This is a genomic window from Pedococcus sp. P3_C7 (genome assembly GCF_056402615.1).
On the sequence record NZ_JBFUHC010000006.1, the window covers coordinates 113,922 to 169,623 of the forward strand.

At 70.0% G+C, this 55,702-nt stretch carries 57 protein-coding genes, 2 tRNA genes and 1 pseudogene (1 of these 60 running past the window's edge); 14 read left to right on the forward strand and 46 right to left on the reverse strand.

What is annotated here, in order from left to right; genetic code table 11:
- Window positions 1–97 precede the first annotated feature (97 nt).
- The 8 genes from AC1DS4_RS08840 to AC1DS4_RS08875 all read right to left on the reverse strand — a co-directional run bounded on the left by AC1DS4_RS08840 (window position 98) and on the right by AC1DS4_RS08875 (window position 6,376).
- Window positions 98–394: an acylphosphatase gene (locus AC1DS4_RS08840; RefSeq protein ID WP_477615493.1), complete on the reverse strand. Its 297-nt coding sequence runs from the start codon at window positions 392–394 to the stop codon at window positions 98–100.
- Window positions 395–440: 46 nt separating this feature from the next.
- The gene (gene mutM / locus AC1DS4_RS08845; protein ID WP_477632715.1) at window positions 441–1,310 is read right to left on the reverse strand and encodes a bifunctional DNA-formamidopyrimidine glycosylase/DNA-(apurinic or apyrimidinic site) lyase; all 870 of its coding nucleotides are present in this window, start codon (window positions 1,308–1,310) and stop codon (window positions 441–443) included.
- Window positions 1,311–1,384: 74 nt separating this feature from the next.
- On the reverse strand, window positions 1,385–2,170 hold the full coding sequence (gene rnc, locus AC1DS4_RS08850; RefSeq protein WP_477615611.1) for a ribonuclease III: 786 nt from the start codon (window positions 2,168–2,170) through the stop codon (window positions 1,385–1,387).
- Window positions 2,171–2,223: 53 nt separating this feature from the next.
- Window positions 2,224–2,418, reverse strand: coding sequence for a 50S ribosomal protein L32 (gene rpmF / locus AC1DS4_RS08855; RefSeq protein WP_056922518.1), 195 nt, complete (start codon window positions 2,416–2,418; stop codon window positions 2,224–2,226).
- A gap of 1 nt (window position 2,419) precedes the next feature.
- A complete protein-coding gene (locus AC1DS4_RS08860; RefSeq protein WP_477615495.1) occupies window positions 2,420–3,037 on the reverse strand; it encodes a YceD family protein in 618 nt (205 codons plus the stop codon).
- 136 nt (window positions 3,038–3,173) lie between these two features.
- Complete coding sequence (locus AC1DS4_RS08865; RefSeq protein WP_477632768.1) at window positions 3,174–5,285, reverse strand: acyltransferase family protein; 2,112 nt, start codon at window positions 5,283–5,285, stop codon at window positions 3,174–3,176.
- A gap of 1 nt (window position 5,286) precedes the next feature.
- Window positions 5,287–5,784 carry a pantetheine-phosphate adenylyltransferase gene (gene coaD / locus AC1DS4_RS08870; protein WP_477615496.1) on the reverse strand — a complete coding sequence of 166 codons (498 nt, stop codon included), beginning with the start codon at window positions 5,782–5,784 and terminating at the stop codon, window positions 5,287–5,289.
- Between the two features lie 25 nt (window positions 5,785–5,809).
- Window positions 5,810–6,376 (reverse strand): hemerythrin domain-containing protein, encoded by a 567-nt coding sequence (locus tag AC1DS4_RS08875; protein WP_477623346.1) that lies wholly within the window; start codon window positions 6,374–6,376, stop codon window positions 5,810–5,812.
- 162 nt (window positions 6,377–6,538) lie between these two features.
- Here AC1DS4_RS08875 and AC1DS4_RS08880 point away from each other — a divergent pair, with 162 nt between their 5' ends.
- Window positions 6,539–6,832, forward strand: a complete 294-nt coding sequence (locus AC1DS4_RS08880; RefSeq protein WP_477623345.1) for a hypothetical protein — start codon at window positions 6,539–6,541, stop codon at window positions 6,830–6,832.
- 84 nt (window positions 6,833–6,916) lie between these two features.
- Here AC1DS4_RS08880 and rsmD read toward each other — a convergent pair whose 3' ends face one another.
- From rsmD to AC1DS4_RS08900, 4 genes are read right to left on the reverse strand one after another with little or no spacing between them, the layout of a single operon-like run.
- Entirely contained in the window at window positions 6,917–7,492 is a 576-nt protein-coding gene (gene rsmD / locus AC1DS4_RS08885) for a 16S rRNA (guanine(966)-N(2))-methyltransferase RsmD (RefSeq protein ID WP_477615499.1), read from the reverse strand.
- Between the two features lie 40 nt (window positions 7,493–7,532).
- Window positions 7,533–8,321 carry an alpha/beta fold hydrolase gene (locus AC1DS4_RS08890; protein ID WP_477615500.1) on the reverse strand — a complete coding sequence of 263 codons (789 nt, stop codon included), beginning with the start codon at window positions 8,319–8,321 and terminating at the stop codon, window positions 7,533–7,535.
- Window positions 8,322–8,381: 60 nt separating this feature from the next.
- Window positions 8,382–10,616, reverse strand: a complete 2,235-nt coding sequence (locus AC1DS4_RS08895) for an ATP-dependent DNA helicase RecG (RefSeq protein WP_477632716.1) — start codon at window positions 10,614–10,616, stop codon at window positions 8,382–8,384.
- Window positions 10,617–10,627: 11 nt separating this feature from the next.
- Window positions 10,628–12,367, reverse strand: coding sequence for a DAK2 domain-containing protein (locus tag AC1DS4_RS08900; RefSeq protein WP_477646024.1), 1,740 nt, complete (start codon window positions 12,365–12,367; stop codon window positions 10,628–10,630).
- Window positions 12,368–12,537: 170 nt separating this feature from the next.
- On the opposite strand from AC1DS4_RS08900, the gene rpmB reads away from it, so the two are divergent.
- Window positions 12,538–12,732: a 50S ribosomal protein L28 gene (gene rpmB, locus AC1DS4_RS08905; RefSeq protein ID WP_056922510.1), complete on the forward strand. Its 195-nt coding sequence runs from the start codon at window positions 12,538–12,540 to the stop codon at window positions 12,730–12,732.
- Between the two features lie 92 nt (window positions 12,733–12,824).
- On the opposite strand, the gene thiL is transcribed toward rpmB, so the two are convergent.
- Window positions 12,825–13,790: a thiamine-phosphate kinase gene (thiL, locus tag AC1DS4_RS08910; RefSeq protein ID WP_477632718.1), complete on the reverse strand. Its 966-nt coding sequence runs from the start codon at window positions 13,788–13,790 to the stop codon at window positions 12,825–12,827.
- Window positions 13,791–13,981: 191 nt separating this feature from the next.
- Here thiL and AC1DS4_RS08915 point away from each other — a divergent pair, with 191 nt between their 5' ends.
- Together AC1DS4_RS08915 and AC1DS4_RS08920 are read left to right on the forward strand one after the other, a co-directional pair.
- Window positions 13,982–14,215 (forward strand): Lrp/AsnC ligand binding domain-containing protein, encoded by a 234-nt coding sequence (locus AC1DS4_RS08915; protein ID WP_140741828.1) that lies wholly within the window; start codon window positions 13,982–13,984, stop codon window positions 14,213–14,215.
- A 17-nt stretch (window positions 14,216–14,232) separates the two neighbouring features.
- The gene (locus AC1DS4_RS08920) at window positions 14,233–14,733 is read left to right on the forward strand and encodes a hypothetical protein (RefSeq protein ID WP_477632719.1); all 501 of its coding nucleotides are present in this window, start codon (window positions 14,233–14,235) and stop codon (window positions 14,731–14,733) included.
- Window positions 14,734–14,746: 13 nt separating this feature from the next.
- On the opposite strand, the gene AC1DS4_RS08925 is transcribed toward AC1DS4_RS08920, so the two are convergent.
- On the reverse strand, window positions 14,747–15,109 hold the full coding sequence (locus AC1DS4_RS08925; protein ID WP_477632720.1) for a response regulator transcription factor: 363 nt from the start codon (window positions 15,107–15,109) through the stop codon (window positions 14,747–14,749).
- A gap of 172 nt (window positions 15,110–15,281) precedes the next feature.
- Here AC1DS4_RS08925 and AC1DS4_RS08930 point away from each other — a divergent pair, with 172 nt between their 5' ends.
- The gene (locus AC1DS4_RS08930; protein WP_477615506.1) at window positions 15,282–15,773 is read left to right on the forward strand and encodes a hypothetical protein; all 492 of its coding nucleotides are present in this window, start codon (window positions 15,282–15,284) and stop codon (window positions 15,771–15,773) included.
- Between the two features lie 51 nt (window positions 15,774–15,824).
- Here AC1DS4_RS08930 and AC1DS4_RS08935 read toward each other — a convergent pair whose 3' ends face one another.
- The gene (locus tag AC1DS4_RS08935; RefSeq protein WP_477615507.1) at window positions 15,825–16,955 is read right to left on the reverse strand and encodes a D-alanine--D-alanine ligase family protein; all 1,131 of its coding nucleotides are present in this window, start codon (window positions 16,953–16,955) and stop codon (window positions 15,825–15,827) included.
- A gap of 74 nt (window positions 16,956–17,029) precedes the next feature.
- Between AC1DS4_RS08935 and AC1DS4_RS08940 the strand changes: the two genes are divergently transcribed.
- The 3 genes from AC1DS4_RS08940 (at window position 17,030) to AC1DS4_RS08950 (ending at window position 18,729) form a co-directional block, all read left to right on the forward strand.
- Window positions 17,030–18,106, forward strand: coding sequence for a trans-sulfuration enzyme family protein (locus tag AC1DS4_RS08940; RefSeq protein ID WP_477615508.1), 1,077 nt, complete (start codon window positions 17,030–17,032; stop codon window positions 18,104–18,106).
- 1 nt (window position 18,107) lies between these two features.
- On the forward strand, window positions 18,108–18,461 hold the full coding sequence (locus AC1DS4_RS08945; protein WP_477615509.1) for a VOC family protein: 354 nt from the start codon (window positions 18,108–18,110) through the stop codon (window positions 18,459–18,461).
- A gap of 67 nt (window positions 18,462–18,528) precedes the next feature.
- Window positions 18,529–18,729: a hypothetical protein gene (locus AC1DS4_RS08950; RefSeq protein WP_477615510.1), complete on the forward strand. Its 201-nt coding sequence runs from the start codon at window positions 18,529–18,531 to the stop codon at window positions 18,727–18,729.
- An 82-nt stretch (window positions 18,730–18,811) separates the two neighbouring features.
- On the opposite strand, the gene AC1DS4_RS08955 is transcribed toward AC1DS4_RS08950, so the two are convergent.
- The 7 genes from AC1DS4_RS08955 to AC1DS4_RS08985 all read right to left on the reverse strand — a co-directional run bounded on the left by AC1DS4_RS08955 (window position 18,812) and on the right by AC1DS4_RS08985 (window position 23,868).
- Window positions 18,812–19,003, reverse strand: a complete 192-nt coding sequence (locus AC1DS4_RS08955; protein WP_477632721.1) for a hypothetical protein — start codon at window positions 19,001–19,003, stop codon at window positions 18,812–18,814.
- Window positions 19,004–19,218: 215 nt separating this feature from the next.
- Window positions 19,219–20,193 carry a signal peptidase I gene (locus AC1DS4_RS08960; RefSeq protein ID WP_477632722.1) on the reverse strand — a complete coding sequence of 325 codons (975 nt, stop codon included), beginning with the start codon at window positions 20,191–20,193 and terminating at the stop codon, window positions 19,219–19,221.
- Window positions 20,194–20,197: 4 nt separating this feature from the next.
- Entirely contained in the window at window positions 20,198–20,776 is a 579-nt protein-coding gene (locus AC1DS4_RS08965) for a TasA family protein (RefSeq protein WP_477632723.1), read from the reverse strand.
- Window positions 20,773–21,348 (reverse strand): signal peptidase I, encoded by a 576-nt coding sequence (locus AC1DS4_RS08970; protein ID WP_477623333.1) that lies wholly within the window; start codon window positions 21,346–21,348, stop codon window positions 20,773–20,775. Before AC1DS4_RS08970 ends, AC1DS4_RS08965 begins: the two co-directional genes overlap by 4 nt.
- Window positions 21,349–21,371: 23 nt before the next feature.
- A complete protein-coding gene (locus AC1DS4_RS08975) occupies window positions 21,372–21,896 on the reverse strand; it encodes an alternate-type signal peptide domain-containing protein (protein ID WP_477615515.1) in 525 nt (174 codons plus the stop codon).
- Between the two features lie 215 nt (window positions 21,897–22,111).
- A complete protein-coding gene (locus tag AC1DS4_RS08980; RefSeq protein ID WP_477632724.1) occupies window positions 22,112–23,110 on the reverse strand; it encodes an NAD(P)H-dependent glycerol-3-phosphate dehydrogenase in 999 nt (332 codons plus the stop codon).
- Window positions 23,107–23,868 (reverse strand): lysophospholipid acyltransferase family protein, encoded by a 762-nt coding sequence (locus AC1DS4_RS08985; RefSeq protein WP_477632725.1) that lies wholly within the window; start codon window positions 23,866–23,868, stop codon window positions 23,107–23,109. Before AC1DS4_RS08985 ends, AC1DS4_RS08980 begins: the two co-directional genes overlap by 4 nt.
- Before the next feature lie 96 nt (window positions 23,869–23,964).
- On the opposite strand from AC1DS4_RS08985, the gene cofC reads away from it, so the two are divergent.
- Window positions 23,965–24,822, forward strand: a complete 858-nt coding sequence (cofC, locus tag AC1DS4_RS08990) for a 2-phospho-L-lactate guanylyltransferase (protein WP_477632726.1) — start codon at window positions 23,965–23,967, stop codon at window positions 24,820–24,822.
- A 14-nt stretch (window positions 24,823–24,836) separates the two neighbouring features.
- Here cofC and murA read toward each other — a convergent pair whose 3' ends face one another.
- From murA to leuC, 4 genes are all read right to left on the reverse strand, one after another.
- The gene (gene murA, locus AC1DS4_RS08995; protein WP_477615519.1) at window positions 24,837–26,153 is read right to left on the reverse strand and encodes a UDP-N-acetylglucosamine 1-carboxyvinyltransferase; all 1,317 of its coding nucleotides are present in this window, start codon (window positions 26,151–26,153) and stop codon (window positions 24,837–24,839) included.
- A 93-nt stretch (window positions 26,154–26,246) separates the two neighbouring features.
- Window positions 26,247–26,930: an HU family DNA-binding protein gene (locus tag AC1DS4_RS09000; protein ID WP_477632727.1), complete on the reverse strand. Its 684-nt coding sequence runs from the start codon at window positions 26,928–26,930 to the stop codon at window positions 26,247–26,249.
- Window positions 26,931–27,323: 393 nt separating this feature from the next.
- Entirely contained in the window at window positions 27,324–27,917 is a 594-nt protein-coding gene (gene leuD, locus AC1DS4_RS09005; RefSeq protein ID WP_477632728.1) for a 3-isopropylmalate dehydratase small subunit, read from the reverse strand.
- A complete protein-coding gene (gene leuC, locus AC1DS4_RS09010; RefSeq protein WP_477632729.1) occupies window positions 27,917–29,347 on the reverse strand; it encodes a 3-isopropylmalate dehydratase large subunit in 1,431 nt (476 codons plus the stop codon). The genes leuD and leuC overlap by 1 nt, the downstream gene beginning before the upstream one ends.
- Before the next feature lie 156 nt (window positions 29,348–29,503).
- On the opposite strand from leuC, the gene AC1DS4_RS09015 reads away from it, so the two are divergent.
- Complete coding sequence (locus tag AC1DS4_RS09015) at window positions 29,504–30,247, forward strand: IclR family transcriptional regulator (protein WP_056922488.1); 744 nt, start codon at window positions 29,504–29,506, stop codon at window positions 30,245–30,247.
- An 80-nt stretch (window positions 30,248–30,327) separates the two neighbouring features.
- Here the strand turns inward: AC1DS4_RS09015 and AC1DS4_RS09020 are convergent.
- The 5 genes from AC1DS4_RS09020 to AC1DS4_RS09040 form a co-directional block, all read right to left on the reverse strand.
- Window positions 30,328–30,403: transfer RNA gene (locus AC1DS4_RS09020), tRNA-Glu, on the reverse strand.
- 107 nt (window positions 30,404–30,510) lie between these two features.
- A tRNA-Gln gene (locus tag AC1DS4_RS09025) sits at window positions 30,511–30,582 on the reverse strand.
- A gap of 109 nt (window positions 30,583–30,691) precedes the next feature.
- Window positions 30,692–32,221 (reverse strand): glutamate--tRNA ligase, encoded by a 1,530-nt coding sequence (gene gltX / locus AC1DS4_RS09030; RefSeq protein WP_477632730.1) that lies wholly within the window; start codon window positions 32,219–32,221, stop codon window positions 30,692–30,694.
- A 72-nt stretch (window positions 32,222–32,293) separates the two neighbouring features.
- Window positions 32,294–33,070 (reverse strand): fumarylacetoacetate hydrolase family protein, encoded by a 777-nt coding sequence (locus AC1DS4_RS09035; protein ID WP_477615526.1) that lies wholly within the window; start codon window positions 33,068–33,070, stop codon window positions 32,294–32,296.
- A gap of 62 nt (window positions 33,071–33,132) precedes the next feature.
- Window positions 33,133–34,086 carry a GlxA family transcriptional regulator gene (locus tag AC1DS4_RS09040; protein ID WP_477615527.1) on the reverse strand — a complete coding sequence of 318 codons (954 nt, stop codon included), beginning with the start codon at window positions 34,084–34,086 and terminating at the stop codon, window positions 33,133–33,135.
- An 83-nt stretch (window positions 34,087–34,169) separates the two neighbouring features.
- On the opposite strand from AC1DS4_RS09040, the gene AC1DS4_RS09045 reads away from it, so the two are divergent.
- Window positions 34,170–34,346, forward strand: a complete 177-nt coding sequence (locus AC1DS4_RS09045; RefSeq protein ID WP_477615528.1) for a hypothetical protein — start codon at window positions 34,170–34,172, stop codon at window positions 34,344–34,346.
- Window positions 34,347–34,427: 81 nt separating this feature from the next.
- On the forward strand, window positions 34,428–35,414 hold the full coding sequence (locus AC1DS4_RS09050) for a 3-methyladenine DNA glycosylase (protein WP_477632731.1): 987 nt from the start codon (window positions 34,428–34,430) through the stop codon (window positions 35,412–35,414).
- Here the strand turns inward: AC1DS4_RS09050 and AC1DS4_RS09055 are convergent.
- Entirely contained in the window at window positions 35,297–36,079 is a 783-nt protein-coding gene (locus tag AC1DS4_RS09055) for a PadR family transcriptional regulator (RefSeq protein ID WP_477632732.1), read from the reverse strand. The two genes, AC1DS4_RS09050 and AC1DS4_RS09055, sit on opposite strands and share 118 nt — an antisense overlap.
- A gap of 228 nt (window positions 36,080–36,307) precedes the next feature.
- On the opposite strand from AC1DS4_RS09055, the gene argG reads away from it, so the two are divergent.
- Window positions 36,308–37,732, forward strand: coding sequence for an argininosuccinate synthase (gene argG / locus AC1DS4_RS09060; protein WP_477615531.1), 1,425 nt, complete (start codon window positions 36,308–36,310; stop codon window positions 37,730–37,732).
- A gap of 34 nt (window positions 37,733–37,766) precedes the next feature.
- Here argG and cimA read toward each other — a convergent pair whose 3' ends face one another.
- From cimA to AC1DS4_RS09120, 12 genes are all read right to left on the reverse strand, one after another.
- Window positions 37,767–39,350 (reverse strand): citramalate synthase, encoded by a 1,584-nt coding sequence (gene cimA, locus AC1DS4_RS09065; RefSeq protein ID WP_477632733.1) that lies wholly within the window; start codon window positions 39,348–39,350, stop codon window positions 37,767–37,769.
- Window positions 39,351–39,632: 282 nt separating this feature from the next.
- Window positions 39,633–40,373 (reverse strand): gamma-glutamyl-gamma-aminobutyrate hydrolase family protein, encoded by a 741-nt coding sequence (locus AC1DS4_RS09070; protein ID WP_477632734.1) that lies wholly within the window; start codon window positions 40,371–40,373, stop codon window positions 39,633–39,635.
- Between the two features lie 36 nt (window positions 40,374–40,409).
- Window positions 40,410–41,177: a 3-oxoacyl-ACP reductase gene (locus tag AC1DS4_RS09075; RefSeq protein WP_477615534.1), complete on the reverse strand. Its 768-nt coding sequence runs from the start codon at window positions 41,175–41,177 to the stop codon at window positions 40,410–40,412.
- Between the two features lie 11 nt (window positions 41,178–41,188).
- Complete coding sequence (locus AC1DS4_RS09080; RefSeq protein ID WP_477615535.1) at window positions 41,189–42,568, reverse strand: aldehyde dehydrogenase family protein; 1,380 nt, start codon at window positions 42,566–42,568, stop codon at window positions 41,189–41,191.
- A complete protein-coding gene (locus tag AC1DS4_RS09085; RefSeq protein WP_477623320.1) occupies window positions 42,565–43,932 on the reverse strand; it encodes a glutamine synthetase family protein in 1,368 nt (455 codons plus the stop codon). The genes AC1DS4_RS09080 and AC1DS4_RS09085 overlap by 4 nt, the downstream gene beginning before the upstream one ends.
- 19 nt (window positions 43,933–43,951) lie before the next feature.
- On the reverse strand, window positions 43,952–44,674 hold the full coding sequence (locus AC1DS4_RS09090) for a FadR/GntR family transcriptional regulator (RefSeq protein WP_477615537.1): 723 nt from the start codon (window positions 44,672–44,674) through the stop codon (window positions 43,952–43,954).
- A gap of 58 nt (window positions 44,675–44,732) precedes the next feature.
- Window positions 44,733–47,201, reverse strand: coding sequence for a GcvT family protein (locus AC1DS4_RS09095; protein WP_477632735.1), 2,469 nt, complete (start codon window positions 47,199–47,201; stop codon window positions 44,733–44,735).
- The gene (locus AC1DS4_RS09100) at window positions 47,198–48,130 is read right to left on the reverse strand and encodes a phosphotransferase (protein WP_477632736.1); all 933 of its coding nucleotides are present in this window, start codon (window positions 48,128–48,130) and stop codon (window positions 47,198–47,200) included. Before AC1DS4_RS09100 ends, AC1DS4_RS09095 begins: the two co-directional genes overlap by 4 nt.
- Window positions 48,127–49,716 (reverse strand): amino acid permease, encoded by a 1,590-nt coding sequence (locus tag AC1DS4_RS09105; protein ID WP_477615540.1) that lies wholly within the window; start codon window positions 49,714–49,716, stop codon window positions 48,127–48,129. The genes AC1DS4_RS09100 and AC1DS4_RS09105 overlap by 4 nt, the downstream gene beginning before the upstream one ends.
- Before the next feature lie 102 nt (window positions 49,717–49,818).
- Window positions 49,819–50,928 (reverse strand): branched-chain amino acid aminotransferase, encoded by a 1,110-nt coding sequence (locus AC1DS4_RS09110; protein WP_477615541.1) that lies wholly within the window; start codon window positions 50,926–50,928, stop codon window positions 49,819–49,821.
- A 103-nt stretch (window positions 50,929–51,031) separates the two neighbouring features.
- Window positions 51,032–52,099, reverse strand: a complete 1,068-nt coding sequence (locus tag AC1DS4_RS09115; RefSeq protein ID WP_477632737.1) for a 3-isopropylmalate dehydrogenase — start codon at window positions 52,097–52,099, stop codon at window positions 51,032–51,034.
- A gap of 124 nt (window positions 52,100–52,223) precedes the next feature.
- Entirely contained in the window at window positions 52,224–52,313 is a 90-nt protein-coding gene (locus AC1DS4_RS09120; RefSeq protein ID WP_477615543.1) for a 3-isopropylmalate dehydrogenase, read from the reverse strand.
- Window positions 52,314–52,642: 329 nt separating this feature from the next.
- Here AC1DS4_RS09120 and AC1DS4_RS09125 point away from each other — a divergent pair, with 329 nt between their 5' ends.
- The gene (locus tag AC1DS4_RS09125; RefSeq protein WP_477615544.1) at window positions 52,643–53,179 is read left to right on the forward strand and encodes a GNAT family N-acetyltransferase; all 537 of its coding nucleotides are present in this window, start codon (window positions 52,643–52,645) and stop codon (window positions 53,177–53,179) included.
- A 53-nt stretch (window positions 53,180–53,232) separates the two neighbouring features.
- Here AC1DS4_RS09125 and serA read toward each other — a convergent pair.
- A pseudogene (gene serA, locus AC1DS4_RS09130) lies at window positions 53,233–54,750 on the reverse strand (phosphoglycerate dehydrogenase); the annotation flags it as partial.
- A 264-nt stretch (window positions 54,751–55,014) separates the two neighbouring features.
- Window positions 55,015–55,702, reverse strand: the 3' portion of a protein-coding gene (ilvC, locus tag AC1DS4_RS09135; RefSeq protein ID WP_477615546.1) for a ketol-acid reductoisomerase. It continues 341 nt past the right edge of the window; only the last 688 of its 1,029 coding nucleotides appear in the window; its start codon lies off the right edge, out of view; the stop codon is at window positions 55,015–55,017.

Here is a 55,702-nt window from a genome sequence, read left to right on the forward strand (position 1 = left end):
CTCTCAGGGTGGCATCCGGATTCCGCAGGGTCAATGCCGCTTCGGTCAGCTCACGTCCATTCTCGTGGTGTCGCGTGCGGCAGGACCGCCCGCGGACTCACTTCTCGACGAAGCCCGCTAGCCCGTCGCGCGGCGCCCCCCAGGTCGTCACGCAGGTGTGCACCTCGCCGGGGCGCAGGTGCTGCGACGGTCGCTCTTCGATGAGCTCCACGAGCTCGCGGATGCGCTCCTCGTCACCCTGGGCGACCACCTCGACCCGGCCGTCGCCGGCGTTGCGGGCATGGCCGACCAGACCCAGCTCGAGGGCCCGCGCGCGGGTCCACCAGCGGAAACCGACGCCCTGCACCCGACCGTGAACCCAGATGACCGCCCGGGCGGGACCGTTGTGATCCATGTGCACCACCTCTCGGTTCAGTTGTACAACCGCAGGACCTGTCCTGTCAGCCGCGCCTCAGTCGGGGACGCGGCTGGCAGCGCGGGCAGGAGAACGACGACCGGTTCATGAAGGCCTCGCGCCGGATCAGCGTGCCGCACCGGTCGCAGGGCCGCCCCTCCTGGCCGTAGGCGTGCAGCGACCGGTCGAAGTAGCCGGACGCGCCGTTCACGTTGACGTACAACGCATCGAAGCTCGTGCCGCCCTCCCCCAGCGCGGCCAGCATCACGTCGTGGGCGTGGCCGAGCACCCGCGAAAGGGTCGGCTTGGTCAGCGACGAACACAGCCGCTCACCGTGCACCTGCGCCCGCCAGAGCGCCTCGTCGGCGTAGATGTTGCCGATCCCGGCGACGAGGGTCTGGTCGAGCAGGGCGCGCTTCACCGCGGAGTCGCGGGACTTCATCCGCCGCACGACCGCGACCTGGTCGTAGGCCGCCTCGAACGGGTCGGGCGCGATGTGGGCGATGGTCTCGGGGACGAGGTCGTCCGTGAGCTCGGCCAGCGCCATCCCGCCGAAGGTGCGCTGGTCGACGAACCGCAGCTCGGGGTCACCCTCGGCGAAAGTGAATCGCGCGTGCAGGTGCTTCTCCTCCGGGGCGTCCGACGCCTCGACGAGCAGCTGCCCGCTCATGCCGAGGTGCGCGATGAGGCCCTGCCGGTGGCCGTCGGGGGCGCGCAGCACGAGCCACAGGTACTTGCCGCGTCGCCGCGCCTGCTCGACGTGGTTGCCGGTCAGCTGGTCGGCGAGGTCGAGCGGTCCCGGCAGGTGGCGCCGCGCCACCCGCTGCCCGCGGAACTCGGCAGCCGTGATCGTGCGCCCGACCACGTGGTCGGCGAGACCGCGGCGGACCACCTCGACCTCGGGCAGCTCAGGCATGGGGCAACTCAAGCATGCGGGGCCGACACCCCTGCGGGGTGGCCCTCACGGACATGGGTATGCCGGGTGCTCGCCTAGGAGGGCGAGCCCGCCACGGCGTCCTCGTCGGCCAGGACCACGGAGTCGGGCAGGTTGTCCGACGAACCGGCGGCCACACCTGCGGCGGCGCGCGCGCTCAGGGCACGCCAGGCCAGCTCGGCAGCGCGCTGCTCGGCTTCCTTCTTCGACCGACCGGTGCCGGTACCCAGCACCTCATCACCCACCACCGCCTGGGCGTGGAAGGTCTTCTCGTGGTCGGGGCCCTCTTCCTCGACGCGGTACTCCGGGACGCCCTGGGCTGTGGATGCGCCGAGTTCCTGGAGGCTGGTCTTCCAGTCCAGGCCGGCGCCGAGGGTGGCGCTGGCAGCCATGAGCGGGTCGAGCAGGTGGTGCACGAGGTTCGCCGCGGCCGCCATGCCGCAGGACAGGTAGACCGTCCCGATGACGGCTTCCATCGTGTCGGCGAGGATCGAGGCCTTGTCGCGTCCCCCGGTGCTCTCCTCGCCACGACCGAGCATCACGTGGTCACCCAGGCCGAGGGTGCGGGCCACATCAGCCAGGGCGCGCATGTTGACGACGGCAGCGCGCAGCTTCGCGAGCTGCCCCTCGGGCAGGTCGGGGTGCGTGGCATACAAGGTGTCGGTGACCACGAGCCCGAGAACCGAGTCGCCGAGGAACTCGAGGCGCTCGTTGTTGGGCAGGCCACCGTTCTCGTAGGCGTACGAGCGGTGCGTGAGGGCACGCAGGAGCAGCGACTCGTCGACGGGGCCCCCCACCACCTCCGTGAGGTGCTGGACGAAGCCGTCGACGGGCCGCTGCATCGCGCTGTCCCCCGGGAGGGACGGAGTGGGACTCACGCGCGGTTCAGACTGACTCAGCCCTGGTGCTCGGTGCGCTCGGCCGGCGTGTAGTGACGACCCTTGTAGGTGCCACAGGACGGGCAGGCGATGTGCGGCTGCATGGCAGCCTTGCACTGCGGGCACGTGGTGAGCGTGGTCGCCGTCGCCTTCCAGTTCGCACGACGCGAACGGGTGTTGGAGCGCGACGTCTTCCGCTTCGGGACAGCCACGTCAGTTCCTCTTCTCTTCGGTGTTGCTGTGGGTTTCGACCTGGGCGCTGCCCAGGAGGTCGGTGCTCTCGGGGGACAGCGCGCTCAGCGCGGCCCACCGGGGGTCGAACACATCGTGGTGGTGGTCCGGGTCGTCCGCCAGGCGCGCTCCACACTCGGAGCACAGTCCCGGACAGTCGGCACGGCACACGGGCTGGAACGGCAGTGCAGGCACCACCGTGTCCAGGAGCACGGGTTCGAGGTCGAACAGGTCGCCCTCGAGGGTGTGCTCCTCGGTCTCGTCGTCGTCCGCTCCCACCTCACGGTGGTGGGCCGCGCGATCGGCGTAGGCGAACAGCTCCTGGAAGTTCCCCTCAACCTCGTGGCTGACGGGGTCCAGGCACCGCACGCAGGCGCCGGTCGCCGTGGCGCGGGCCGAGCCGGTGACCAGCACGCCCTCGACGACGGACTCGAGCCGGAGTTCCAGCTCGATCGTGGACCCCTGCGGGACCGCGATGACGTCCGTGCCGAAGTCGGCAGGTGCCTCGATCGTGCGCTGCAGGCGTTCCATCGAACCGGGTCGCCGACCGAGGTCCGTGGTGTCGAAGACCAGCGGCGATCGGGGATTCAGGTGTTCCATGGCTCCAGCAGACGTCGAGTGACTCGGACTTCGCCTCGGGCGAGGACAAGACCGACGCACGAGATTACCGGAGCACGGCCCAGTCCCCCAAATGCGCGGGTATGCCGGGTGGCTGCCGACCCTCGAACCGCCGCCCTCACCGGACCGCACCAAGGGGCTCCGCACGCTCCAGCGCCGCCCCAAGGACAGGTGCCAGCGTGCGCACGTAGGTCGCCGTGAGGTGGTCGCCGGCCCGGTGGATGGCGACGTTGCCGATGGCGACGGGGCAGCGTTCCACCGGGCAGATCCATTCCGTGAGGTCGACCAGCGGGGTGGCGGAGGCGGTGCTGGCCTCGCGCTGGGCGGGCAACCCGCTCCCCGCCACGGCGCGGTCCCGGGCGAAGGCGCACCGGCTCAGCTCGTGCGGGTGGCGGGCCGTGCAGACGTCCAGGTCGTTGGGCGACACCGGGCTGTCCCCCAGCACGACGACGGGGATCCCGGCGCCACGCAGCGCCGACCAGCGGTCTGCCAGCCCGGCCACCAGCGCAGTACTCGTGGCGTGGGCGCCGTCCCAGGCCGTCGCGGCATACCCGGACGTGAGGACCAGGTCGGGAGGGTCGGCCCGGAGCCGGTCCACGACACGGCGGTTCCACTCGTCGCACGCCGGATAGGGCCTGCCTTCGTTCTGGGCACGGCCGGCGGCAAAGGCGCAGGCCGACTTGCCGTAGGTCACGATCCTCCAGCCGCGGTCCGGAGCCAGCCGTTCGAGGGCCGGCAACCACTGCATCGCCTTGGAGTCCCCGACCAGGGCCACCGTGGTCGCTCCCCCCGACACCCCGAACTCGCAGGTCACCGGGTCCTCGACCAAACGGTCCACCTGGCACCGGTCGACGTCGGCCCTGGGACGGTCCTCGCCGGCGAGCTGCGGATCGGGGGTCAGCCACTCCCAGTCGTCGACGGCGTAGTTCGCGGGGTCGGTGCTGGGCGGCGAGGCGAGCGTGGCCGCGCCGAGGGTCTCGATGGCCGGTCGGGGGCCCGCGATCGGCGTGGTGCGGAACGGCGACGACGCCTGCGCGAGCGGGAGCGCGGCGAGGGCGCCCACCGCGGACAGCGCGAGTCCCAGGGCGAGCACGGGCCGGGTGCGGGCCGCCAGCGTCCGGCTGTGGTGGATCGGGCTCTCCAGGAACCGGTGACTCAGCCAGGCGGGCACGACGGCGAGGGCGACGGCCAGCGCCTGCTGCGTCGCGCCGAGCCCGTCGAACGCCCACTCGCTGAGGACGAGGACCGGCCAGTGCCAGAGGTAGAGCGAGTAGGACAACCCACCGATCCAGACCATCGGCGCGGTGCCGAGGACGCGGACCGGGCCGGCCGGCGTCCCCGTCCAGCCGGCGTAGAGGACCGCGGCGGCGCCCAGCGTCGGCACCAGGGTCCACCCGCCGGGCGTGACCGCGTCGGCCGGTAGCCAGCAGGCCGAGCCCAGGACCGCGGCGAGGCCCACCCAGCCGATGGCGGCGTCGAGCAGCCCCCTGCCCCGTGAGGACGCAGCGGCCGGGCCCTCTCCCGTATGCCGCGCCCGCTCGCCTCTGCCTGCACACCAGACCGCGAGCGCCGCACCGACCCCGAGCTCCCACGCCCGCGTGGTGGTGACGAAGTAGACCCGCGCCGGGTCGACGGCACCCAGCCACACGGCATACGCGAAGGAGGGCACGGCGATGGCGGCGAGCAGGACCCCCACCGCGCCCACGGTTGGGCGCCGACCCAGCCGGCGCAGCACGAGCGCGAGCGCGATCAGCGCGAGCGGCCAGATGACGTAGAACTGCTCCTCGACCGCGAGCGACCAGAAGTGCTGCACCGGTGAGGGGATGCTGTCCGAGGCGAGGTAGTCGACGGCCCGGTGCGAGAACACCCAGTTGACGACGTACAGGGCCGCACCAGCGACATCGGTGCCGATCTCGCGGCGGCGCAGGCCGGGAACCACCGCCAGGGCCACGAGCGCAGTGACGACGAGGACGAGGATCGCCGCGGGCAGCAGCCGACGGATCCGTCGACCCACGAAGCGGGCCCAGTCGATGGTGCCGGTGGCGACCAGCTCGCGGACCAGGAGGCTCGTGATGAGGAAGCCCGAGATGACGAAGAAGACGTCGACCCCGAGGAAGCCGTTCGCCAGCGGGACACCGGCGTGGTAGGCCATCACGAGCAGCACGGCGATGGCTCGCAGCCCCTCGATGTCGGGCCGAAAGCGTTCCGGCCGGGGGGATCTCGAGGTCAGGTCACTGCTCCCGCAGGCGCGCCAGGAGGGCGTCCCGGACGCGGTCGCTGACCAGCCCGGAGACGTCGCCGCCGTAGCGCGCGACCTCCTTGACCAGCGAGCTCGAGATGTGTTCGAGGCTCGGGTCACCGGGGAGGAAGACGGTCTCGACGCCGGTCAGGTGCCGGTTCATCAGGGCCATCGGCAGCTCGTAGGCGAAGTCGGTGCCGCCCCGCAGACCCTTCACGATCGCCGTCGCGTCCAGCTCGCGGCAGACGTCGACGAGCAGCCGGTCGGCGAACAGCTCCACGCGGACGTTTCCCAGGTCGCGGCAGCCGTCGAGGATGAGGTCGCGACGCTCCTCCGGGCTGAAGGTCCCGCGCTTGGCAGGGTTGTGCAGCACCGCGACGACGACCTCGTCGTAGAGCGCTGCGGCGCGCCGGATGACGTCGGCGTGGCCGAGCGTGACGGGGTCGTAGGAGCCGGGGCACACACACCGTCTCGTCGCTGGGCTGGTCACACCGGCACGCTAGCAGCGCAACCGGCTACTCCTTGTCGTCCTCGCCCTCGTCGTCGGCCGGGAGGAGGCCTTCCTTGTGCGCCCGCGCGACGATCTCGCGGACGTTGGTGAGGGTCCCGACCCCGGCCTCGAGGAGGCGGTTGCGTTCGGTCGCCCACTTCACGCCGAGGTCCTGGCGGACCTCCTCCGACACCTCGGTGCGGGCCGGGTTGAGGATCGTCTGCTCCTCCTCGCCGATGTGGTGGTTGAGCGCGGTGGCGAGGTCCTCGACGGCGTCGTCGAACTTCTGGGTGTCGGTGCCCTTGCACTCCAGGAGCGCCAGCAGGGCCTCGTTGCCCTCAGCGTGTTCCTCCTCGCCGTGCTCGGCCTCGTGGGCCGTGATGGCGTCCTTGCGCTTGAGGCTCGCATAGACCTTCGCCTCCTCCGCCTCACCATGGGCGATGAGGACCGCGGCCAGGGTGGCCCGGGCCGCCTCGCGGTCCGCCGTGGCGTCGCGCAGGTCGCGCAGGAGTGCCTCGAAGAATCGGTGGTCGTCGAGGATCAGCTCGACGACGTCGCCGTTGGTCGGCCGGGGGATCTCGTAGTCCGTCATGTCCATACCCTCTCCCACCTGCGGCGATGCCACACCTCGGGGGTCGCGGCGAGACGACGTCCCACCCACCGGACGCCTGGTTTGAAGTCGGGACGCGGGTTGCGACACGGTGGAGGGGTCCTGACCTCCATAGCCTGACACCGTCGGAAAAGAAGGAGCCACATGCTCACCCTGACCGAGAACGCCAGCACGATCGTCAAGACCCTCGTGGACCAGAACCTCAGCACCGAGGACGCGGGTCTGCGCTTCAGCCAGGAAGGCGTCGACTCCGGCGGCCTGACGGTGACCACCGCCGAGCAGGCCCTGCCCGGTGACGCCGTCGTCGAGCAGGACGGCGCCAAGGTCTACCTCGACGAGACCGCCGCCGTGGCCCTGGGCGACCAGGTGCTCGATGCCGCGGTGGACGAGACCGGGGGTGTGCAGTTCAGCCTGCTCCCCTCCTCCCCCACGGTCTGACCGACCAAAGTCACGGAGCCCGATCGCTGTGCGGTCGGGCTCCGCCGCGTTCGGCCCTGCTCGCATCCCTTGCCAGGGCGGCGCTCAGGCCACGACGTCGGGCAGGCGTGGGCCTGCGAACCAGATCTTCGTCTCGCCGTAGCGTCGCTCCCCCTCGCGCTCGAGCTCCTCGGGCCAGGCCGGTTCCGGTGACCTCGCGGACCGTTCGACCACCACCAGCGCCTCGGGATCGAGCCACTCCTGCTCCACCAGGGCGACGAGGTCCGCGGCCAGCTCCTCCTCGCCGAGCTCGTACGGCGGATCGAGGAAGACCAGCGTCTGTGGCTGCGCCGGAGCCGCAGACAGAGCCCGCTGCACGGTGGCGTGCCGCACCGTGATCCCGGGTATGCCGAGTGCTCCCGCGTTCTGACGGGTCACCTTCGCGGCGGCCTTGTCCGACTCCACGAGCAGCACGGTCGCCGCGCCACGGCTGGCCGCTTCGAGACCGAGGGCGCCGGACCCGGCATACAGGTCCACCACCCGCGCACCGACGAGCACCTCGAGGTGCTCGAGACGCGAGAACAGCGCTTCTCGGACGCGGTCGCTCGTCGGTCGGGTGCCCGAGCCTGCCGGGGTGGCCAGCCGCATGCCCCCGGCCCGCCCACTGATGATCCGCGTCACGGCGGCAACGTAGCAGCGCCGCCGGACCCAGGTCCCTCGCTCAGGGCGCGTGCACCGTCGGGTCGTCCCGCAGCACGTCCAGGAGCAGCGTCAGCACGGCGTCGGGCCGCTCCATCGACGGCAGGTGGCCGGCCCAGTCCAGCTCGACCCACTCGGCCCCCGGGATCTGCCTGCCGAGATGAGCGGCAATGGCGCGGAAGTGGTCCAGGTCGTGCGCGCCCGACACCACCAAGGTGTCCACCGCCAGGGCCGTCGGGTCGACCTCGATCCGGCGCGCCGAAGGCGGCGGGTCCTGTTCGTCGGCCGCCAGCTGGACCTCGTAGGCACGGCGTTGCATCGTCGCGACGAGCTCTCGCACCTCGGGCCCCGCCTCCGGTCCCACCCAGGTGTCCACGGTGAGTGCGGCGGCACCCGCGAGGTCGCCCGCCTCGAGCAGCCGTGCCTCCTCGTCGCCATAGGCCTCCAAGGCCGGCGCGTCTGCTTCGGAGGGCTCCAGCCCGCGATAGCCAGGGCAGAGCAGGACCAGCGAGGAGACCCGCGCCGGATGGGCCGTCGCGAGCTCCATCGCCACCCGCCCGCCGTACGAGGACCCGACCACCGCGGCGCTGCCCACCCCCAGCGAGTCGAGCAGCCCGTCGAGGTCGTCGGCGTCTGCGTACTCCTCGCCCGGTTGCGCCGAGTCGCCGAATCCTCGCAGGTCGGGACGGATCACGCGGAAGGTGTGGCGCAGCCCCGGGACCAGGGGGTCCCACATGCGGCGGTCGGCGACTCCCGCATGGAGCAGCAGGACCGCTGGGCCGGAACCTTCGTCGTCATGGGAGAGCAGCACCCTTCGAGACTAGGGCGAACTCGCATGTGAGCGCCCCTGCAATTTCGGTCAACCCTCGCGTCATCCCCGCTCGAGGAAGGCTGCCTGCTCCTCGTCGAGGCGTTCGCCGACCGCCACGCTGAGCTCGGGGTGGGCCGTGAGGTCGAGGTCGGAGGCCACGAGCTCGGCAGCGTCCTCACGGGCCTGCAGGATGAGCTCTTCGTCGCGCACGAGGGACAAGAACCGGAAGCTGCCCCTTCCCATCCCCCTGGTGGACCGGCCACCACCGCTCTGTCGTCCACTGAGCACGTCACCGGTCCCGCGCAGCTCGAGGTCGAGCTGGGCGAGGGCGAACCCGTCGGTGGTGGCGGCGACTGCCTCGAGTCGTTCGCGGGCTCCCCCGTCGGCCTCGGCACCGGTCATGAGCAGGCACAGGCCGGGGTGTCCCCCACGACCCACGCGTCCACGGAGCTGGTGGAGCTGGGAGACCCCGAACCGGTCTGCGTCCATCACGACCATCACGGTCGCGTTCGCGACGTCGACGCCTACCTCGATGACGGTGGTCGAGACGAGGACTCCGGTCTCTCCGCGGGTGAAGCGCGCCATCGCGGCGTCCTTGTCCTCGGGGGTCATCCGGCCGTGCAGGACGTCGACGGTGATGCCGTGGAGCGCAGGGTCGGACCGCAGCTGCTCGACGACCGCGAGGACGCTGGCCCAGACGCGTGGCGCCGTCGACTCCGCGGGCTCCCCTTCGTCGAGCTCGGCATCCTCGGCCGTCGGGCGCGCGTCGGGAACCTCCTCGTCGGAGACGCCGCTGGAGTCCTCGGTGTCCACGATCCTCGGGCACACGACGTACGCCTGGCGGCCGGTCCGGACCTCCTCGGCGATGCGTTCCCAGGTGCGCTCGACCCATCGGGGGTTGTCGGTCGGGACGACGTGCGTCGTGATGGGGGCGCGACCTCGCGGCAGCTCGGTGAGCGTCGAGGTCTCCATGTCGCCGAACACCGTCATCGTCACGGTCCGTGGGATCGGGGTGGCCGTCATCACGAGCACATGGGGCGGTTGCCTTGCCTTGTCCCGCATGGCATCTCGCTGCTCGACCCCGAAGCGGTGCTGCTCGTCGACGACGACGAGGGCGAGGTCGAAGAACTGGACGTGCTCCTGGATCAGGGCATGTGTGCCGATCACGATGCCGGCGTCGCCGCTCGCCAGGTCGAGCAGCGACTTCTTCCGGGCGGCCGCCGACTGACTGCCGGTGAGCAGTGCGACCTGCGTCCCGATCTCGCTGCCTCCGAGCATTCCGCGCTCGGCAAGCTCCCCGAGCATCGCTGTGATCGAGCGATGGTGTTGTGCCGCAAGGACTTCCGTGGGGGCAAGCAGTGCAGCCTGACCACCTGCGTCGACGGCCGCCAGCATGGCCCGCAGCGCGATGACCGTCTTCCCGGAGCCGACCTCACCTTGCAGCAGGCGGTTCATGGGGGTGTCGCCGGACATCTCGCGGGCGAGGGTCGCCCCGATCTCCCGCTGACCCTCCGTCAGCTCGAACGGCAGCCGGGCGTCGAACGCGTCGAGCAGCCCACCCACGAGGGGCGTCCGCGCGACCGCGGTGTGCTGGAGGGCTGCCCGGGCACGACGCTGCGCCAGCAACGTCTGCAGGACCAGGGCCTCCTCGTAGCGCATCCGCTGACGGGCGCGATAGACCTCCGGCATCTCCCTCGGGACGTGGATGCCGCGAAGAGCTTCCAGCCGACCGGGCAGGCCGCGCCGCTGTCGCAGGTCGGCGGGGACCGGATCCGGCAGCGCGTCGAGCTGGTCAAGCGTCAGGCGCACGCACTCGGCAACGGCCCAGTTCTGCATGCCTTTGACCTGGAGGTAGACCGGGATCGGCCCACGGTCGGTGGCGGCATCGCCGAGTCCGCCGTGCATGAGCTGGTATGCCGGGTGCGCCAGCTGCCATCTCCCGCGGTACTTCCCGACGGTGCCGGCGAACAAAGCCGTCGTGCCGGGCACCAGGGAGTCCTTGTGCCCCCACGCCTTGAAGAAGACCAGGTCCACCTCGTGTGCGCCATCGGTGATGGTGACGGTGAGCATCTCGCCACGGCGGTTCTTCATCGACCGGGTCGCTGCGGTCTTGACGGTGGCCACCGCCACGACGTACATCCCGACGTGCAGCATGCCGAGGTCAGCGCTGTGTTCGAGGTAGCGCCGCGGCCAGAACTCCAGCAGGTCCCCCACGACGTTGATCCCTCGGTGCTTCGCCAGCTTGGGCGCGGCCGTGGAGACGATCTGTGAGAGCTTGGTGGACTGCGTGACCACACCGACCACGCCTACTCGACTCCGAGCAACAAGGGGTAGTGCGGCTGGCCGCCGTCGATCAGGCTGACCTCGACGTCCCGGTGCCCGCGCTCGATGCGGGCGCCGMGCGACTCGGTGAGTCCGGGTGGCGCGTCGGCGCCACCGATCACGGTGACGATCTCGCCGCCACTGCTCAGCAGCCTGGCCACCACGTCGATGGCGACCTCCTCGAGGTCGGCGCCCACGATGACGACATCTCCCGCGACGGCACCCAGGACGTCTCCGGGCTCGCACGGGCCCGCGCTGGTCAGGGCCTGCTTGCTCGCCACAGCCACCGCGCCATGGCGGGTCGCAGCCGCCGCGTGGCTCATCTGGGCGGCGTTGCGTGAACCGCTCGCGGTCGGGTCGAAGACCGCCAGCGCCGCCAGGCCCTGGACAGCTGTCCGCGAGCGCACGACGTGCAGCATGATCCCGTCCTGCTCGGCCGCACTCGCCGCGGCCTCGGCCGCCATGACGGTGTCGCCGTCGTTGGGCAGCACGATCACCTCGAGCGCATGCACCGAGCGGGCCGCGTCGAGCAGCTTTCCTGCTGACGCACGCCGGCCCGGCCCGCTCTCGACGACCTTGGCCCCCGCCTGCCCGAGCACCGCCGCCAGCCCCGGACCCGCCGCACAGGCGACGACGGCAACACCGGCCGCGGGGTGGGCACCGCCGACCTGGTCCGCTCGGTCACCCTGACCTGCACGATCACCGTGGGTGGCACGATCACCCTGAGAGGCAAAGTGAGTCACCCGGACGCGGTAGGGACGCCCTGCCTCGATCCCCGCCTCCACAGCGGCTCCGACGTCGTCGACGTGCACGTGGACGTTCCACAGGTCGGGACCGCCGACGACGAGCAGCGAGTCACCGAGCGCGTCCAAGGTGTCGCGCAGCACCGCCGCCCGCTCCTCGTCGCTGTCGCGCAGCAGGTACATGACCTCGTAGGCCGGCCCGCCGGGGACGAGGTCGCCCTCGCCCGTGGGCGAGCCGCCAGAGGCGCCCATCGGCGCGACCACGCCGCCGGCCTGGCTCCAGTCCTCTCGGCGGTGCATGGTGTCGTCGGCGAAGACCTCCATCCGCTCTCCGACGTGGGTTCCGTCCTGGTGCACGACCCGCGCGAGAGCCTCGAGGAGCAGGAGGTAGCCCGCGGCTCCTGCATCGACGACGCCCGCGCGCTCCAGGGCGGGCAGCTGGGCGGTCGTGGCCTTCAGGGCCTCGGTGGCAGCGTCGAGGGCGTCCTCCGCCACGGCGACCAGCCCACGGTCGACGGCGGCCGCACCCGCGCTTGCTGCCGCCCGAGCGACGGTGAGGATGGTCCCCTCGGCCGGCCTGGTCACACTCGCGTAGGCACGCTGGCTGGCGCGCTCCAGTCCATCCGCAATCGTCCCGGCATCGGCGAGGTCCTTGCCGCTCTCCGCGATGGCCTCGGCGAAACCGCGGACCAGCTGGCTGAGGATCACGCCGGAGTTGCCACGGGCCGTCAGCAGCAGGGAGCGCGCCATGGCGCTGCACTCCTGCTCGAGCGAGGCGGCACCGAGGATGCCGGCCCTCTCGTGCTCGGTGCGGACCGAGTCGAGCGCCGCGTCGAGGCTGAGGTAGAGATTGGTGCCCGTGTCACCGTCGGGGACGGGAAAGACGTTGAGCGCGTCGATCTCGGCCCGTCGCGCGGCGAAGGCGGCGCGCGTGAGCACGGCCCATCGCCTCGCGTCCACGGCACTGAGGGCTTCGAGCACGGTGGCAGGCTAGTCGCAGACGCCCTCGTCAGCCCCGTTTTGGCCGTTGCGCCACACCTCGGCTACGCTTGACCGGTTCCCATGGACCTCTGCGTCGCTGGCCTGTGCCCGCGCGAGGAGACACCGGGAGCGCCCCATTTCTTGTACCAATCGATTTCAGGAGAACACCCGTGGCTGCCAACTGCGACGTCTGCGGCAAGGGACCGGGCTTCGGTCACAACATTTCGCACTCGCACCGCCGCACCAAGCGTCGCTGGAACCCCAACATCCAGCGCGTCAAGGCCCTGGTGGGCGACGCGGGCGTGACCCCGAAGCGTCTCAATGTCTGCACCTCGTGCCTCAAGGCCGGCAAGGTCAAGCGCTGACCCTGCCCCTGCGGCATACCGAAACGAGCCGATCTCCCCACCGGGAGGTCGGCTCCTTTCATGCCTGTCCCTGAAGTGTCTGATTTCATGCTTCAACCCCTGAAGTGATCCCAGCCGCGCGGCTGCTGCACCACGCCGTCGAGCGTGACGCCCTCGCCCGCCTCGACCACGCCGATGGTGCGCCAGCCGTCCGGGACGCCCACGGGAAAGGTTGCCAGGAGGCTGTGCTCCTCGCCGCCCGCGAGCACGCACTCCCAGGCAGCGTCACCGACCGCCTGCTCGACGGCGGCGAGGTCGTCGTGCAGCGCCGCCGGGGACAGAGCGAGGCGCGCTCCGCTGGCCTGGGCGATGCGGTGTCCGTCGCGCAGCAAGCCGTCGGACAGGTCGATCATGGCGCTCGCGCCGGCTTCGGCCGCCTGCCTCCCGGCGATCACGTGGACCCTGGGTCGCAGGTGGTGAGCCAGGCAGGCCGCGGGTATGCCGGCCGCAGCCGCTCGGGGGTCGGCGCCCCCCTCGAGCATGGCCAGGCCGGCGGCGGAGCGGCCCAGGGTGCCGTAGACCGCGACGACATGGCCCGGCCGAGCACCGCTGCGCAGCACAGGTTCGCGGCCGTCCAGGTCACCGAGCGCCGTCACCGACACCATGAGCACGCCGGCCGGCGCCGATGACAGGTCGCCACCGGCGACGACGACCCCCAGCGCGGCCGCATCTTCCCCGAGGGTGCGCGCGAACTCGACCACCCAGTCCAGCGGGGTCGCCGGGTCGGCGACGAGCGACACCAGGATCGCGGTGGACCGCGCGCCCATGGCCGCGACGTCGGCGAGGTTCTGGGTGAGCAGCTTGGTTGCGACGTCAGCCGCCGTCGACCACTCGTCGAGCCAGTCGCGGCCGCGGACCATCGAGTCCGTGGTCGCCACGGTGGTCGAACCGGTGCGAAGGACCGCGGCGTCGTCACCGGGGCCGACCGCCAATGACGGACCAGCCTCGAAGAACGGGAAGATCCGCTGAAGCAGGTCCGACTCGGACACCTCCGCCAGCGTCAGCGCGGCCGTGACCATGACTTGACCTCCTCGTGACGGCCCGGGGGAGACGGGCGGGACACGGGCACGGTAGCGTCTGCCGTGGCCGAGGTGCGCCCCCGGCCATGCGGTTCTCCGGGGTCGTGGAAACAGGCTCTGTCTCAAGAGCAGGCTGTGCACAAGGAAACAGGCTCAACCTGTTGTCAACAGAAAGTGTGAGGTGTCTCGTGGTGGTCCAGGCTTACATCCTGATCCAGACCGAAGTCGGCAAGGCGGCGTCCGTTGCCGAGGCCATTGCCGCAATTTCCGGTGTAGTCCTCGCCGAGGACGTGACCGGGCCCTACGACGTGATCGCCCGTGTCGAGGCCAACACCGTTGACGAGCTGGGCAAGCTGGTCATCGCCAAGATCCAGGACGTGCCGGGCATCACCCGCACCCTGACCTGCACCGTCGTCCACGTCTGAGCGTCCCACCGACCTCTGTGTGCCCCGGCGCCCGCCACGCGGCCGCGCGCCCACTGCGCACCACGACCACCGGCCTCCTCGTCCTCGGGGTGGCCGGTGGTCTGCTGTCAGGGTGTTCCGACTCGGTCGAGGTCATCCCTCCCCCGCACGACGCAGCCTGTGAGTCCGCCACCGCGTTGTGGCCGGCGAAGGTGGCGGGCAAGGAACCCCGGACAGTGGACAGTGGGCAGCGCACCACGGGCCCCACAGGCAGGGATGCCAGGGCGTGGGGCGACCCCGCCGTCATCGCGTCGTGCGGCTGGCCGGCGCTCGGCGCCACCGACAAGGAGTGCCTTGACGTCGACGGCGTCTACTGGGTCGTCGAGCGGCTCGGGGACGGCGTGAAGTTCACGTCCTTCGGACGCGCGCCGGCGATCGAGGTGCTCGTGCCGGACTCCTACAAACCCGAGCCCCTGCTGCTCCCTGCCTTCGGACCAGCTGCCAAGGCGCTGCCCACCAACGGCCGCTCCTGCAAGTGACGGCCGGGGTGGGTCAGACACGTCCGACACCGTTGGTTGTCAGCGACTGGACACGACTGACCAGCTCGCGCCCCCGAAACGGCTTGACCATGTAGTCATCGGCTCCTGCGGTGAAGGCTTGGTCGATGTCGGCCTCCTGGGCTCGAGACGTCAGGAGCAGGACGGGGATGTTCTTGGCCCGAGGGTCCGCACGCAGGGCCCGGCAGACCTCGACCCCGCTCAGCCCGGGCATCATCCAGTCCAGGATCACCAGGTCGGGTTGCTGCGTCAGGGCAGTGGCCAGTCCCGCGTCACCGTTGCCCTCGGCGAGCACGTCGTAGCCGGCGCGACTCAGCAAGCTGATGACGAGATCTTGGATGTCCACATCGTCTTCCACAACGAGAACCTTCATCGGTGGTCCCTTCGCGCGGCTCGTCTCGCGGCCGCCGTCGACCGTTCGGCCAGCGTACGCGTGGTGACTGCCGGCCACGCCCACGCGAGCAGTCGCCGATCAGCCAGCCAGGCCAGGCGGTTTGCCCAATCGATCGTCGTCGGGCAGTCTCACCATCGTGGACCGCGTGGAATTCCTGCGACTCAGAACCGCGCTGACATCCAACCTGCCGCCGGCATCTGGTGCGCTCATCGACGCCGCTGCAGCCAGGCTTCGTCAACGACTGGTGTCGAGCGTCATGTTCGCTCACGTCGAGGTGGAGGCCACGGAGGACCCCGACCGTCTTCTGGTCGCCCTGGTCCGCTACCGGCCCGGCACGCCCGAGCGTCAGGTGTCCAGCTTCCTCGAGGCGGTGTGGATCTCCGAGCTGCGTCTCCCCGGTCTGGATGTGTTCCACTTTCTCGCCGAGGACGGGCAGGTCGAGCTCGAGTCCGTGACGGGAGACCCGGAGTCCGGGTACTTCCTCAGCCTGAACCTGATAGCAGTCGAGGGCAGCGCCGAGGACTTCGAGGGCAGGGCCGAAGGCTTCGAGGGCAGCGCAGACTTCGAGACCCAGCCTCCGGTCGAGACCGATGCCCCGCCCACGAAGAAGCGGTGGTTCCGCAGCTAGCCGCCGTCATGGGCGCCCGTCGCGTGTGGACTCCCAGCGGTGACGGAGCGCTCAGCGGAGTCCGACGGGGCGGGTCAGGGCGAGCTGGATGAGCTCGTCGATCAACTCCGGGTACGGCAGCCCCGTCGCCTCCCACATCTGGGGATACATCGAGTGCGGCGTGAAACCGGGCATCGTGTTGATCTCGTTGATGACGACGTCGCCGGTGTCGGTGTAGAAGCAGTCCACCCGCGCCAGTCCCTCGCAGCCGAGCGCCTCGAACGCGGCACCCGCGAGCCGCTGGACCTCGGCCGACACCGAGTCGGGCACGTTGGCCGGGCACGACAGCACCGCACCGTCGTCGAGGTACTTGGCCTCGAAGTCGTAGAACTCGTGACCGCCCGCGGTCGTCACCTCGATCTCGCCGACGTGTGAGACCCGCGGCGCGTCGGTCCCACGTCCCTGGAGCACCGCACACTCGATCTCGCGTCCCACGATGCCCTGCTCGACGATGACCTTGCGGTCGTGCTCGCGGGCGATCTCGATGGCCGCCTCGAGCGCCTCGGGTGTCGACACCTTCGAGATGCCCATGCTCGAGCCGGCCCGCGACGGCTTCACGAAGACGGGGTAGTCCAACGCACCGACGGCGTCCATCGCCGCGGCCTTGTCGCGCCGCCACTGCGAGTCGGTGATCACGGCATACGGGCCGACCGGGAGTCCGGCGCCGGCAAACAGGACCTTCATGTAGTGCTTGTCCATCCCCGCGGCGGACGCGAAGACGCCGGACCCGACGTAGCGGATGTCGGCCATCTCGAACATGCCCTGGATGGTGCCGTCCTCGCCGAAAGGCCCGTGCAGCAACGGAAAGACGACGTCGACCTCGCCGAGGCTCCTCGGGACCTCCTGGGGCTCCAGGGTGGTGAGCGTGCGATCCGTCGTGGCCAGCGGCACGACCACGCCAGCGCCTCCCGGCGCGACCTCGGGCGTGCTGTCGGCGGTCAGCTCGAGCAGCTGCGGGTCGCCGTCGGAGAGCACCCAGTGCCCGTCCCGGGAGATGCCGATCGGGATGACCTCGTAGGCGTCGCGGTCGATCGCCCGCATCACCCCAGCCGCGGTCGCACACGAGACCGCGTGCTCCGACGAGCGGCCACCGAAGACGATGGCGACTCGAGGCTTGTGGGTCGCTGGCTGGTCCGTAGTCATCGCCGCCGAGCGTATCCCGACCATCCGCCGGGCACCCCGCGCGGCTCGCCTGGCGGCGCCTCTACGCTGGCCGCGTGAACCATGAGCACCTGTCCCCCGCGTCCCGCGTCGTCGCCCTGGGACGCCAGTCCCGTATGCCGGGTGCCGGGGTCAACGCGCCCCTCGAGTTCACGTCGACCTACATCGCGGACGGGCCGGTGAACTACGCGCGCGCCGGGAACCCGACGTGGTCGGCCTTCGAGGAGGCGCTGGGCGGACTCGAGGGCGGGGATGCCCTCGTCTTCGCCTCCGGGATGGCCGCCGTGTCGGCGGCACTCTCGCTCGTTCCGCACGGGGGCGCCGTCGTGGTGCCGGCCCACGCCTACAACGGCACGACCACGCTGCTCGACCAGCTCGCCGACTCCGGTGCCGTCGTGGTCCGGCGGGTCGACCCCACCGACCAGGAAGCCGTGCGCGTCGCCGTCGAGGGCGCGGCACTGTTGTGGATCGAGTCGCCCACCAACCCCATGCTCGAGGTGTCCGACATCCGGGCCCTGGTCGCGATGGCCCGCGAGTCGGGCGCGCTGACCGTCTGCGACAACACGTTCGCCACCCCGTTGGTGCAGCAGCCGCTCGCCGACGGCGTCGACGTCGTCCTCCACTCGGTGACCAAGTACCTCTCCGGCCATTCCGACGTGATCCTCGGCGCCCTCGTCACCCCGCTCACGGAAGCTGGTCGCGGGTTGCACGCCCGTCTGTCGACCGCACGCCTCCTGGGTGGTGGCATCGCCGGACCGATGGAGACCTGGCTGGCGCTGCGCGGTCTGCGCACCCTGCACGTGCGGCTCGAGCGGGCCACCGCCAACGCCCGCGAGCTCGCCGCCCGGCTCGAGGGGCATCCCGCAGTGAGCCTGACGCGCTATCCCGGTTTCGGCGCGATCATCGCGATCGAGGTACAGGGTGGCGCCGAGGCGGCGGAGCGGGTTGCCACCAGCACCGCCCTGTGGACGCACGCCACCAGTCTGGGGGGTGTCGAGTCCCAGATCGAGAGGCGCCGTCGGTATGCCGCTGAGCCGCCGACCGTCCCCGACGCCCTGCTCCGGCTGTCCGTCGGCATCGAGGACGTCGACGACCTCTGGCACGACCTTGACCGCGCGCTGACGGACCGGTGACATGGAACGCGTCCTGGGAATCGGCGGCTACTTCGTGCGGTCCTCGGACCCGGCGTCCCTCTTCGCGTGGTACCGAGACTGCCTTGGCCTCGAGGTCGACGAGACCGGAGTCTGGGAGCAAGGGGCCGGGCCGACCGTTTTCGCGGCGTTCGAGTCCGGGACCGACTACTTCGGGTCCAGCACGCAGCAGGCGATGCTCAACTTCCGGGTCAGCGACCTGGACGCCATGCTCGAGCAGCTGCGCAGCAAGGGGGCGGACGTGGCGCCGGAGACGCAGGAGATGGAGGGAGTGGGTCGATTCGGCTGGGTCACCGATCCCGAGGGCACGCGGATCGAGCTCTGGCAGCCCACCTGACCGTTCCAGCGTCATGAGTCCGCCGTTTGCGCGTCCTTTGGGTAGTCGACCAAAGGAGAACCACCGCATGGCCCAGGACGAGGACCGCCGCAGTCGTACCCGCGGCGCCATCATCATCACTCTGCTGTGCGCCGCCCTCGGCGCCGGAGCGGCGACCTCTGCGGTCGCCACAGTGCTGCACGTACAGCAGCCGGACGACCAAGGAGCGACCCTGCTTGGCCCCGCCGACGTGCTGGACCCTGCATCGGTCATCTCCTACGGCGGCTGACCGGTCCGGCTGAGCAGACGTCTCAGGGCAAACGCCCAAGGCACGGGGCTGGCAACTGCCAGCCTCGTGCCCTGTCGGCTGTCTAGGCCCGGTCGAGGCTGCCCCCGGTGTCCGGGGCGGGCCTCCAGGTCCAGACGCGTTGCCGCGGGCCGGTGGGGGCGGACGTCGAGCTCGGGGTGCCCGGAGACCGGGCGCCGTCGATCGGCGCGGCATGTCTGTGGGCGCCGTAGCTCGTGACCACCCGCTCGGCGACGAGGTGTTGACTTCGGGGCATCAGCCATCCCTTGCCTGGAGTGTGAGGACGGGATCCCAGCGCCGACACCGACAGCGACCAGCCAGCGCTGGGATCCCTGCCCTGGGCATCGGTGAGGCCCCGGGCACTTATGGAGACGCGCGTGCGCGACAGAAGTGACTCCGCCACCGACAAAGCGCCCATCAGGGGCTTGGCTCCCCGCTCTCGTCCCGTCATCGGCTCCTCCTGTCGTTCGATCAGCTGCAGAGGCTGACGGCTGCCACGGTGTAGGTGCGAGTCGCCGACGCGGCGGAGGTCCACGTGGTGGCGCCGTAGTTCCGGTTGGCCTGGAGCCACGCGGTGCCGCCGGAGATCGCTGCGACGACCGTCGTGGAGGTCCCCGTGACGGCCTTCGTCTGGGCGCCACCGGCGCCGTAGTGCAGGGTGTAGCTCGTCGCGCCGGCGACGGCGGTCCAGTTGAAGGCCACGGAGAGAACCCCCAGCCCTCCGCAGGTGAACGTGGCGGGCGCCGGGACCGTGTAGGTCCCCACGGTGCTGCCGGAGACGGCCACCGGGTCAGTCCAGGCGGCTCGCGCGGGGGCCGCTGAGAAGGTCCCCGACCCCAGGACGGCTGCCGCAGCGACTGCCCGGAGCGAGGTCCGTGCCGAGTGGCGCGGGATCCTCTTCCTGGGACCGGGCGACGACCTCTCGGCCTCCTGGACACGCTCGGGCCCACTCCCCGACGACAGCGGGGCCGCTCCTCGCAGGACGAGCGCAAGGAGGAGGCCGGCATACCCCGCCAGCACGAAGACGCCAGGGGTCCGCGAGAGCCACGCGAGGAGCACACCGGCCCGGGGCACCGACAGGAGGACTCGCGGCGCCGCCTCGACCTCGTAGGGCTGGTCGTCGGCCCCGGGGTTCGCGTCTCCGCGCAGCCGCAGGGTTGCCGACCTGTCGTGGTGGGTGATGGCGACGATGCGGTGGGTGACCTGTGCCTCGCCGGCCCGCACGGCGACGACGTCACCGGCGCGCAGGTCTGCGGCTGGCACGGGGCGGGCCACGGCGAGGCTTCCGGCCGGGATCGTGGGAGACATCGAACCGGAGAGGAAGATCACCGGCCGGACCCCGAAGGCCACGCCGGCCACCGTCATGACCAGGCACAGCACCCCGATGGCAGCACCCAGGGACAGGGCCAGGTGGCCCACCCGGTGGAGTGCTCGTCGAGGAGTCATGGGCTCACTGGCTCGCGTTGAAGGCCAACGTGACGTTGGTCGTCGCGCCCTGCAGGGTGCTCACGGCGGTGGTCGGCAAGGTCGCCTGGATGCACAGCGTCTCGGACGCCCCCACGGCCAATGCCCGCTGGGTCGCCGGGACGCCGACCAGGTTCCCGGCAAACGTGGTGCCCGTCGTCGGGAGGGAGGCCCCGGCACAGGTCCGTGCCGGAGCCGTCCCGGTCACGGCGGAGTCAGCGGTGACCTTGACGACGAGGGCGGCACCGAGGCCCTTGCCGTCGGCGTTGGTGGCGGCTGCGGTCGCGTAGTACGTCAAGGGGATGGTTCCGGCGTTGCGGACGGTGAGGATGCCCGCCACGGTGTTGCCCGGCACCATCCCGGTCAGGTTGAGGTCGGTGTAGGCCGGGACGGAGTCGAGGGTGTTGACCTTGAGGTCCAGGACCCCTGACGAGATCGTCACCCCCGTGACCGGCACGGTGTCGGACCACAGGGCATAGGTCCCACTCACCCCTGCGGCCAGGACGGCTCCCAGCGCGAGAGCTGCCCTGACCCGGGTGGACCCCAGGTGGCGTGGACGAGTCATGGATGGCTTCCCTCCCGTTGCAGTGCGGCCCGACTCCGGTCTCGCAGGGCCCCCGTGAACCTGTGGGCGGCATACCCCAGCAACACGATTGCCACGAGGTGGACCAGCAGCCGGTGCTCCCGCCCGCTCAAGGCGGCATTGACCCGCCCGAGGTGGGGGACGGCATACCAGACCTTGCCCTTGACCTGCACCGGCTTGACCCACCCCGTGTCCGCGACGTCGTTGGCGTCGCCCCGCGTCCGGAAGATCGGCGACCCCGCGCCATCGACTCCCTGGGCGACGACACGGTGGGTCACGACGGCGGGCTGGCCCGACCGGAGCTGGTAGGTGATGACCGACCCGATGCCGATCGACGTCGGCGACGTCGGCCGGACCACGGCGAGGGTGCCCTCCGGCAGCGAGGGCCGCATCGAGCTCGTCAGCACCGCATAGGGGGTGGCACCGAACGCGCGCGGGACGATGACAGCCACGGCCAGGACCCCGGCGACTCCGCCGATCATCACCCAGGCCAGCACCTGCCCCAACCACCGCGTCGCACGTCGTGCGCGGGTGGGGTTCGACCGGAGGACCATGTCCGCGACCGCCCTGTCAGCCGTCAGCCGTCGTGGGTCTGGGTCGCCACGAGGTTGATCTCGTCCAGCGTCGCCAGCAGGCCCTGGCTCGCGTTCGTCGCAGCAGGTCCGGCGAACACCACGCTGACCGTTGCCTCGACCTCGTCGACACCGGTGTCGTCGGCCGAGGTGATGTGGGTCTTGGCCGCGGCGTTGACCCTGAAGGTTGCCGACGCCGTCAGCTGGTTCGTCAGGGGGTTCGTCGCCTCCCACGCAGGGGTGTCCAGGGCGAGGTCGGCGCCGAGGTGCTCGCCCTCGGCCACGAGGTCGATCGTGCAGACCTTGGTCAGGGTGTCGCCGGGGACGAGCAGCTGGGTGGTGAACACGTCCCCACCGTCGAGCGTCCAGCCCTGGCCACAGTCCGGGTTCCCGAGCCACAGCACGCCACTTTCGATCTCGCCGCCCGCCACGGTCGTCGTGTCGTTCCAGTAGGCGAGCGTCCCGGCTCCTCCGAGCAACAGCACGGCGGCGGCGGTGGCGGCGTACGCGCCCTTGGTCGACTTCTTCATGATGGTCCTTCCCGACTGAGTGCCGTACCCGCCGCGGCCCATCCGATGTGTGGTCCCCCTAGAGACCCCGGGGCAGCACGCACCGTTACGCAGTCGGGCAAGAACGTCGAACCGACCCGTCGGTCACTCGACCGCGACACAGTTCGGCCACGCAGGGATCGAACCCCGACGCGGTCCTTCCGGTCGTGCGAGACGCGGTCGCTGCGACCGTGCCTCTAGTCGGTCTCGTTCTTGAGCGCCCGCACCATCAGGGCACCCACGACGTCCTCGACCCGTCGTCCGTCGTGCACGACCGCGGCGACCTGCTCGATGATGGGCACCCGCACATCGTGCTTCTGCGCGAGCTGCAGGATCGACTCGCAGGACTTCACGCCCTCGGCCGTCTGCTTGGTCACGGCGATGACCTCCTCGACGCTCATGCCCTTGCCGAGGTTCACCCCGAAGGTGTGGTTGCGGGACAGCGGCGACATGCAGGTCGCGATGAGGTCGCCCACGCCCGCCAGCCCCGCGAACGTCATCACGTCCGCGCCCAGCGCCATGCCGAGGCGGGTGGTCTCCGCGAGACCGCGGGTGATGATGGAGGCCTTGGAGTTGTCGCCCATGCCGAGCCCCTCGGCCATGCCGACTGCGAGGGCGATGACGTTCTTCACGGCACCACTGATCTCGGTGCCGACCACGTCGGTCGAGGTGTAGGGGCGGAAGTAGGCCGGGTTGGACGCCTCGGCGACCCTGCCGGCCACAGCTTCGTCGATGCAGGCGACCACACTGGCTGCGGGCTGCTTCAGGGCGATCTCCTTGGCGAGGTTGGGGCCCGACACGACGACGATGCGCTCGTGCGCCACACCCCCGGCCTCGGCGATGACCTCGCTCATCCGCTTGGTCGTCCCGAGCTCCACGCCCTTCATGAGCGAGACCACGGCCGCGGTGTCACCCAGCACGGCGCCCCAGTCGCCAAGGTTGGCCCGCAGCGTCTGCGAGGGCACTGCGAGCACGATGATGTCCGCGCCCTCGGCAGCCTCGGCGGGGTCGTGCGTGGCCGACACCGAGGAGGGCAGCACGAGGTTGGGGAGGTAGTCCTCGTTGCAGCCGGCATTGATCTGGTCGACCACGCTCTGCCGGCGACCCCACATCCGGACCGTCGTCCCACCATCGGCGAGGATCGCGGCATACGCAGTGCCCCAGCTGCCCGTCCCGAACACAGCAGCAGTCGTCATGCGTCTTCTCCATGCTGTCGGCGGAACTTCCCGGTCTCGGGAAGGCCGTGCTTGCGCGAGTCGAACCGCTCGGCAGGGGCCTGCTCGCCGCGGATCTTCTCGAGCTCGGCCGTGATGGCAGCCATGATCCGGTCGCTCGCCTCGCGCAGGAGGGCCCCGGTCACCGGCTGGTCATAGAGGTCGCCGAGGTCGACGGGCGGCCCGGCGCGCAGGTGCATCGTCTTGCGGGGCAGCAGCCTCGGACGCTTGCCGTAGGGCTCGAGGACGTCCTGCGGTCCCCACTGCGCCACGGGGATGACGGGGCACTTCGTGCTCAGCGCGATGCGCGCGGCACCCGTCTTGCCGACCATCGGCCAGAGGTCTGGATCGCGGGTCAGCGTGCCCTCGGGATAGACCGCAACGCACTTGCCGCTCTCGACCGCCGCGACGGCGGCGCGGAAGGCGTCCGCGGCCTTGCCGGTGTTGCGGTAGACCGGGATCTGCTGCGCACCACGCAGGATCGCCCCCACGACCGGGACCCGGAAGACACCCTCCTTGCCGAGGAAGTACGGCGGGTGGTCGTTGTCGACCAGGAAGTGGGCGAACGCCAGGGGGTCGAAGTACGAGAGGTGGTTGGGTGCGGCGACGAACCCGCCGGTGGTCGGCAGGTGCTCCATGCCCTGCCAGTCGCGCTTGGTCAGGAGCATCAGCAGCGGACGCAGGAGTGCCACGGTGAAGCGGTAGGCGAAGGGCAGAGCGCGTGTGCCGCTGGCGGTCACCAGGTCTCCAGATCGACGGGAACGTGTGAGTGAGCATCCTCGCGGCTCCCGGGGTCGGTGTCGAGCAACCGCGCCAGCACTGCGACGATCGTCCCGATGACCTCCATTCCCGACTGGCACCTCGTCGTCCCCGTCAAGGGCGGCGCGACCGCGAAGTCACGGCTGCACCCCCCGGCGGGCGTCGACCGCGAGGCGCTCGCGCTCGCCCTCGCCACCGACTGCCTCACCGCCTGCTGCGCCGGTATGCCGCCCGGCCGGGTCGTCGTCGTGACCTCGGACGAGCGCGTGGCCGAGATGGCGGTTGACCTGGGGGCACGCGTCACCGGGGACCCCGGGGGCGGGCTCAACGTGGCTGCGGCAGCAGGGCGGGACGTCGTCGTGACCGCGGGAGCCGACACCCCTGTGGCGGTGCTGCTGGGCGACCTGCCCGCGCTCCGCCAAGGGGACCTGACAGCGGCCCTGGGCGCCGCGGCGGCATACCCTCGGGCGGTCGTGCCCGATGCGGCCGGTGGGGGCACTGTGCTCCTCACGGCCCTGACCGGTGCGGACCTCGTGCCGGCGTTCGGCCCAGGCTCCGCGCTGCGGCACCAGGCGGCGGGTCACCACCTCCTCGAGCTCGACCTGCCGCGCCTGCGGACCGACGTCGACGACGACGCGGGACTTCAGGCGGCGCTGGCGCTCGGGGTGGGACCGGCCACACGACGCATCCTCGGCGCGACGCCGACTACGCTGCCGCCCATGCAGGCGAGCGTGCACACCTTCGACGAAGCCACCGGTGCGGGATCCGCGCTGTTGGACGACGGACGCGAGGTGACCTTCACCGGTGAGGTGTTCGCCGCCAGCGCGCTGCGGCACCTGCGTGTGGGCCAGCGCCTCAGCCTGGATCTCGGTGCCAGCACCGAGATCAGCAGGCTGTGGATCGTCGGGATCGGCGACGACCAGCGGATCGGCTGAGCTCGGCCGCGCGCTCAGCCGACCTCGTAGTCCGCACCCAACGAGTCGAGCTTGTCGGAGAACCGCTCGTAGCCGCGGTAGATCAGCTCGATCCCGTGCACCTTGGACTGGCCCTCGGCGGCCAGGGCCGCGATGAGGTAGCTGAAGCCACCTCGCAGGTCGGGGACCGTGATCTCGGCACCGCGCAACGGCGTGGGTCCCGAGATCACCGCACTGTGGCGGAAGTTGGCGCGCCCGAAGCGGCACGGCGAACCACCCAGGCACTCCTTGTAGAGCTGGACGACCGCACCCATCTCCCCCAGTGCCTCCGTGAAGCCCAGGCGGTTCTCGTAGACCGTCTCGTGGACGATCGACAGCCCGCTGGTCTGGGTCAGGGCGACGACCAGCGGCTGCTGCCAGTCGGTCATGAAACCCGGGTGGACGTCGGTCTCGAGGACCAGGGAGTTGAGGGTCCCACCGGCGTGCCAGAAGCGGATGCCCTCGTCGTCGATGTCGAAGTCGCCACCGATCTTCCGGAAGACGTTGAGGAAGGGCATCATCGCCTGCTGCTGGGCGCCACGGACGTAGATGTCGCCCTTGGTCGCCAGAGCCGCACACGCCCAGGAGCCGGCCTCGATGCGGTCCGGGATGGCCAGGTGGTCGTAGCCGCCGAGCCGGTCGACGCCGTCGATCTTGATGACGCGGTCGGTCTCGACGCTGATGATCGCGCCCATCTTCTGCAGCACGGCGATGAGGTCGAGGATCTCGGGCTCGACTGCGGCGTTCCGCAGCTCGGTCACACCTTGGGCTCGCACCGCTGTCAGCAGCACCTGCTCGGTGGTGCCGACCGACGGGTACGGCAGCTTGATGCGAGTGCCCTTGAGCCCGTTCGGGGCGGTCAGGCGCAGCCCCTCGGGTCGCTTCTGGACGTCGGCACCGAACTGGCGCAGCACGTCGAGGTGGTAGTTGATCGGGCGCTCACCGATACGGCAGCCACCGAGGTCGGGGATGAAGGCCTCCCCCAGCCGGTGCAGCAGCGGGCCGCACAGCAGCACCGGCACGCGTGAGGACCCGGCGTGCGCGTCGATGTCGGCGACGTGGGCCTGCTCGACGTTGGTGGGGTCGAGCAGCAGCTCACCGTCCCGGTCGGTGGAGTCGATCTTGACGCCGTGCAGCTCCAGCAGGCCGGAGACGATCTTGACGTCGGAGATCTCGGGAACCCCGCGGAGCCGGCACGGTCCCTCAGCGAGGAGTGCGGCCACCATGGCTTTCGAGACCAGGTTCTTGGCACCCCTGACCTCGAGGTCTCCGACCAGCGGTACGCCGCCATTCACGGTGAGGATGTTTGCCATGGGGCAAGTATCGCGGCACTCGACGGAGGCCGACACCCCGAGGGGGTGCCGGCCTCTGTCGTGCGGCTCGTGGGGCTGGTGCCCCGCGTCGAACTAAGCCTTCTTGGCCGCGCGCTTGGTCGCAGCCTTCTTGGCGGGTGCCGCCTTCTTCGCCGGTGCCGCCTTCTTGGCCGGAGCGGCCTTCTTGACGACAGCCTTCTTGGCGGGTGCCGCCTTCTTGGCCGGAGCGGCCTTCTTGACGACAGCCTTCTTCGCCGGTGCCGCCTTCTTGGCCGGAGCGGCCTTCTTGACGACAGCCTTCTTCGCCGGTGCCGCCTTCTTGGCCGGAGCGGCCTTTGTGACGACAGCCTTCTTCGCCGGAGCCGCCTTCTTCGCCGGAGCCGCCTTCTTGGCGGGAGCTGCCTTCGTGGCCGGCGCTGCCTTCTTGGCGGTGCTCACCGCGGCCTTGGTCGCGGTGCCTGCGGCGGCGCGAGCACCGGCGACAGCGGCCTTGGGCAGGGAGCGCGGGTTCTTCACGACATCCTTGAACGCCGAGCCCGCCCGGAACTTGGGCACCACGGTCTTCTTGATCTTCACGCTGGCACCGGTGCGGGGGTTGCGGCCGGTGCGCGCGGCCCGGGCGGCCTGTTCGAACGTTCCGAAGCCGGTGATGGCAACGCTGCCGCCCTTGGCCACTTCGCGGATGATCACGTCCACGACGGCCGTCAGTGCATCGCTGGCTGCCTTGCGGCTGCCCAAGCGACTCTCCAGCTCCTTGATCAGTTCTGCCTTGTTCACGTCTTCCCCTCCACAGGGTTGGTGACGCCGGACCCCTTAGCCCGACGAGGTGAGCCGCCGAGCCAATGCCCGACTTGCGTCTGACGTTAGGGCGGTTGTGCGTGCGAGTCCACCATCCCGAGCGCCCGATCTGTTGTGTCGCAACGGATTGCGGCGCTCAGCCGGGCCGCACGGAGGACGCGGACCCCCACCCGGGCTGGTGGCTGGTTTCGAGGGGGGAGCTTCCCGTTGGCACCAATCCCGTTGCGCAACAACGCAATTCGCGCCCCTGAAGACCTGCAGGACACCGCACGGGGACCGGAACGGCCCCCGACGCGGAGCATCGGGGGCCGTCTTCGCCTGCCTCGGCCTGCGACTTCGGGGAAATTGCGCCCTCTCGGCGCGCCGCGCGCGTCAGGCCACGGTCGTGGACGGCTTGTATGCCGGTCGGCGGGCCTCGAAGTCCGTCACGTCCTGCTCGTGGCGCAGGGTGAGGCTGATGTCGTCGAGCCCTTCGAGCAGCCGCCAGCGGGTGTAGTCGTCGACCTCGAAGGGCGCGACGATGTCTCCGGCGGTGACGGTGCGCGAGACGAGGTCGACGGTCACCGAGGCGCCGCGTTCGTTCTCGAGGTACTTCCAGATCAGCTCGATGTCGTCCTGGGCGACCTGGGCGGTCAGCAGGCCCTGCTTGCCGCTGTTGCCCCGGAAGATGTCAGCGAACCGCGAGGACAGGACCACGCGGAAGCCGTAGTTCATCAACGCCCACACGGCGTGCTCGCGAGACGATCCCGTCCCGAAGTCGGAGCCGGCCACGAGGACCGACCCCGCGGCATACGACGGGTTGTTGAGGATGAACGTCTCGTCCTTGCGCCAGGCGGCGAACAGGCCGTCCTCGAAACCGGTGCGCGTCACCCGCTTGAGGTAGACGGCCGGGATGATCTGGTCGGTGTCGACGTTGCTGCGGCGCAGTGGGACCCCGATGCCGGTGTGGGTCGTGAACGCATCCATCACTTGCTCCCCTCGAAGGTGCCGGCCTCGACGAGGTCGACGAGATCCGCCGGGCTGGACAGGGTGCCGCGCAGCGCGGTGGCGGCGGCGACCAGTGGGCTGACCAGGTGGGTGCGACCACCCTTGCCCTGCCGGCCCTCGAAGTTGCGGTTGGACGTGGAGGCGCTGCGCTCCCCTGGGGCGAGCTGGTCGGGGTTCATGCCCAGGCACATCGAGCAGCCGGGGAGGCGCCACTCGGCTCCCGCAGCGGTGAACACCTTGTCGAGGCCCTCCTCCTCGGCCTGGAGGCGCACCCGCGCCGAACCGGGGACGACGAGCATCCGGACTCCGTCGGCGACCTTGTGCCCCTTGACCACCTCGGCGGCGGCCCGCAGGTCCTCGATCCGGCCGTTGGTGCAGGAGCCGACGAAGACGGTGTCGACGCGGATCTCGCGCAGCGGGGTGCCGGCGGTCAGGCCCATGTAGTCGAGGGCGTGCTGGGCTGCCGCCTTCTCGTTGTCGTCGCCCATCGTCTCCGGGTCGGGCACGGACTCGCCGAGGGGCAGTCCCTGGCCGGGGTTGGTGCCCCAGGTGACGAACGGCGTGAGCGTGTTGGCGTCGAGGTCGACCTCGGCGTCGAAGGCGGCGTCGTCGTCGCTGCGCAGGGTGCTCCAGTCGGCGACGGCGACGTCCCAGTCGGCGCCGGTCGGCGCGTGCTCGCGCCCCTGGAGGTAGTCGAACGTGGTCTGGTCGGGGGCGATCATGCCCGCGCGGGCACCGGCCTCGATCGACATGTTGCAGACCGTCATCCGGGCTTCCATCGACAACGCACGGATGGCGCTCCCGCGGTACTCCAGGACGTAGCCCTGGCCGCCGCCGGTGCCGATCTTGGCGATCACGGCAAGGGTGATGTCCTTGGCGGTCACCCCGGGCTGGAGCTCGCCCTCGACGTTGACCGCCATGGTGCGGAACGGCTTGAGGGGCAAGGTCTGGGTGGCGAGCACGTGCTCGACCTCGGAGGTGCCGATGCCGAAGGCCAGGGCGCCGAACGCGCCGTGGGTCGAGGTGTGCGAGTCGCCACAGACGATGGTCATGCCCGGCTGGGTCAGGCCGCGCTGGGGGCCGACGACGTGGACGATTCCCTGCTCTGCGTGGCCCATCGGGAAGAGCCGGACGCCGAACTCCTCGCAGTTGCGCCGCAGCGTGTCGACCTGGGTCTTGCTCACCAGGTCGGTGATCGGGCCGGGTGTCGTCGGGACGTTGTGGTCCTCGGTGGCCAGGGTCAGGTCGGGGCGGCGGACCGTGCGACCGGCCAGTCTCAGCCCGTCGAAGGCTTGGGGCGAGGTGACTTCGTGGATGAGGTGGAGATCGATGTAGAGCAGGTCCGGCTCGCCCTCGGCGCGCCGGACAACATGCGCATCCCAGACCTTCTCGGCCAGCGTTCCTGACACGTCTTCACCCTTCTTTTCGAATACGGCCTTCGTCACGTCGTGGGCAGGGCGTCGCCGCGTCCTTCGTGAGCACGGCGCCGTGCTGCCATCCGAGGTTCGCACGCAGGACACGCCCACGGATTTGCGTCTCAGCGAATGAGACGTCAATATCAAGCCATGGACACAACCAGTGGAGTCGGCGTTCTCGACAAGGCAGCCATCGTCCTGGGCGCCCTCGAGGCCGGGCCGTCGACCCTCGCCCAGCTCGTCACCGCGACCGGCCTGGCTCGCCCCACCGCCCACCGGCTTGCCGTGGCACTCGAGCACCACCGCCTGGTCACGCGTGACCTGCAAGGTCGGTTCGTGCTGGGTCCCCGGCTTGCCGAGCTTGCCGCTGCCGCCGGTGAGGACCGTCTGCTCGCCGCTGCGGGCCCAGTGCTCGGAGCCCTGCGCGACCACACCAACGAGAGCGCCCAGCTCTTCCGCCGCCAGGGCGACCACCGCATCTGCGTGTCGGCAGCCGAGCGTCCCGTCGGCCTGCGGGACTCGATCCCGATCGGCGCGACCCTGTCGATGCTCGCCGGGTCCGCCGCCCAGGTGCTGCTCGCCTGGGAGGAGCCCGACCGCCTGCACCGCGGTCTGCACGGCGCGAAGTTCACCGCGACGACCCTCTCCGGCGTCCGTCGCCGCGGTTGGGCCCAGAGCGTCGGCGAGCGCGAGGCCGGCGTCGCGTCCGTGTCCGCGCCTGTGCGTGGCCCCTCCGGTCGCGTCGTCGCCGCCGTCTCCATCTCAGGTCCGATCGAGCGGCTGTCGCGCCAGCCCGGGCGCCTGCACGCGGCAACGGTGATCGCCGGTGCCAACAAGCTCACCGAGGTGCTCGCGCGGCACCACGCGCAGCAGCAGCAGCAGAACCACGCCTGACCTCCGCAGCACGGGGCCCCGGTCGCCCGGGACGGGGCCGGACATGGGAGAAGCCCCCGTCCGTGGACGGAGGCTTCTGCTGGTAGCCCCGACGGGATTCGAACCCGCGCTACCGCCTTGAGAGGGCGGCGTGCTAGGCCGCTACACAACGGGGCCCTAGCGTGTTGCCCGCACGCAGTTGCGCGGCGGGCAGCGGAGAGAACCATACCGGCAGGCAGTGGATTTCTCCGAATCGGCGTGTGCCACAAGGGCTTGCGCCTGAGCTGGGGTACCAGGACTCGAACCTAGAATGACGGTACCAGAAACCGTAGTGTTGCCAATTACACCATACCCCAAGGGGGTATCACTTCCAGCGCGCCCGAAGGCGTTCATGGGAGTGAACCGAGACGCGATACTACCGGCCCGTCGGGTGCGTTCCCAAATCGGCTCCCTCGCCGGGGTTTGTCAGGAAGAGGCGAGCTCGTCGTGCAGCCGGTGCAGTCGCGCCAGGGTCGAGGTCTTGCCGAGGATCTCCATCGACTCGAACAACGGCGGGCTGATCCGCTGACCGGACACGGCCGTGCGCAACGGGCCGAAGGCGAACTTGGGCTTGATGCCCATCCCCTCGACGATCGCCGACCGCAGTGCCGCCTCGATGACCGCGGCCTTCCAGCCGCTCTCGGAGCCGAGCACGCCCGAACGACTGTCGTCGATGTCCTCGATGGCCTTGATCGCCGCCCCGAGCACCTCACGCGAGTCGTCCTTGAGCTGGGCGCGCGCGTCTTCGGCGATCTCCAAGGCGTCGTCGGCGGTGTAGAACGGCGCCACCAGCGCGCTCGCCTCGGACAGCAGCGCCATCCTGGTCTGGATCAGCTCGGTGACCTTCTCCAGTCGGGCGAGCTCGCCCAGGCTCGGGTTGCCCGACAGGACGCCGTCCCGCTCGAGGTAGGGCAGCAGCCGGGAGGCGAGCTGACCGGTTCCCAGCTCGCGGATGTAGACACCGTTGAGCCACTCGAGCTTCTTGAGGTCGAAGATCGGCCCGACCGGGTTGACCTTGCCCCAGTCGAAGTCGGCGCTGAACTCCTCGAACGTGAAGACTTCCACGTCACTGCCGTCCGCGCCGATGGCGGGTGGATAGGCAAGCAGCGCAAGGAAGTTCACCAGAGCCTCAGGCAGGTAGCCCTGCTCCTTGAACCAGGTCAGCCTGGCGGCCGGGTTCTTGCGCTTCGAGATCTTGGACTTGTCCGTGTTGCGCAGCAGCGGCATGTGGGCGAACGCCGGCGGCTCCAGCCCCAGCCACTGGTAGAGCAGGATGTGCTTGGGAGTGCTCGAGATCCACTCCTCGCCGCGCACGACGTGGGTGATCCCCATCTCGTGGTCGTCCACCACGACGGCGAGGTGGTAGGTCGGGAACCCGTCTGCCTTGAGGATGACCTGGTCGTCCGGGCGGGGCGCCGAGACGCGGCCGCGGATGAGGTCGTCGAACTGCAACGGGGCGTCCTCGGGGATGAGCATGCGGACGACGGGGGTCTGCGAGAAGCCCGGCAGCCCGGCCCGCTCGTCCCGGGACTTGCCGACGCACAGCCGGTCGTAGCCGGTCGGCTGCTTGAGCTTCTGCTGCATCTCGCGCATCTGCGTCAGTCGCTCGGTCGAGCACCAGCAGTGGTAGGCCTTGCCCTCCTCCAGCAGTCGCTCGACGTAGGGACGGTAGGTGTCCAGCCGCTCGCTCTGGCGGTACGGCGCAAACGGCCCACCCACGTCCGGGCCCTCATCCCATCGCAGCCCGAGCCAGTGCAGCGTGTCGAAGACCTGCTGCTCGCTGTCGGCCTGGAACCGGGCCCGGTCGGTGTCCTCGATGCGCAGCACGAACGAGCCGCCCTGCTGGCGTGCGAAGGCCAGGTTGAACAGCGACATGTAGGCCGTGCCGACGTGCGGGTCGCCCGTGGGTGACGGCGCGACGCGGAGGCGGGGTGCGGTGGAGGGCTTCTCAGTCATGGTGCCCCGATTCTAGGGACCACCCACGGACTGGACGTATGCCGCGTGGCCAGCCGCGCGGCATACCCCGCCTCAGCGGCGCACGAAGGTGTTGCTGAGCGTGCCGATGCCCTCGATCTCGACCTCCACCCGCTGACCTGCCTCGACGAGGCCGACACCGGCGGGCGTGCCGGTCAGGATGACGTCTCCGGGCAGGAGCGTGAAGGCCGAGCTGACGTACGAGACGAGGGTCTCGACGTCGAAGACCATGTCCGCCGTGGTGCCGTCCTGGCGGGTCTGGCCGTCGAGACGGGTCTGGATCCGCAGGTCGCTGACGTCGAGCTCGGTGCTGATCCAGGGACCGAGCGGCGTGGACGTGTCGAAACCCTTGGCGCGGGCCCACTGCCCGTCGCCGCGCTGCCAGTCGCGGGCGGTGACGTCGTTGGCGCAGGTGTAGCCGTAGACGACCTCCTTCACGCGCTCCCGTGGCACGTCCTTGGCGATCCGGCCGATGACGACTGCGAGCTCGCCCTCGTAGGAGATCTCCTCCGCCCCAGCGGGCATCACGATCGGGTCGCCAGGGCCGACGACGGCGGTGTTGGGAACGAGAAACATCATGGGCTGGGCCGGCGGCTCGCCGCCCATCTCCTTGGCGTGGTCGGCGTAGTTGCGACCGATGCCGATCACCTTGCTGCGCGGGATGACGGGCGCGAGTAGCCTTGCGTCGGCCAGCGCAACCTGCTCGCCCGTGAGCACCAGGGGCTGGTAGAGCGGGTCGCCCTGGACCTGGGCGATGAACTCGCGACCCGGCTCCCCCTCGACGATGCCGTAGGCCGGGTCCTCACCTGTCGTGTATCTCGCGATGCGCACCCGACGAGCCTATCGGGGCGACGTGGTCGTCCCGGGCGCGGGAGAGGTCGGGGAGGTGCGGCTCAGCGCCGCGAGAACTCGCGACGGTAGCGCTGGGGGGAGGTGCCTACGACGGTCTGGAAGTGGGTGCGCAGCAACGCTGCCGACCCGAACCCGCTGTGCGACGCCACCGACTCCACGGGGAGGTCGGTCGACTCGAGCAGCTCGCGAGCGCGCAGCACTCGTTGCTGGACGAGCCACTTGTGCGGCGTCGTGCCGGTCTCGGCGACGAAGCGGCGGGCGAAGGTGCGCTCGGACATCATCGCGAGGCGAGCGAGGTCCGGGACCGTGTGGGGGGCATCGAGGTTATCGGTGATGTGGTTGAGCACCGGCTGCATGCTCTCGCAGTCGGTCTCGGGCAGGGGCGCCTCGACGTACTGGCGCTGGCCGCCGTCGCGCTGCGGAGGGACGACCATGCGGCGGGCGATGCGGGTGGCCACCGTCGACCCCAGCTCGCGACGGACGAGGTGGAGCACGGCGTCGATGCCTGCGGCAGTCCCGGCCCCGGTGACGATCTGGCCGTGGTCGAGGTAGAGCACGTCCATGGAGACCGTGGTCTTGGGGAACCGACGGGCGAACGACTCGGCGTAGCGCCAGTGCGTCACCGCGGTCAGTCCGTCGAGCAGCCCGGTCTCGCCGAGGATGAACGACCCCGTGCAAATCGACAGGATGGTGGCGCCGCGGGCGTGCGCGCCGCGGATCACGTCGAGCAGCTCCTCCGGATATGTGTCGCGGACCCCGCCTGCAGGCATCACCACGAGGTCGGCATCCAGGGCGTCCTGCCACTGGTGCGTCGGCGTCAGCGCGCCACCGCTCGTCGTGGGGACGGCTACGCCGGCGGTCTCGCCACACATCATGAAGGTGAACGGCGGCACTCCGTCGTCGGTGCGGTCGAGCCCGAAGACCTCGCACGCGATGGCGGTCTCGAACATGGCGACGGGGTCGGTGATGAGCGCTGCAATGGTGGACAGGGCCATGGGCGACAGTATGGCAGAAAAACTGCCCTCAGCGACAGTTCTGCCACTCGTGTCTGGAATCGGTTGAGCGCATGATTTCAGTCATGACCATCATCCTGCTCCTGGCATTCGTCACTGCGCTGGTCTTCGCCGTCGAGCGACACCACCGCCGCACCTGGTCGCTCCCGCACGCACCGCACGGATCCGACTCAACCATCGCCTTCACCGACCTCGACCACGACTGGGACCGCGTCCTGCACGACGCCGAGGCGCGTTCCTGACGCGCAGGCCACTCGCCCCGCACCTTCGGGCGAGTGGCCGAAAGTTCGGAAGCGTATGCCGCGCGGCTAGCCTTGGTGACCATGGTCGCCAAGGTGCTCGAGCCGTCGGTGTGGCTGGCGCTCGAGGCCCAGCACGCCGACCGCGTCGACGCGGCCACCTCGGGTCATCGAGAGCGTCGCCAGAGCGGCGTCGCCCACCCGGTCGAGGACTTCCTCTTCACGTACTACCCGTTCAAGCCGTCGCAGCTGCGTCGCTGGCACCCCGGACCCGGCGTGGTCCTCGAGGGCGCCGCGCACCTGGACCGCGGCGCGTGGCGGTTGTACCGCGAGGTGGACGGTGGCACCCAGCTGGACGCCGCGGCATACCTCGAGTCCCGTGGCGACACCGTCGAGTTCGTCCGCCGACTGGTGACGGCGACGCACGCGCGGCCGGCGCAGCTCGGGTGCTTCGGCCTGCACGAGTGGGCGATGGTCTACCGGCAGCCCGCCGAGGAGGTCCGCCACGCAGCCTGGCCACTACGGCTCGGCCCGAGGGGCACCGACGAGGTCGTCGACGGCCTGCAGATCAAGTGCACCCACTACGACGCGTTTCGCTTCTACACTCCCGCGGCCCGGTCGCTGAACCTCCTCCAGCCGACCCGGGAGGACCAGGTGGCGCTCGAACAGCCGGGGTGCCTGCACGCCGGTATGGACCTCTACAAGTGGTGCATGAAGCTGTCGCCCGCCATCCCGAGCTCGCTGGTGATGGACTGCTTCGACCTCGCCCGTGAGATCCGCGAGCTCGACATGCGCGCCTCGCCCTACGACCTGAGCGCCCTCGGCTACGTCCCGGTCGCCATCGAGACACCGCAAGGCCGAGCGGAGTATGCCGCCGCCCAGCGCGACTTCGCCACGCGCGGCCAGGGCCTGCGGGAGCGACTCCTGCAGGCCCTGGACGCGATCGGTGGGGACTACTCGGCGGGCTCGTTCTCGTCGGCCGAGGCGCCGGCGTCGGTCGGCGTGTCGGTCGGCGTGTCGACCGGGGTGACGTCGACGCTGCCGGTCTCGTCCTCCGCGAGGATGCGGTAGAGCGAGCGGCGAGCATCGGCGAGCACCTGCTGTGCGGCGTCGAGCTGGGCCGGCTGGCCCGCGACGACGACCTGTTCTACGGCGACCACCAGCTGGCCGATCTCACGGCGCATCTCGCGGAAGCCGCGACGGGGAGTGGTCGCGTCGACAAACGCCTGTGCGAGCTCGTCGCCGTGGCCTTCCGCGTAGGCGCGGCCGTCGTCGGTCAGTGCGAAGACCTTGCGACGCGGATCGTCGTCGGACTCGTCGGGGGCGATCAGGCCCTCCTCGTCGAGCACGCGCAGGGCCGGGTAGACCGACCCGGGACCCGGCTGCCACGAGCCGTCGGAGCGCTCGGCGATGGCGGTGATGATGCCGTAGCCGTTCATCGGCTCCTCCGCGAGGAGGGCGAGGATCGCGCGTCGGACGTCACCGCGACGGCCGCGACGTGGTCCGCGACCCCCGCCGCGAGGGCCGCGGCCCTCGCCACTGAGCCCCCTGCCGGAACCGGCACCCGGGCCGAAACCGGCACCCGGGCCGAAGCCCGCGCCGGGTCCGAAGCCGGCGAACTCGCCGCGGCCACGGCGGGGTCCCCCGTGGTGGCCGTGACCGGGGTGACCGGACTCGCCGGAGCTGCTCCCTCGACGGGGGTGGGACATCTGGATGTTCAGGTTCATGCGATTCATGGGTTCTCTCCTACGAATGGGGGTGCGGGGGCCGTCGCTCTGGTGGACGGCTCTCTCTCGCACAATCGACAGTATGTTGTCGATATATCGAATGATGCGCTCGTCGATATATCGATGTCAAGTCCCACTCTCGACCTCCACCCTCGACCTCCACCCTCGACTCCCGGCTCCGGGCCACGGACCGGACCCGTGCGCGCGCTCCTGCGGCGGCCCGTAGGCTGACCTACCGTGTCGAAAGTTCTGACGTCCCTGCCTGTTGGTGAGCGTGTCGGGATCGCCTTCTCGGGTGGTCTGGACACCTCTGTCGCCGTTGCCTGGATGCGGGAGAAGGGGGCGATCCCCTGCACCTACACCGCGAACCTGGGCCAGTACGACGAGCCCGAGATCGACACGGTCCCCGACCGCGCCGGGCAGTACGGCGCCGACCTGGCGCGCCTGGTCGACTGCCGGCCCGCGCTCGTGGAGGAGGGCCTGTCCGCCATCGCGTGTGGTGCGTTCCACATCCGCAGCGGCGGCAAGACCTACTTCAACACCACTCCCCTGGGCCGGGTCGTCACCGGGACGCTGCTGGTGCGTGCCATGAAGGACGACGGTGTCGACATCTGGGGCGACGGCTCCACCTTCAAGGGCAACGACATCGAGCGGTTCTACCGCTACGGCCTGCTCGCCAACCCGGCCCTGCGCATCTACAAGCCGTGGCTCGACGCCGACTTCGTGAGCGAGCTCGGCGGCCGCAAGGAGATGTCGGAGTGGCTGCAGGCCCGTGACCTCCCCTACCGCTCGAGCACCGAGAAGGCCTACTCCACCGACGCCAACATCTGGGGCGCCACCCACGAGGCCAAGACCCTCGAGTTCCTCAACGAGAGCATGGAGATCGTCGAGCCGATCATGGGCGTCGCGTTCTGGGACGAGTCGGTCGCAATCGCCACCGAGGACGTCACCGTGCGGTTCGAGCAGGGGCGCCCGGTGGCCATCAACGGCCAGACCTTCCCGGACGCGGTGTCCCTCGTCGACGAGGCCAACAAGGTCGGCGGACGCCACGGGCTCGGGATGTCCGACCAGATCGAGAACCGCATCATCGAGGCCAAGAGCCGCGGCATCTACGAGGCCCCGGGCCTGGCCCTGCTGTGGATCACCTACGAGCGACTGCTCAACGCGATCCACAACGAGGACACCATCGCCAACTACCACGCCGAGGGCCGTCGCCTCGGCCGGCTGCTCTACGAAGGCCGCTGGCTCGACCCGCAGTCACTCATGCTGCGCGAGTCGCTCCAGCGCTGGGTCGCCTCGGTCGTCACCGGAGAGGTCACTGTCCGGCTGCGCCGGGGCGACGACTACTCGATCGTCAACACGACCGGTCCCGCCTTCAGCTACCACCCGGAGAAGCTCTCGATGGAGCGCACCGAGGGAGCGGCCTTCGGCCCCGTCGACCGCATCGGCCAGCTGACGATGCGCAACCTCGACATCGCCGACTCCCGGGCCAAGCTCGAGCTGTATGCCGCGCAGGGCCAGCTCGTCGCCCGTCACCAGGACCTCGTGGGCGACCTCGAGCCCGGGGGCGCCAAGGCCATCTCGTCGAATCCCCATGCAGCACAGGCCGACTCCGACGACGACGCACTCGACCGCGCCGCCATCGAGTTCGGCACCGACTGACCACCACAGACACCCCGGCGGTCGGTGGGGTGGGCTATCTGACGGGGACGCCCGACCGCACGAGTCCGTAGGTGACACCGTCCACGAGTGCCTGCCAGGACGCCTCGATGATGTTGCCCGCGACGCCGATGGTCTCCCACGACGTCGAGCCGTCGGACGTCTCGATGAGCACCCGGGTCACCGCGTCGGTGCCGTGGGCCGCGTCGAGGATGCGCACCCGGTAGTCGATCAGCTCGAGCTTGTCGAGCTCGGGGTAGGCCGGGGCCAGTGCTCGGCGCAGCGCGTGGTCGAGCGCGTTGACGGGACCGTTCCCCTCGCCGGTCGCCACGACCCGCTCGCCGCCCGCGACGAGCTTGACCGTTGCTTCCGACAGGGCGGTCTCGCCGCCGCCACGGGCATCGGTGATGACGCGCCAGGACTCGACCTCGAAGAAGTCGTAGGTCGCGTCCTCGACCTCCCGGCGCAACAGCAGCTCGAAGGACGCGTCGGCCGCGTCGAAGGTGTAGCCGCGCAGCTCGAGGTCCTTCACCTTGGCCAGCACCCGGGTGAGCAGGTCCTTGTCGTCGGAGAGGTCGTAACCCAGCTCGCGGCCCTTGAGCTCGATGCTCGCGCGACCCGCCATGTCCGACACCAGCATCCGCATGTCGTTGCCCACGTGCTGCGGGTCCGTGTGCTGGTAGAGGTCGGGGTCGATCTTGATGGCGCTGGCGTGCAGCCCGGCCTTGTGTGCAAAGGCACTGGCACCGACGTAGGGCTGACGCGAGTAGGGCGGCACGTTGGTGATCTCGGAGATCGCGTGGGCGATGCGCGTCGCCTCGCGGAGCCGTCCGCTGTCGAGCATCGGCAGGCCTCGCTTGATCTGCAGGTTGCTGACCACCGTGAGGAGGTCGGCGTTGCCGGTGCGCTCGCCGTAGCCGTTGATGGTCCCCTGCACGTGGGTCGCCCCCGCGTCGACCGCCGCCATCGAGTTGGCCACCGCACAACCGGTGTCGTTGTGGCAGTGGATGCCCACCCGGGCAGCGGTGGTGCTGACGACGTCGGCCACCACGTCGGCGACCTGGTTCGGCAGCATGCCGCCGTTGGTGTCGCACAGCGCCACGACCTCGGCGCCGGACTCCATCGCGGCACGGATGACCTCCAGCGCATAGGCCCGGTCGGCGGCATACCCGTCGAAGAAGTGCTCGGCGTCGAGGAAGACGCGACGCCCCTCGCCGTGGAGGAAGGAGACGGTGTCGCGCACCATGGCGAGGTTCTCCTCGAGGGTGGTCCGCAGGGCCGACTCCACGTGGCGCACATGGGATTTCGCCACGAGGGTGACGACCGGGGCACCGGAGTCGACGAGGGCGCGGACCAGCGGGTCGTCGGCCGCGTTGCCGCCGACCCGCCTGGTCGCGCCGAAGGCCGCGAGGGTCGCGTTGCGCAGCGTCAGCTCGGTCTTGGCGCGCGCGAAGAACTCGGTGTCCTTCGGGTTGGCGCCCGGCCAGCCACCCTCGATGAAGCCGACGCCGAGCTCGTCGAGGTGCAGGGCAATGGCCAGCTTGTCCGACACGGAGAGGTTGAGCCCCTCCTGCTGCGCACCATCGCGCAGGGTGGTGTCGTAGACGTGCAGGTCGCTCATCGCGGTGTCCTCATCGGTTCGGTCTCGCCTCGGTGGTACAGCAGTTCCTGGTGGTCATTCTCCCCGGCATCGCGCCCGCTGCCCGGCGGGGATGGTGCTGGCAGCGGCTGACAGACAGTGCCTGACAAACGAAAAGACCCCCCGGGTGTGGGAGGTCTGCGCGACGAGGGAGTTCTCGTCGCGCTAGTCGATAATCACCATGGTGGTGGCCATGTGCCAGGACGTCACGTGCTCACTGTGACACGGGCCATTCACGCTGTGGAACCCCGGTCCGCATCGTGGTCAGGACCACGAGGAGGTATGCCGCGCGGCCGCGTCCACCAGCGCGGCGAACAACCGCGGGTCGTCGCCTTCCTCCGGATGCCACTGGACAGCCAGCCGGAACCCCGCCGCCGGGTCCTCCATCGCCTCCAGCGTGCCGTCTTCCGCCCAGGCGGCGGCGACGAACCCGGGATGGGTCAGCACCGACTGGTGGTGGTAGCTCGGCACGACCGTGGAGTCGCCCAGCAGCGAGTTCACCCGCGTCCCGGCCACGGTGGTCACCGCGTGGGCACCGTAGGCCCCCACGTGGGGCGAGTGGTCCTGGTGGCCCACCCGGTCCGGCACGTGCTGCTCCAGGTCGCCTCCGGCGGCCACGGCCATGACCTGCATACCCCGGCAGATCCCGAGGAGTGGCACTCCCTCCTCGGCGGCGGCCGCTGCCAGGGCCAGCTCCATGGCGTCCCGGTCCTCCCGGGGCTCCTGGGCCGCTGGGTGGCGCTCGCGGGCATACCGCGAGGGATCGACGTCGGCCCCGCCGGCGATAACGAGGCCGTCGAGTCGCGAGAGGATCTCCGCGGCAAGGCCAGGGTCGCCGTCCGCCCGCGGCGGGATGATCACGACGACCCCGCCGGCCTGCTCGAGCTTGCGGATGTAGGAGTACGGAACAGTGGCGCTGGGAACGTCCCGCCAGACAGCACGGGACACCGGCTCGACGTAGCAGGTCAGCCCGATCACGGGGCGGCTCACGGGGCGGCGGCTCACGGGGTCCTCATCGGGTGCTCACAGGGGCGCTCGTTCTCACAGCGGGGTGACGTACGCGCCGCTGATCCCGCCGTCGACGAGGAACTGCGAGGCCGTGATGAAGCTGGACTCGTCACTGGCGAGGAAGAGGACCGCGTTGGCGATCTCCACCGGCTCGGCGAACCGGCCGACCGGGATGTGCACCATCCGCCTGGCCGCCCGCTCGGGGTCCTTGGCGAACAGCTCCTGCAGCAGTGGCGTGTTGACCGGCCCGGGGCAGAGGGCGTTGACCCGCACCCCTTCGCGGGCGAACTGCACGCCCAGCTCACGCGACATCGACAGCACGCCGCCCTTGCTGGCCGTGTAGGAGATCTGGCTCGTGGCGGCACCCATCACCGCGACGAAGGACGCGGTGTTGATGATCGAACCCCGTCCCTGTTCCAGCATGTAGGGCAGGGCAGCCTTGCAGCACAGGTAGACGCTGGTGAGGTTGACCTCCTGCACCCGGCGCCACGCGTCGAGCCCGGTGGTGAGGATCGAGTCGTCGTCGGGAGGCGAGATCCCGGCGTTGTTGAACGCGACGTCGACGCTGCCGAACTTCTCCTTGGCCGTGCGGAACAGCGCCTCGACCTCCTCGGGGTCGGTCACGTCGCAGTGGACGTAGGCACCCCCCAGCTCCGCGGCGATCGACTCCCCCGCGGCGTCGTCGAGGTCGCCGATCACGACCGTGGCGCCCTCCTCGGCAAACCGTCGCACCGTCGCGAGCCCGATGCCGCTGCACCCGCCCGTGACGACGGCCACCCTGCCCTGGAGCCTGCCTGCCATGAAGTGTCCTCTCAGCTGTCAGTGGAGATGAATACGTTCTTGACCTCGCTGAACGAGTCGAGGGCGTCCGGTCCGAGCTCCCGGCCGAGGCCGGACTGCTTGAAGCCCCCGAAGGGGGTGGAGTACCGCACGCTGCTGTGCGAGTTGACCGACAGGTTGCCGGCCTCGACCCCGCGCGCCACCCGCAGCGCCCGACCCACGTCGCGCGTCCAGATCGAGCCGGACAGCCCGTATGCCGTGTCGTTCGCCTTCGCGACCGCGTCGGCCTCGTCGTCGAACGGCATCACGGCGACCACCGGCCCGAAGACCTCTTCCTGCCAGACGCGGTCGGTCGTGGCTCGGGGCAGAACGACCGTTGGCGGGTACCAGTAGCCGGCGCCTTCGGGCGCCCCACCCCGGAAGGCAACCTCGACCGGCTCGGGCGACTCCTCGACATACGACCGGACGGTCTCGCGCTGACCCGCGCTGATGAGCGGACCCATCTCGGTGCCCTCGTCGCCGGGTGCGGCGACCACGACCCCGGCCACGGCCGGCTCGAACAGCTCCATGAACCTGTCGAAGACGCTGCGCTGCACCAGGATCCGGCTCCGTGCGCAGCAGTCCTGGCCGGCGTTGTCGAAGACGCCATAGGGGGCCGTGGCTGCAGCCTTCTCGAGGTCGCTGTCGGCGAAGACGATGTTGGCGCTCTTGCCACCGAGCTCGAGGGTGATCCGCTTGACCCGGTCGGCCGCGCCACGCATGATCCGTTGCCCCACCGCGGTCGATCCCGTGAAGCAGATCTTGCGCACCGCGGGGTGGGTGACGAACCGCTCGCCCACGACCGACCCCTTGCCCGCGACCACCGTGAACACGCCCTCGGGCAGTCCAGCCTCGAGGGCCAGCTCACCGAGTCGCAGAGCCGTCAGCGGGGTGAGCTCAGCAGGCTTGAGCACCACCGTGTTCCCTGCTGCCAGCGCCGGGGCGAATCCCCACCCGGCGATGGGCATCGGGAAGTTCCACGGCACGATGATCCCGACCGTCCCCAAGGGTTCCTTGAAGGTCACGTCGATTCCGCCCGCGACGGGGATCTGCCTGCCGAAGTGGCGTTCGGGTGCGGCGGAGTAGTACGTCAGGACGTCGCGGACGTTGCCTGCCTCCCAGCGCGCGTTGCCGATGGTGTGGCCGGCGTTGGCCACCTCCAGCCGGGCCAGCTCCTCGAGGTGGTCGTCCACGACCTCCGCGAACCTGCGCAGCAGCCGGCCCCGGTCGGCTGGAGCCAGGGCGCGCCAGGCGGGGCCGGCAGCCTCTGCTGCGGCGATCGCCGCGTCGGCGTCCTCGACCGAGGCCAGGCTGACCTCCGTCACCACCGCCTCTGTTGCGGGGTTGAGAACCTCGTGGATCGTCGCGCTCACAGCCGCTCGAACCCCCGGACCCGCTCCCAGTCGGTGACCGCCGCGTTGAACGCGGTGAGCTCGATCTTGGCGGCGTGGGCATAGTGCTCGACCACGTCGTCCCCCAGCGCGGCTCGGGCGACGGGCGAGGCGAGGAACAGCTCACGCGCCTCGCTGAGCAGCGAGGGCACGCGCTCCTTGTCGGAGGCATAGGCGTTGCCGCCGAACGCCGGCTCGAGCGGGAGCTCCTCGCGTATGCCGTGCAGCCCGGCGGCGAGCATGCCCGCCACCGCGAGGTAGGGGTTCACGTCGCCCCCGGGGACCCGGTTCTCGACGCGGAGCCCGGCACCGTGCCCGACGACCCGCAGCGCGCAGGTCCGGTTGTCCGTGCCCCAGGCGATGGCCGTGGGCGCAAAGGAACCGGGCTGGAACCGCTTGTAGGAGTTGATGTTCGGTGCGTAGAGCAGGGTGAAGTCCCGCATGGTGGCCTGGATGCCTGCGACGAAGTGCTCGAAGACGAGTGAGCGTCCACCCTCGCGGTCCTCGTCGGCGAAGACCGTTTCCCCACCGAGCCCTCGCAGTGACAGGTGGATGTGGCAGGAGTTGCCCTCGCGCTCGTCGAACTTGGCCATGAAGGTCAGCGACTGCCCGTGCTTGGCGGCGAGCTCCTTGGCAGCCGTCTTGTAGACGACGTGGTTGTCGCAGGTCCGCAGCACCTCGTCGTAGAGGAAGGCGATCTCGTGCTGTCCTGGGTTGCACTCGCCCTTCGCGCTCTCCACGGTCACGCCCGCGGCATACATCTCGTTGCGGATCTCGCGCAGCAGCGGCTCGACCTTGGTGCCGCCGAGGATCGAGTAGTCCACGTTGTAGCGGTTGGCCCCGGTCATGCCCTGGTAGCGCCGGTCCCAGCCCTGCTCGAAGCTCTCCTCGAACACGATGAACTCGAGCTCGGTGCCGGTGAGCGCCACGAAGCCGAGCTCGGCGGCCGCGTCGACCTGGGCCTTGAGCACCGACCGTGGTGACGGGCGCACCGGCCCGCTGCCGTCGAGCCAGGACAGGTCGCACTGGACGGTGGCCGAGTAGGGCTGACCTGGCGTGCGCCGCAGGGTCGACAGGTCGAGGTCGAACATCATGTCGCCGTAACCGCGTTCCCAGGAGCTGATCGCGTAGCCGTCGACGGTGTTCATGTCGACGTCCACAGCGAGCAGGTAGTTGCACCCCTCGGTGCCGTGCCCGAGGACCGAGTCGAGGAAGAACTGGCTGTGGATCCGCTTGCCCTGCAGCCGTCCTTGCATGTCCGTGAAGGCCACGATGATCGTGTCGATGGTGCCCGCGGCGATGTCCGCCTTGAGCTCGTCGACGGTGAGCTGGGGTGGTGTGGTCATGGCGTCTCCCTGTCCTGCCTCAGCCCAGCAACCCGCGCAGCAGGGCTGCCGTGGCGTCACAGTGCTCTTCCATGGTGGCCCGGGCAGTGTCGGCGTCCCCGCCGAGGACTGCCGCGACGATGGCCTCGTGCTGGTCGTTGGAGTGGGCGATGTTGAGGGGCAGCACCGGGATCGCGGTCAGCAGCTCGTGCAGCGCGGACTGGGCGCGGGTGACGGCCTCGATGAGCATCGGCGAACCGGAGAGGGTCGCGATGGCCAGGTGGAAGCGGCTGTCGGCCAGCCGGTGGGCGGCGTTGTCCGGAGCCTCGCGCGCCGCTTTGGCGCTCTCGATCAACCAGGCCCGCTGGTCGGCGGCCAGCGCCTTGGTGGCCGCCAGGGCGGCAGCGCCCGGCTCGACCACCCGCCGGAAGTCGATCGCGTCGGCCAGCGCCGCCCCCGTGCGGACCGGCGTTGCGCCGGTCCCCGGCTCCAGTCCGGCGTAGGTGATGACAGTGCCACCACCGCGGCCGCGCCGCGTCGTGACGAGCCCGGACTCGCGCAGCGCCGCGATCGCCTCGCGAAGCGTGTTGCGGCTGACGCCGAGGCGCTCGGCGAGCTCGCGTTCGGGAGGGAGCTGGTCGCCGTCGGTGAAGACCCCCAGCCGGATGGCTGTCGCGAGCTGCTCGACGGTCGACTCGAACGCGTTGCCCGATGCAGGCCGCAGCACGACGTGCGGCAGGGACGTCTGCGGGGCGGGACTCACGTTCAGATCCAATACCCCCCACCGGGTCGCGTCAATGGTCTGCGAAAGAACCATTTCGTCACGTCGCCGTCTCGCGCGCGAGCCTCAGCCCGTCGGGGTCGAACGGCGGACGCAGGCCCACCGCCACGTCGTAGCGCTTCCCCGCGAGGTCGATCTCGTAGCTGCCGCTGCGCAGCCAGTCAGCGGTGGCGCTGCCCGTGGCCCGGTCGCCCACAAGGGCCAGTCCGACCCCGCTCCCCAGGCTGGCGCCCCAGGCGGCGCTGGTGACCTGGCCGACCGGTTCGCCGTCGCGCAGCACGAGCTCGCCACCCCATGGGTAGGCGGCGGGGTCGTCGACCACGAACGAGACGATCCGCCGGGCCGGAGGCACCAGCCGCGACTGCTCGACGGCCGCTCGCCCCAGAAAGTCGATGTCGGTCCGGAGCTTGCACGCGAAGGTGAGACCGGCGACGACCGGCCCGGTCTCCGTCGTCAGCTCGCGGCCAAAGGCGCGATAGCCCTTCTCCAGCCGCATCGACTCGATCGTGGAGTAGCCGGCCGGCACGACACCCAGGTCGCTGCCCGCGTCGAACAGGTCCTCGTAGACGCCGGCGGCGAGATCCGTGGGGACGTACAGCTCCCAGCCCAGCTCACCGACATACGTGATGCGAGTCGCCCGCACCGTCGCCTGCCCGACCCTGACCTCCCTGCTGGTCGCAAAGGGGAACGACGCGTCGTCGAACGCATCGGGCGACAACCGTTGCAGCAGCTCACGGGACCGTGGTCCCATGACGCCGAGCACGGCATACGCACTCGTGAGGTCGACGACGTGCGCCGACGCGTCGGGCGGGAAGTGACGGCGCATCCAGTCGATGTCTCGGACCGTCGTCGCGGCGCTGCTCACCACGAAGAACTCGTCGGCGGCAGTCCTCGTGACCGTCACGTCGGACTCGTAGGTGCCACGCGAGTTGAGCATCCCCGTGTAGACCGAGCGACCAACGGGCACACCCACGTCGGCGGTGCAGACCCACTGGAGGGCGCGCTCGGCGCCCTCCCCGACCACGAGGTACTTCGAGAAGGAGGTCTGGTCGAAGACGGCTACCGCCTCCCGCGTCGCCAGCTGCTCGGCGACCGACCAGTCGACCCACGTGGGACGTTCCCAGGAGTAGTCGATGACAGGCGGGAGACCATGGGGCGCAAAGACATTCGGCCGCTCCCAGTTGTTCCGACTCCCCAGGCAGGCACCCTGGGCGACGACCAGGTCATGGACGGGTGAACGGCGCAGCGGTCGCCCTGTCTCGAGCTCACGGTTGGGCCAGGGCACTGCATAGTGGAGCCCCAACACCTCGCCCACGCGGCGGCGCAGCCAGTCGTTGTTGCCCGCCAACGGGGAGAACCTGCGGATGTCGGCGCTGATCAGGTCGGTGGTCGGCTCGCCTTCGACGATCCACTCCGCGAGCGCCCGACCGGCACCGCCCGCCGACGCGATCCCCACTGAGTTGAAGCCCGCCGCGACGAAGAAGCCGGCCAGCTCGGGCGCCTCGCCGATGATGAACTGGTTGTCGGGGGTGAAGCTCTCCGGCCCGTTGTAGAACTTGCGGATCCCCGTCTCCGCGAGCACAGGCAGCCGGTGGACGGCGCTGTCCATGAGGACCTCGAAGTGCTCCCAGTCCTCCTCCAACAGGGCGAACTCGAACGGGTAGGGGATCTGGTCCGGGGGTACCCACGGCTTGGCCACCGGCTCGAACCCGCCCACGAGGAGACCCCCGACCTCCTCCTTGACGTAGGTGTAGCCGTCCGGGTCGCGCAGGATCGGCAGGTCACGGTGCACCCCCTCGATCTGCTCGGTCACGACGTAGAAGTGCTCGGCGGAGTGCAGCGGCACGGTGACCCCGACCAGCTCCCCCACGGCCTTGGCCCACTGGCCGGCACAGTTGACGACGACCTCCGCCTCGACGTCTCCCTCGTCGGTCCGCAAGCCCGTGGCCCGGCCGCCCTTCGTCAGCACGTCCGTGACGCGCACCCGTTCAGCGATGTGCACCCCACGCATCCGCGCGCCCTTCGCCAGGGCCTGGGTGAGGTCCGTCGGGTCCGCTCTCCCGTCACCCGGGAGCCAGATCGCACCGACCAGGTCCTCGGCGCGCATGAGTGGGTAGCGCTCGTGCGCCTGCCCCGCGGTGAGCAGCTCACAGTCCAGGTCGTATGCCGCGGCGCTGGCAGCCGTGCGCCGCAGCGCCACCATGCGCTCCTCGGTGCGGGCCACGGTGAGCCCGCCGCAGACGCGGTATCCCGTGCCGAGACCCGTCTCCGCCTCGAGGCGCGAGTACAGGTCCGTCGAGTACTGCACGAGTCGCGTGCTCGCCTCAGTGGCCCGCAGCTGGCCGACCAGCCCCGCAGCGTGCCACGTCGTGCCGCACGAGAGCGAACCCTGTTCGAGGAGCAGCACATCGGTCCAGCCGAGATGGGCCAGGTGGTAGGCGACACTGCACCCGATCACGCCGCCACCGATGATGACGACCCGGGCCCGCTCCGGCAGCTGCTCGTTCACGCCGGGTCGCCCGTCACGTCGCCGGACACCGCAGTGGTGGCCGCATCGATGAGCTCGTCAAGCCGCGCGCTCGTGAAGAGCGCCGCCGCGAGGTCGTGGCGCTCGAGGGCGAAGTCCCAGAAGTCGTGTTCCACGTCGGACACGCCGTGCTGGATCGCTCCCCAGAGGGTCCACGCGTAGCGGCCGGCGAGGCCCCACAGCTCCGCTCGTGCCAACAGCCGGTCGTCCACCGACCCGTAGTAGGAGTCGACCAGCTCCACGAGGTGCTCATGGTCGAGCTGCGACTCGTTGACCAGGTTTCCCAGCTCGAACGACGCCTCGTTGGTGCCGGAGTACTCGTAGTCGACGATGCGGATGCTGCCGCCGTCGTCCAGGAAGTTGGCCGCCAGCAGGTCGTTGTGGCACGGCACCCGGGGTTCGGGGAACCGGCGCAGCGCGGCCTCGACCCGCGCAGCCACGTCGCGCAGCTCGACATACCCGTCGGGGACGCGCAGCCCTCGCTGGGTGACGATGCCCCAGTAGCGACGCTGGATGTCGAAGATGTCGAAGTCGGAGGCGAAGGGGGGCCCGGCGTGGAGCAGGCGAAGCGCAGCGGCGATCCGCCGCAGGTTGGACGCGACGTCGCTCGCGGCATACGTCCGCCCCGGAAGGAAGCCGACGACGAGCACCCCCTGTCCCGGGAGGTAGTCTACGACGGGAGCGCCGACTCCGGCCAGCGCCGCGGCACGGCTGTTGAGCCACTCGTGTTCGCGGTTGACGGCCAGCAGGTCGGTCGTGGGCGGCGAGATCCGGACGACGACGTCCTGCGTCGCCGTCCGGACCCGGTAGTTGTGGTTGGTCAGCCCACCGGGCAGCTCACTCACCTCCCGATCGCCCGCAAGGGCAGGGAGCTGGGCGAGCGCCTGGTCGAGGGTGACCCCGTGGCTCACTCGCCGAAGGCCTCGACGACCGCCTGGTCGATGGTGTGCTTCGGGCCCTTGAACCACTTGCGGGCCGAGACCTGCCACCACACGGCGAGCACGATCAGCGACCCGATCGTCAGGATCGGTGCGTAGTTGACGAACTTCCAGTCGAAGTCGTCCGTGAACGGCACCCCGGCGGGGACGAACGGCATGATGAAGTACACCGAGATGATCGCGATCTCGATGACTGCGATGAGGTTCATCCACTTGTACTTCGCACCGTTGTTCCAGCTGCCTGGCTGGAAGGAGTCACCCATCCGCCACCTCAGCCAGATGGGGATGAGGAACGCGAGGTAGAGGCCGATCACCGCCACCGAGACGACGGCGTAGAAGGCCACCGGCACGATGAGGGGCTTGTCGGCAGTGCCGATGTTGACCTCCTTGAGAGCCGGCAGGGTGATCAGCGCGGCCACCACGGCAACCAGCATGACCGCGTTGGCCGGGACCTTGTTGGCAGAGAGCGAGGACCACAGCCGCGAGCCCGGGATCGCACCGTCGCGGCTGAACGCGAACGTCATGCGCGAGGCACTGGTCATGCAGGACGTCGTGCAGAAGAACTGGCCGATCGCGGAGATGAGCAGGATCGCGGTGGCCCACTTGGAGCTCATCGCGTTCGTGAAGATGTAGGCCACGCCCCCGCCGCCGACGCCGGCGTTGTCCGGCGCACCGTCCTTGTCCGGCACGGCGAACAGGAAGCACAGCAACAGGATCCAGCCACCGATGGCCGAGTAGAAGATGGACTGCCAGATCCCCTTGGCGGCTGCCTGCGAGGCGGCAGAGGTCTCCTCCGAGAGGTGGGCCGAGGCGTCGAACCCGGTGATCGTGTACTGCGTGAGCAGCAGCCCGAAGGGCACCACGAGGAACCAGTACTTCACCGAGCTGTTCGAGCCTCCGCTGTAGCCCGAGTTGTTGAACCGCTCGGTGAAGACGTAGGAGAAGCTCTGGTGGTGGTCAGGCACGAGGATGAGGATCAGGATGACGATCGCCGCACCGACGACGTGCCACCAGACCGAGACGTTGTTCATCAGTGCCATCAGGTGGCCGCTGAAGATGTTGAGCACGGAGGCGAGCACCAGGACGATGAGGAAGGTCCAGAACACCCTCGTCAACGAGTAGCTGCCGGCGTAGCTCTCGGAGAACGTGCTGAGGGTCAGGTCGATGAAGGTCGCACACCCGTAGGCCACCGAGGCCGTGACGGCCACGAGACCGATCAGGTTGAGCCAGCCCGTGAAGAAGCCGGCCCGCGCGCCGCCCATCTTGCTGGCCCACCAGTAGATGCCGCCGGAGGTCGGGTAGGCCGACACGAGCTCGGACATGGTGAACCCGATGATGAGGATGAACAGCGACACGATGGGCCAGCCCCACGAGATCGCAATCGGGCCACCGTTGTTGAAGCCCTGGCCGAACGTCGTGAAGCAGCCCGCAAGGATCGAGATGATGGAGAACGAGATCGCAAAGTTGGAGAAGCCCGACCACGACCGGTTGAGCTCCTGCTTGTAGCCGAGTTCCGCCAACCGGCGTTCGTCGTCCGAGAGTTTGCTGACGCTGGCCATACGGGCTCCTAGTCTTCGGTGCGAAGTGGAGCCGATATTTCACCCACGAGACTCACCCTGTCAATGGTCCAATCACAAACCATTGACTAGTCACCCGGCGGGTCAGACGAGGCGCGTCAACCAGCCGTGGGTGTCCTCGGTGCGGCCGTACTGGATGTCGAGGAGCCGCTCACGAATGGTGCGGGTCACCTCGCCGTAGTCGACGCCGCCCCGGTGGTCGCAGGAGCCGCCTGCCCAGCGCAGCTCGCCCACAGGCGTGATGACGGCCGCGGTGCCGCAGGCGAAGATCTCGACGATCTCCCCGCTGGCCGCTCCGTCCTTCCACTCCTGGATCGGGATGCGTCGCTCCTCGGGCTCCAGCCCCATCTCCTTGGCGAGCGCGAGCACGGAGGAACGCGTGACACCCTCGAGGATCGAGCCGGTGAGCTCGGGCGTGATGAGCTTGTTGTCCTTGGTCACGAAGAACAGGTTCATGCCGCCGAGCTCCTCGACGAAGGTGTGCGTCGACGCATCGAGGAACACCGCCTGGTCGCAACCGTTCTCGATTCCTTCGAGCTGGCCCGCGAGGCTCGAGGCGTAGTTGCCGCCACACTTCGCCGCGCCGGTGCCGCCCTCGCCGGCGCGCGCGTAGTCGGTCGAGAGCCACAGGGTGACCGGCTTGATGCCGCCGCTGAAGTAGGCGCCGGCCGGGGAGGCGATGACCGAGTAGGTCACCTCGGTCGCGGGTCGAACCCCGAGGAAGGCCTCCGAGGCGTACATGAAGGGCCGCAGGTAGAGGCTCGACTCACCACTGGTACCGGAGGGCACCCAGGCCTGGTCGACCTCGACCAGTGCCCGCAGCGAGGCGAGGAAGTCCTCCTCGGGCAGCTCGGGCAGCGTCATCCGACGGGCACTGCGCCGCATCCGCTGGGCGTTCGCCTCCGGGCGGAAGGTCCAGATCGACCCGTCCGCGTGCCGGTAGGCCTTCATGCCCTCGAAGATCTCCTGGGCATAGTGCAGCACCGCCGCCGACGGCATCAGGGTGATGGGTCCGTAGGCCGTGACCTTGCCCTCGCTCCACCCCTCGCCCTTGCGCCACACGGCGGTGACCATGTGGTCGGTGAACGTGGTGCCGAACCCCGGGTTGGCCAGTACTGCCTCGCGCTCCGCGTCCGGCCGCGGGTCGGTGCGACGCGTGACCTCGAAGGTCAGCGGGGCGGTGGTCTGGCTCATGAAGTCCTCCTGGGTGTCGCCCCCGTCAGGGCGGGGCTGCTCCTGCCGAGATTACCTGTCCGGCACACCACCCGGGCAGGAGACGTCGGATGCAGCCGGTGACCTACAGGAGGGACGCGATGGCGTCGCCGACCTGGGTCGTGCTGCGTACGGCGCTCCCCCGCGTCGCGAGGTCGGCGGCGACCGCGCGTTCGACCCTGGCGGCTTCGTCGGTGCGCCCCAGGTGCTCGAGCAGCATGCCGACGGACAGGATGGTGGCGGTCGGGTCGGCCTTGCCCTGACCTGCGATGTCGGGTGCGGACCCGTGGACGGGCTCGAACATGCTCGGTGCCGTGCGGTCGGGGTTGATGTTGGCGCTGGCGGCGAGGCCGATCCCGCCGACGATGGCGGCCGCGATGTCGGTGATGATGTCGCCGAACAGGTTGTCGGTGACGATCACGTCGAACCGACCGGGGTCGGTGGCCAGGAAGATCGTGGCCGCGTCGACGTGCTGGTAGGCCGTCGTGACCTCGGGGAACTCGGCGCCCACCTCGTCGACGGTGCGCCGCCACAGGTGACCGGCGTGGGTCAGCACGTTGTGCTTGTGCACGAGCGTGAGGTGCCTGCGGGGGCGGGCCTGCGCGCGGGCGAACGCGTCGCGGACGACCCGCTCGACGCCGAATCGGGTGTTGACGCTGACCTCGGTCGCGATCTCGTGCGGGGTGCCCGCGCGCAACGAACCACCGTTGCCCACGTAGGGGCCCTCGGTGCCCTCACGGACCACCACGAAGTCGATGCCGCCGGGCGCCACGCGTTCCACGGCCAGCGGGCTCAGGACGCCGGGGTAGAGCCTGGCGGGACGAAGGTTGACGTACTGCTCGAGGGCGAAGCGCAGCGGCAGGAGCACACCGCGCTCGAGCACGCCGCTGGGGACGGTCGGGTCGCCGATCGCCCCGAGGAGGATCGCGTCGTGGCCGCGGAGCTCCTCGAGCACCGAGTCGGGCAGGGTCTCGCCCGTGGCGTGCCACCGACGGGCGCCCAGGTCGTACTCGGTGGTGTGGAACTTGGTCCCCGTGCCGGCAGTGACCGTTTCGAGGGCCTTGATGCCCTCCGCCACGACCTCCGGACCGATCCCGTCGCCGCCGATGACGGCGAGGTTGACGGTGTCGTTGCCAGTGCTGTCGGGAGCCATGTCTCCAGCCTAAAGACGGTCTTGCGATCTGATACTGGTGTCTCACCTGACGAACGGCCCCGGGCGGGTGCCCGAAGCCGTTCGTCGTCGCACCCAGATGGTGCGGTGGATCATGCCTGCGACGTCAGTCGTCGGAGTGACCCTGCTCGCGCAGGTCCATCGACTCTTGCAGTGCCTGACGTGCCTTCTCGGCCTCTTCGCTCATGTCACTCATTCCTTTGCGGATGCCCCTGTGTCCCAACAGGGTTCGGGTTTGTCTGGGTTCTCGGTGTCTCGCTGGGCGCTCTCCGGTTAACGGGGCGCCACTGTCAGCCACGCACGCGGGATCTCCGCGGCGAGTGGGCTGACTACCGGAACTCGCCGCGGCGGATAAGAATTACGACCTGCCGCGTCATGTCTTCGAGGTTACGTGGACGTCCAACTAAACGACACCCGTTTCCCACGCAGTGAGACACGTCTGGACGTGAGCGCCGCCACAGTGCTTCCCCTCAACCTCTGACGCCCTGCCGCGTCGCGGACCATGCCAGTGCCTAGGGTGACGAGGTGCTGCCCGACGACTACTCCCTGCGCCCACTCTCGCTCGACGACTCCGCCGCCCTCGCGGCCGCCTACACCCGCAACCGCGAACATCTTCGACCGGCGCCGGTCAGGCCGGACGCGTTCTTCACCGAGGAGGGCCAGCGCGAGGCCATCCGCGACCGACTGCGCCAGGTCGAGCTCGGCCTGTTCGACGCCTGGCTGTTGTGGCACGGTGACGAGGTCGTCGGGACAGCGACCCTCCAGAACATCGTGAGAGGGGCCATGTACGGGGCGGACGTGGGGTACTGGATCGACCACGCCCACCTGCGCCGGGGCCTTGCCGTGGCCGCGCTCGAGTTCCTGATCCGGCGAGCACGGGACCTGGACCTGCACCGACTCGGGGCAGGCACGAACGTCTCGAACCTCGTCTCCCAGCGAGTGCTGCGTCGGTGTGGTTTCGAGGAGTGCGGCCGGATCCCGGCCTTCCTGTACCTCGACGGAGAGTGGCGCGACAACATCATGTTCAACCTGGTGCTCCACGACGACCCACCGCCGGTCTGAGCCTGCACACCGACCATGCCCAGACACAGGTATGGCGGGGGGGGGCCCCCGCCGGGGATGCTGCTGTCGACGGTGAGCGCAACCAGGGCCTGGCCACCCTTCTCGTTGCGGGCCACCTGCATCCCGGCGATGTTGACGTCGGCGTCGCCCAGCAGCCGGCCGACGGTGCCGATGACGCCGGGACGGTCGACGTAGGTGAAGAAGGCGAGGTGCTCGGTGAGCGGCACCTCGATGTCGAAGCCGTTGACGCCCACGATCTTCTCGATCAGGCGCGGGCCGGTGAGCGTGCCGGCGACGCTGATCGTCGCACCGTCCGCCAGGGTCCCTCGCAGGATCGTGACGTTGCGGAAGTCCTGCATCGTCGGGTCCGTGAGCAGGCGCACCTCGCACCCACGCTGCTCGGCGAGCAGGGGCGCGTTGACATAGGTCACCGGGTCCTCGGTCACGTCGGTGAACAGGCCCTTGAGCGCGGCCAGCTTCCAGATCGACACGTCGTGCTGGGTGATCTCCCCCTGGACGTCGACGTCCAGCTGCACCGGCACGGAACCGGCGAGCGAGGTGAAGATGCGCCCGAGCTTCTCGACGAGGGCGATGCCGGGCCGCACCTCCTCGGGGACCACACCACCGGACACGTTGACCGCGTCGGGGACGAGGTCACCGCCGAGAGCGAGCCGCACAGACTTCGCGACGGAGACGCCTGCCTTCTCCTGGGCCTCGTCGGTCGAGGCGCCGAGGTGCGGCGTGACGACCACGGACTCGTGCTCGAACAGAGGGCTCTGGGTCGTGGGCTCGGTGGCGAAGACGTCGATGCCCGCCCCGGCCACCCGGCCCTCGCGGAGCGCCTCGGCCAGGGCCTCCTCGTCGACGATGCCGCCGCGGGCGGCGTTGATGATGCGCACGGTGGGCTTGACCTTCGTCAGGGCCTCCTTGCCGATCAGGCCCACGGTTTCCGCATTCTTGGGCAGGTGCACGGTGATGAAGTCGCTCTGCTCGAGCAGCTCGTCGAGGGTGACCAGCTGGGCGCCGAGCTGACCGGCGCGCTGGGCCGAGACGTAGGGGTCGTAGGCCAGGATCTCCATGCCGAAGCCCTTGAGACGCTCGGCGACGAGCTGGCCGATACGACCGAACCCGACGACGCCGACCTTCTTGTCGAGCAGCTCGACGCCGCCGTACTTGCTGCGCTTCCAGGCGCCCTCCTTGAGCGCCTGGTTGGCGGGGGCGATGTTGCGGGCCGTGGACAGCAGCAGGCCGACCGCGAGCTCAGCCGCTGACGTGATGTTGGAGGTCGGGGCGTTGACGACCATGACACCGGCCTGGGTGGCGGCCGGCACGTCGACGTTGTCGAGGCCAACGCCCGCTCGCGCGATCACCTTGAGGTTCTTGGCGGCGGCGATGGCCTCGGCGTCCATCTTCGTGGCGGAACGGATGAGGACCGCGTCGACGTCGGCGAGAGCCGGGAGGAGGGCCTCGCGGGAGGCGCCGTCGACGTGGCGCACCTCGAAGTCGGGCCCTAGGGCGTCGAGGGTGGCGGGCGAGAGTTCCTCGGCGATCAGCACGATCGGCTTGCTCACGTGTCAGTCCTTTGGTGGGTCAGTGGTCGGCCACTGATGGGTCACTGATGGGGGGTCCGGCACCGCGCTGTGCCCGCGGTCAGCATACGACCGCGCTCAGCATGTGGATGCCCCGGCTCGACATGTGACACGCGGATCACCGGCACCCGCTTGGTGTGCAAGGTTTGTCCACCGTTGGGGACAACCTGGGGACAACAGTGCCGGCCGACCCCGCGAMCGGGGCCGGCCGGCATGCTTGGTGGGGACCGTCAGCGGGCCGCGTTGTCAGCGGGCCGCGGAGCCCTCGACGTAGTCGGAGTCGGTCTCCTTGATCCAGCTCATCAGCTTGCGGAGCTCCTTGCCGGTGCCCTCGATCGGGTGCTGGGCGCCCTTCTCACGCAGGGCCTTGAACTCCGGGCCGCCCGCGTCCTGGTCGTCGATGAACCGCTTGGCGAAGGCGCCGTTCTTGATGTCCGCGAGCACCGCCTGCATGTTCTCCTTGACGCGGGGGTCGATGACCCGGGGACCGGAGACGTAGTCGCCGTACTCGGCCGTGTCGGACACCGACCAGCGCTGCTTGGCGATGCCGCCCTCGACCATGAGGTCGACGATCAGCTTGAGCTCGTGCAGGCACTCGAAGTAGGCCACCTCGGGCTGGTAGCCGGCTTCAACAAGCGTCTCGAAGCCGTACTGCACGAGCTGGGATGCACCCCCGCAGAGGACGGCCTGCTCACCGAACAGGTCGGTCTCGCACTCCTCGGTGAAGGTGGTCTTGATGCCGCCGGCACGCAGTCCGCCGATGGCCTTGGCATAGGACTGGGCCAGCGCCCAGGCGTCGCCGGACGCGTCCTGCTCGACGGCCAGCAGCACGGGGACGCCGCGGCCGTCGACGTACTCACGGCGCACCAGGTGACCGGGACCCTTGGGGGCCACCATGATCACGTCGGAGCCTGCCTCGGGCTTGATGTAGTCG

Excerpts from the sequence above, each read along its gene's own strand:
- AC1DS4_RS08955 (WP_477632721.1), bottom strand. The coding sequence starts at position 19,003 with ATGCCCCGAAGTCAACACCTCGTCGCCGAGCGGGTGGTCACGAGCTAC.
- AC1DS4_RS08950 (WP_477615510.1), top strand. The coding sequence starts at position 18,529 with ATGGCCCAGGACGAGGACCGCCGCAGTCGTACCCGCGGCGCCATCATC.
- murA (WP_477615519.1), bottom strand. The coding sequence starts at position 26,153 with ATGGCAAACATCCTCACCGTGAATGGCGGCGTACCGCTGGTCGGAGAC.
- AC1DS4_RS08965 (WP_477632723.1), bottom strand. The coding sequence starts at position 20,776 with ATGACTCGTCCACGCCACCTGGGGTCCACCCGGGTCAGGGCAGCTCTC.
- AC1DS4_RS08875 (WP_477623346.1), bottom strand. The coding sequence starts at position 6,376 with ATGACGGACTACGAGATCCCCCGGCCGACCAACGGCGACGTCGTCGAG.
- AC1DS4_RS09075 (WP_477615534.1), bottom strand. The coding sequence starts at position 41,177 with ATGGCAGGCAGGCTCCAGGGCAGGGTGGCCGTCGTCACGGGCGGGTGC.
- AC1DS4_RS08840 (WP_477615493.1), bottom strand. The coding sequence starts at position 394 with ATGGATCACAACGGTCCCGCCCGGGCGGTCATCTGGGTTCACGGTCGG.
- AC1DS4_RS08970 (WP_477623333.1), bottom strand. The coding sequence starts at position 21,348 with ATGGTCCTCCGGTCGAACCCCACCCGCGCACGACGTGCGACGCGGTGG.
- AC1DS4_RS08960 (WP_477632722.1), bottom strand. The coding sequence starts at position 20,193 with ATGACTCCTCGACGAGCACTCCACCGGGTGGGCCACCTGGCCCTGTCC.
- cimA (WP_477632733.1), bottom strand. The coding sequence starts at position 39,350 with ATGAGCGACCTGCACGTCTACGACACCACCCTGCGCGATGGTGCGCAG.
- mutM (WP_477632715.1), bottom strand. The coding sequence starts at position 1,310 with ATGCCTGAGCTGCCCGAGGTCGAGGTGGTCCGCCGCGGTCTCGCCGAC.
- AC1DS4_RS09105 (WP_477615540.1), bottom strand. The coding sequence starts at position 49,716 with ATGGCCAGCGTCAGCAAACTCTCGGACGACGAACGCCGGTTGGCGGAA.
- AC1DS4_RS09050 (WP_477632731.1), top strand. The coding sequence starts at position 34,428 with ATGGTCGCCAAGGTGCTCGAGCCGTCGGTGTGGCTGGCGCTCGAGGCC.
- AC1DS4_RS09055 (WP_477632732.1), bottom strand. The coding sequence starts at position 36,079 with ATGAATCGCATGAACCTGAACATCCAGATGTCCCACCCCCGTCGAGGG.
- AC1DS4_RS08945 (WP_477615509.1), top strand. The coding sequence starts at position 18,108 with ATGGAACGCGTCCTGGGAATCGGCGGCTACTTCGTGCGGTCCTCGGAC.
- AC1DS4_RS08880 (WP_477623345.1), top strand. The coding sequence starts at position 6,539 with ATGCTCACCCTGACCGAGAACGCCAGCACGATCGTCAAGACCCTCGTG.
- AC1DS4_RS09045 (WP_477615528.1), top strand. The coding sequence starts at position 34,170 with ATGACCATCATCCTGCTCCTGGCATTCGTCACTGCGCTGGTCTTCGCC.
- AC1DS4_RS09115 (WP_477632737.1), bottom strand. The coding sequence starts at position 52,099 with ATGGCTCCCGACAGCACTGGCAACGACACCGTCAACCTCGCCGTCATC.
- AC1DS4_RS08860 (WP_477615495.1), bottom strand. The coding sequence starts at position 3,037 with ATGGAACACCTGAATCCCCGATCGCCGCTGGTCTTCGACACCACGGAC.
- thiL (WP_477632718.1), bottom strand. The coding sequence starts at position 13,790 with ATGGTCACGGCCGCGCTGACGCTGGCGGAGGTGTCCGAGTCGGACCTG.
- AC1DS4_RS08975 (WP_477615515.1), bottom strand. The coding sequence starts at position 21,896 with ATGAAGAAGTCGACCAAGGGCGCGTACGCCGCCACCGCCGCCGCCGTG.
- gltX (WP_477632730.1), bottom strand. The coding sequence starts at position 32,221 with ATGACTGAGAAGCCCTCCACCGCACCCCGCCTCCGCGTCGCGCCGTCA.
- AC1DS4_RS08935 (WP_477615507.1), bottom strand. The coding sequence starts at position 16,955 with ATGACTACGGACCAGCCAGCGACCCACAAGCCTCGAGTCGCCATCGTC.
- AC1DS4_RS08980 (WP_477632724.1), bottom strand. The coding sequence starts at position 23,110 with ATGACGACTGCTGCTGTGTTCGGGACGGGCAGCTGGGGCACTGCGTAT.
- AC1DS4_RS09040 (WP_477615527.1), bottom strand. The coding sequence starts at position 34,086 with ATGGCCCTGTCCACCATTGCAGCGCTCATCACCGACCCCGTCGCCATG.
- cofC (WP_477632726.1), top strand. The coding sequence starts at position 23,965 with ATGACCTCCATTCCCGACTGGCACCTCGTCGTCCCCGTCAAGGGCGGC.
- AC1DS4_RS09085 (WP_477623320.1), bottom strand. The coding sequence starts at position 43,932 with ATGACCACACCACCCCAGCTCACCGTCGACGAGCTCAAGGCGGACATC.
- AC1DS4_RS09110 (WP_477615541.1), bottom strand. The coding sequence starts at position 50,928 with ATGAGCCAGACCACCGCCCCGCTGACCTTCGAGGTCACGCGTCGCACC.
- rnc (WP_477615611.1), bottom strand. The coding sequence starts at position 2,170 with ATGCAGCGGCCCGTCGACGGCTTCGTCCAGCACCTCACGGAGGTGGTG.
- AC1DS4_RS09120 (WP_477615543.1), bottom strand. The coding sequence starts at position 52,313 with ATGAGTGACATGAGCGAAGAGGCCGAGAAGGCACGTCAGGCACTGCAA.
- AC1DS4_RS09015 (WP_056922488.1), top strand. The coding sequence starts at position 29,504 with ATGGACACAACCAGTGGAGTCGGCGTTCTCGACAAGGCAGCCATCGTC.
- leuD (WP_477632728.1), bottom strand. The coding sequence starts at position 27,917 with ATGGATGCGTTCACGACCCACACCGGCATCGGGGTCCCACTGCGCCGC.